Annotated in this window: 50 protein-coding genes and 3 tRNA genes (2 of these 53 running past the window's edge); 29 read left to right on the top strand and 24 right to left on the bottom strand. The window is 58.5% G+C overall.

Going from position 1 to position 57,094, the window contains the following annotated elements; genetic code table 11:
* Positions 1-844 carry the 3' portion of a divergent polysaccharide deacetylase family protein gene (locus RA27_RS05730; protein ID WP_039537042.1) on the top strand. Its footprint begins 629 nt before the window's first position, so 844 of the gene's 1,473 nt are visible here — the last part of the coding sequence; its start codon lies beyond the left edge, outside the window; its stop codon occupies positions 842-844.
* Between the two features lie 35 nt (positions 845-879).
* Here RA27_RS05730 and trpE read toward each other — a convergent pair whose 3' ends face one another.
* The 5 genes from trpE to fabI all read right to left on the bottom strand — a co-directional run bounded on the left by trpE (position 880) and on the right by fabI (position 6,866).
* Complete coding sequence (gene trpE, locus RA27_RS05725) at positions 880-2,391, bottom strand: anthranilate synthase component I (protein ID WP_039535729.1); 1,512 nt, start codon at positions 2,389-2,391, stop codon at positions 880-882.
* 12 nt (positions 2,392-2,403) lie between these two features.
* Positions 2,404-4,245 carry a SurA N-terminal domain-containing protein gene (locus RA27_RS05720; RefSeq protein WP_039535727.1) on the bottom strand — a complete coding sequence of 614 codons (1,842 nt, stop codon included), beginning with the start codon at positions 4,243-4,245 and terminating at the stop codon, positions 2,404-2,406.
* Positions 4,246-4,326: 81 nt separating this feature from the next.
* On the bottom strand, positions 4,327-5,502 hold the full coding sequence (locus RA27_RS05715; protein WP_039535725.1) for an aminotransferase: 1,176 nt from the start codon (positions 5,500-5,502) through the stop codon (positions 4,327-4,329).
* Positions 5,503-5,542: 40 nt separating this feature from the next.
* Positions 5,543-6,052 (bottom strand): xanthine phosphoribosyltransferase, encoded by a 510-nt coding sequence (gpt, locus tag RA27_RS05710; RefSeq protein ID WP_039535723.1) that lies wholly within the window; start codon positions 6,050-6,052, stop codon positions 5,543-5,545.
* A gap of 7 nt (positions 6,053-6,059) precedes the next feature.
* Complete coding sequence (gene fabI, locus RA27_RS05705; RefSeq protein ID WP_039537039.1) at positions 6,060-6,866, bottom strand: enoyl-ACP reductase FabI; 807 nt, start codon at positions 6,864-6,866, stop codon at positions 6,060-6,062.
* Between the two features lie 134 nt (positions 6,867-7,000).
* On the opposite strand from fabI, the gene pdxH reads away from it, so the two are divergent.
* From pdxH to RA27_RS05685, 4 genes are all read left to right on the top strand, one after another.
* Positions 7,001-7,606, top strand: coding sequence for a pyridoxamine 5'-phosphate oxidase (gene pdxH / locus RA27_RS05700; RefSeq protein ID WP_039537036.1), 606 nt, complete (start codon positions 7,001-7,003; stop codon positions 7,604-7,606).
* Between the two features lie 121 nt (positions 7,607-7,727).
* Positions 7,728-8,255, top strand: coding sequence for a cold shock domain-containing protein (locus RA27_RS05695; RefSeq protein ID WP_039535721.1), 528 nt, complete (start codon positions 7,728-7,730; stop codon positions 8,253-8,255).
* A 7-nt stretch (positions 8,256-8,262) separates the two neighbouring features.
* Positions 8,263-8,730, top strand: a complete 468-nt coding sequence (locus RA27_RS05690) for a DUF192 domain-containing protein (protein ID WP_039535719.1) — start codon at positions 8,263-8,265, stop codon at positions 8,728-8,730.
* Between the two features lie 43 nt (positions 8,731-8,773).
* Positions 8,774-8,850, top strand: a tRNA-Pro gene (locus tag RA27_RS05685).
* 9 nt (positions 8,851-8,859) lie between these two features.
* On the opposite strand, the gene RA27_RS05680 is transcribed toward RA27_RS05685, so the two are convergent.
* Positions 8,860-9,312, bottom strand: a complete 453-nt coding sequence (locus RA27_RS05680; RefSeq protein ID WP_241484007.1) for a hypothetical protein — start codon at positions 9,310-9,312, stop codon at positions 8,860-8,862.
* 526 nt (positions 9,313-9,838) lie between these two features.
* Between RA27_RS05680 and RA27_RS05675 the strand changes: the two genes are divergently transcribed.
* Together RA27_RS05675 and RA27_RS05670 are read left to right on the top strand one after the other, a co-directional pair.
* On the top strand, positions 9,839-13,468 hold the full coding sequence (locus RA27_RS05675) for a vitamin B12-dependent ribonucleotide reductase (protein WP_039535716.1): 3,630 nt from the start codon (positions 9,839-9,841) through the stop codon (positions 13,466-13,468).
* A 546-nt stretch (positions 13,469-14,014) separates the two neighbouring features.
* Complete coding sequence (locus RA27_RS05670; RefSeq protein WP_039535714.1) at positions 14,015-14,260, top strand: hypothetical protein; 246 nt, start codon at positions 14,015-14,017, stop codon at positions 14,258-14,260.
* Between the two features lie 53 nt (positions 14,261-14,313).
* Here RA27_RS05670 and RA27_RS05665 read toward each other — a convergent pair whose 3' ends face one another.
* Complete coding sequence (locus RA27_RS05665; RefSeq protein WP_039535712.1) at positions 14,314-15,858, bottom strand: trimethylamine methyltransferase family protein; 1,545 nt, start codon at positions 15,856-15,858, stop codon at positions 14,314-14,316.
* Positions 15,859-16,273: 415 nt separating this feature from the next.
* On the opposite strand from RA27_RS05665, the gene RA27_RS05660 reads away from it, so the two are divergent.
* A complete protein-coding gene (locus tag RA27_RS05660) occupies positions 16,274-16,792 on the top strand; it encodes an outer membrane beta-barrel protein (RefSeq protein ID WP_039535710.1) in 519 nt (172 codons plus the stop codon).
* Between the two features lie 24 nt (positions 16,793-16,816).
* Here the strand turns inward: RA27_RS05660 and RA27_RS05655 are convergent, their stop codons facing one another.
* Both RA27_RS05655 and RA27_RS05650 read right to left on the bottom strand, forming a co-directional pair.
* Positions 16,817-17,992: a pyridoxal phosphate-dependent aminotransferase gene (locus RA27_RS05655; RefSeq protein ID WP_039535708.1), complete on the bottom strand. Its 1,176-nt coding sequence runs from the start codon at positions 17,990-17,992 to the stop codon at positions 16,817-16,819.
* A gap of 57 nt (positions 17,993-18,049) precedes the next feature.
* Complete coding sequence (locus RA27_RS05650) at positions 18,050-18,394, bottom strand: MmcQ/YjbR family DNA-binding protein (protein ID WP_039535706.1); 345 nt, start codon at positions 18,392-18,394, stop codon at positions 18,050-18,052.
* 218 nt (positions 18,395-18,612) lie between these two features.
* Between RA27_RS05650 and cysS the strand changes: the two genes are divergently transcribed.
* Genes cysS through RA27_RS05635 form a run of 3 tightly spaced genes read left to right on the top strand, consistent with a single transcriptional unit; the run spans position 18,613 to position 22,422 of the window.
* On the top strand, positions 18,613-20,013 hold the full coding sequence (gene cysS / locus RA27_RS05645; RefSeq protein WP_039537029.1) for a cysteine--tRNA ligase: 1,401 nt from the start codon (positions 18,613-18,615) through the stop codon (positions 20,011-20,013).
* Positions 20,010-21,644 (top strand): citramalate synthase, encoded by a 1,635-nt coding sequence (gene cimA, locus RA27_RS05640; RefSeq protein ID WP_039535704.1) that lies wholly within the window; start codon positions 20,010-20,012, stop codon positions 21,642-21,644. Before cysS ends, cimA begins: the two co-directional genes overlap by 4 nt.
* 1 nt (position 21,645) lies before the next feature.
* A complete protein-coding gene (locus tag RA27_RS05635) occupies positions 21,646-22,422 on the top strand; it encodes a squalene/phytoene synthase family protein (protein WP_039535703.1) in 777 nt (258 codons plus the stop codon).
* Between the two features lie 2 nt (positions 22,423-22,424).
* Here RA27_RS05635 and RA27_RS05630 read toward each other — a convergent pair whose 3' ends face one another.
* Positions 22,425-23,651 (bottom strand): MFS transporter, encoded by a 1,227-nt coding sequence (locus tag RA27_RS05630; RefSeq protein WP_039535701.1) that lies wholly within the window; start codon positions 23,649-23,651, stop codon positions 22,425-22,427.
* A 98-nt stretch (positions 23,652-23,749) separates the two neighbouring features.
* Between RA27_RS05630 and RA27_RS05625 the strand changes: the two genes are divergently transcribed.
* Genes RA27_RS05625 through RA27_RS05615 form a run of 3 tightly spaced genes read left to right on the top strand, consistent with a single transcriptional unit; the run spans position 23,750 to position 25,534 of the window.
* The gene (locus RA27_RS05625) at positions 23,750-24,382 is read left to right on the top strand and encodes a DNA-3-methyladenine glycosylase (RefSeq protein ID WP_039535699.1); all 633 of its coding nucleotides are present in this window, start codon (positions 23,750-23,752) and stop codon (positions 24,380-24,382) included.
* Entirely contained in the window at positions 24,379-25,044 is a 666-nt protein-coding gene (locus RA27_RS05620; protein WP_039535697.1) for an alpha/beta fold hydrolase, read from the top strand. The genes RA27_RS05625 and RA27_RS05620 overlap by 4 nt, the downstream gene beginning before the upstream one ends.
* A 1-nt stretch (position 25,045) precedes the next feature.
* Complete coding sequence (locus tag RA27_RS05615) at positions 25,046-25,534, top strand: GNAT family N-acetyltransferase (protein WP_039535695.1); 489 nt, start codon at positions 25,046-25,048, stop codon at positions 25,532-25,534.
* Here RA27_RS05615 and RA27_RS05610 read toward each other — a convergent pair.
* Positions 25,531-25,956 carry a VOC family protein gene (locus RA27_RS05610; protein ID WP_039535693.1) on the bottom strand — a complete coding sequence of 142 codons (426 nt, stop codon included), beginning with the start codon at positions 25,954-25,956 and terminating at the stop codon, positions 25,531-25,533. The genes RA27_RS05615 and RA27_RS05610 overlap by 4 nt on opposite strands.
* 31 nt (positions 25,957-25,987) lie before the next feature.
* Complete coding sequence (locus RA27_RS05605; RefSeq protein ID WP_039535691.1) at positions 25,988-26,593, bottom strand: pseudouridine synthase; 606 nt, start codon at positions 26,591-26,593, stop codon at positions 25,988-25,990.
* Between the two features lie 213 nt (positions 26,594-26,806).
* Here RA27_RS05605 and RA27_RS05600 point away from each other — a divergent pair, with 213 nt between their 5' ends.
* Positions 26,807-27,394: an HNH endonuclease gene (locus RA27_RS05600; protein ID WP_039535689.1), complete on the top strand. Its 588-nt coding sequence runs from the start codon at positions 26,807-26,809 to the stop codon at positions 27,392-27,394.
* Between the two features lie 3 nt (positions 27,395-27,397).
* Here the strand turns inward: RA27_RS05600 and RA27_RS05595 are convergent, their stop codons facing one another.
* Together RA27_RS05595 and RA27_RS05590 are read right to left on the bottom strand one after the other, a co-directional pair.
* Positions 27,398-27,856 carry a disulfide bond formation protein B gene (locus RA27_RS05595; RefSeq protein WP_039537026.1) on the bottom strand — a complete coding sequence of 153 codons (459 nt, stop codon included), beginning with the start codon at positions 27,854-27,856 and terminating at the stop codon, positions 27,398-27,400.
* Positions 27,856-28,434 (bottom strand): YqaA family protein, encoded by a 579-nt coding sequence (locus tag RA27_RS05590; RefSeq protein ID WP_039535687.1) that lies wholly within the window; start codon positions 28,432-28,434, stop codon positions 27,856-27,858. The genes RA27_RS05595 and RA27_RS05590 overlap by 1 nt, the downstream gene beginning before the upstream one ends.
* Positions 28,435-28,580: 146 nt before the next feature.
* Between RA27_RS05590 and RA27_RS05585 the strand changes: the two genes are divergently transcribed.
* Positions 28,581-28,666, top strand: a tRNA-Leu gene (locus tag RA27_RS05585).
* A 1,069-nt stretch (positions 28,667-29,735) separates the two neighbouring features.
* Here the strand turns inward: RA27_RS05585 and RA27_RS05575 are convergent.
* The 3 genes from RA27_RS05575 to RA27_RS05565 are packed head-to-tail and all read right to left on the bottom strand — an operon-like array spanning position 29,736 to position 33,818.
* The gene (locus tag RA27_RS05575) at positions 29,736-30,770 is read right to left on the bottom strand and encodes a lipocalin-like domain-containing protein (RefSeq protein ID WP_039535684.1); all 1,035 of its coding nucleotides are present in this window, start codon (positions 30,768-30,770) and stop codon (positions 29,736-29,738) included.
* Entirely contained in the window at positions 30,760-33,174 is a 2,415-nt protein-coding gene (locus RA27_RS05570) for an ABC transporter permease (protein ID WP_039535683.1), read from the bottom strand. Before RA27_RS05570 ends, RA27_RS05575 begins: the two co-directional genes overlap by 11 nt.
* The gene (locus RA27_RS05565; RefSeq protein ID WP_039535682.1) at positions 33,171-33,818 is read right to left on the bottom strand and encodes an ABC transporter ATP-binding protein; all 648 of its coding nucleotides are present in this window, start codon (positions 33,816-33,818) and stop codon (positions 33,171-33,173) included. Before RA27_RS05565 ends, RA27_RS05570 begins: the two co-directional genes overlap by 4 nt.
* A 158-nt stretch (positions 33,819-33,976) precedes the next feature.
* Here RA27_RS05565 and RA27_RS05560 point away from each other — a divergent pair, with 158 nt between their 5' ends.
* Positions 33,977-34,411, top strand: a complete 435-nt coding sequence (locus RA27_RS05560) for an ion channel (RefSeq protein ID WP_039537023.1) — start codon at positions 33,977-33,979, stop codon at positions 34,409-34,411.
* Here the strand turns inward: RA27_RS05560 and cls are convergent.
* From cls to RA27_RS05545, 3 genes are all read right to left on the bottom strand, one after another.
* A complete protein-coding gene (cls, locus tag RA27_RS05555; protein ID WP_039535680.1) occupies positions 34,408-35,820 on the bottom strand; it encodes a cardiolipin synthase in 1,413 nt (470 codons plus the stop codon). The genes RA27_RS05560 and cls overlap by 4 nt on opposite strands.
* A gap of 23 nt (positions 35,821-35,843) precedes the next feature.
* Complete coding sequence (locus RA27_RS05550) at positions 35,844-36,818, bottom strand: HAD family hydrolase (protein WP_039535678.1); 975 nt, start codon at positions 36,816-36,818, stop codon at positions 35,844-35,846.
* A gap of 74 nt (positions 36,819-36,892) precedes the next feature.
* The gene (locus RA27_RS05545; RefSeq protein WP_152610668.1) at positions 36,893-38,425 is read right to left on the bottom strand and encodes an arylsulfatase; all 1,533 of its coding nucleotides are present in this window, start codon (positions 38,423-38,425) and stop codon (positions 36,893-36,895) included.
* 269 nt (positions 38,426-38,694) lie between these two features.
* Between RA27_RS05545 and RA27_RS05540 the strand changes: the two genes are divergently transcribed.
* The gene (locus tag RA27_RS05540; RefSeq protein WP_039535674.1) at positions 38,695-39,375 is read left to right on the top strand and encodes a Crp/Fnr family transcriptional regulator; all 681 of its coding nucleotides are present in this window, start codon (positions 38,695-38,697) and stop codon (positions 39,373-39,375) included.
* Between the two features lie 7 nt (positions 39,376-39,382).
* Here RA27_RS05540 and RA27_RS05535 read toward each other — a convergent pair whose 3' ends face one another.
* A complete protein-coding gene (locus RA27_RS05535) occupies positions 39,383-40,474 on the bottom strand; it encodes an AI-2E family transporter (protein ID WP_039535672.1) in 1,092 nt (363 codons plus the stop codon).
* Between the two features lie 168 nt (positions 40,475-40,642).
* Between RA27_RS05535 and RA27_RS05530 the strand changes: the two genes are divergently transcribed.
* The 3 genes from RA27_RS05530 to RA27_RS05520 all read left to right on the top strand — a co-directional run bounded on the left by RA27_RS05530 (position 40,643) and on the right by RA27_RS05520 (position 43,691).
* Positions 40,643-41,500 (top strand): YihY/virulence factor BrkB family protein, encoded by an 858-nt coding sequence (locus RA27_RS05530; protein WP_039535670.1) that lies wholly within the window; start codon positions 40,643-40,645, stop codon positions 41,498-41,500.
* Complete coding sequence (locus tag RA27_RS05525; RefSeq protein WP_039535668.1) at positions 41,500-43,404, top strand: multiheme c-type cytochrome; 1,905 nt, start codon at positions 41,500-41,502, stop codon at positions 43,402-43,404. Before RA27_RS05530 ends, RA27_RS05525 begins: the two co-directional genes overlap by 1 nt.
* 92 nt (positions 43,405-43,496) lie before the next feature.
* Positions 43,497-43,691 carry a hypothetical protein gene (locus RA27_RS05520; RefSeq protein WP_039535666.1) on the top strand — a complete coding sequence of 65 codons (195 nt, stop codon included), beginning with the start codon at positions 43,497-43,499 and terminating at the stop codon, positions 43,689-43,691.
* Between the two features lie 6 nt (positions 43,692-43,697).
* Here the strand turns inward: RA27_RS05520 and RA27_RS05515 are convergent, their stop codons facing one another.
* Complete coding sequence (locus tag RA27_RS05515) at positions 43,698-44,414, bottom strand: RlmE family RNA methyltransferase (protein WP_039535664.1); 717 nt, start codon at positions 44,412-44,414, stop codon at positions 43,698-43,700.
* Entirely contained in the window at positions 44,414-45,526 is a 1,113-nt protein-coding gene (locus RA27_RS05510; RefSeq protein ID WP_039535662.1) for a Ppx/GppA phosphatase family protein, read from the bottom strand. Before RA27_RS05510 ends, RA27_RS05515 begins: the two co-directional genes overlap by 1 nt.
* A gap of 241 nt (positions 45,527-45,767) precedes the next feature.
* Here RA27_RS05510 and RA27_RS05505 point away from each other — a divergent pair, with 241 nt between their 5' ends.
* From RA27_RS05505 to RA27_RS05485, 5 genes are all read left to right on the top strand, one after another.
* Positions 45,768-46,064: a virulence factor gene (locus tag RA27_RS05505; protein ID WP_039535660.1), complete on the top strand. Its 297-nt coding sequence runs from the start codon at positions 45,768-45,770 to the stop codon at positions 46,062-46,064.
* Between the two features lie 26 nt (positions 46,065-46,090).
* Positions 46,091-47,017: a methylenetetrahydrofolate reductase gene (locus RA27_RS05500; protein ID WP_039535658.1), complete on the top strand. Its 927-nt coding sequence runs from the start codon at positions 46,091-46,093 to the stop codon at positions 47,015-47,017.
* 9 nt (positions 47,018-47,026) lie between these two features.
* Positions 47,027-48,088: a methyltetrahydrofolate cobalamin methyltransferase gene (locus tag RA27_RS05495; protein ID WP_039535656.1), complete on the top strand. Its 1,062-nt coding sequence runs from the start codon at positions 47,027-47,029 to the stop codon at positions 48,086-48,088.
* A 122-nt stretch (positions 48,089-48,210) separates the two neighbouring features.
* Positions 48,211-48,284 (top strand) — tRNA-Gly (locus RA27_RS05490).
* Between the two features lie 96 nt (positions 48,285-48,380).
* The gene (locus tag RA27_RS05485; protein ID WP_039535654.1) at positions 48,381-50,075 is read left to right on the top strand and encodes an amidohydrolase family protein; all 1,695 of its coding nucleotides are present in this window, start codon (positions 48,381-48,383) and stop codon (positions 50,073-50,075) included.
* Between the two features lie 10 nt (positions 50,076-50,085).
* Here RA27_RS05485 and RA27_RS05480 read toward each other — a convergent pair whose 3' ends face one another.
* Entirely contained in the window at positions 50,086-52,134 is a 2,049-nt protein-coding gene (locus RA27_RS05480) for an ASKHA domain-containing protein (RefSeq protein WP_039535652.1), read from the bottom strand.
* A 216-nt stretch (positions 52,135-52,350) separates the two neighbouring features.
* Between RA27_RS05480 and guaB the strand changes: the two genes are divergently transcribed.
* The 3 genes from guaB to RA27_RS05465 all read left to right on the top strand — a co-directional run.
* Positions 52,351-53,799: an IMP dehydrogenase gene (guaB, locus tag RA27_RS05475; RefSeq protein ID WP_039535650.1), complete on the top strand. Its 1,449-nt coding sequence runs from the start codon at positions 52,351-52,353 to the stop codon at positions 53,797-53,799.
* A gap of 60 nt (positions 53,800-53,859) precedes the next feature.
* A complete protein-coding gene (locus RA27_RS05470) occupies positions 53,860-55,023 on the top strand; it encodes an RsmB/NOP family class I SAM-dependent RNA methyltransferase (RefSeq protein WP_039535648.1) in 1,164 nt (387 codons plus the stop codon).
* Positions 55,024-55,124: 101 nt separating this feature from the next.
* On the top strand, positions 55,125-57,094 hold the 5' portion of the coding sequence (locus RA27_RS05465; RefSeq protein ID WP_039535646.1) for an ATP-binding protein. The gene runs 322 nt beyond the window's last position; 1,970 of the gene's 2,292 nt are visible here — the first part of the coding sequence; its start codon is at positions 55,125-55,127; its stop codon lies beyond the right edge, outside the window.

The following is a 57,094-nucleotide window of genomic DNA, read 5'->3' as shown; positions in this document are numbered from 1 at the left end:
CCCCGTTCGCCAGCCACGCGTTTTGACACTGCCACAGATTGGCGGGAACGAATCCTCGAGCTCGGGAACACTGATCGGCAAGCGTGTCGTGCCACTGACCGACAGGGACGACCCGCCTGCCGAGCAGCTCGAACTGGAAACTGCAGCAGTGGCGAAGCCGATCGAAGAACATGCGGCCACCTTCGCAAACCCCGAATCCAAGCCATTGATGTCGATTATTCTGATTGACGATGAAGGCGCGTTCGGAGCCGAAGCCCTGCAGGACTTCCCGTATCCGCTGAGCTTTGCCGTCAGCCCCTCGGACCCGGACGCCGCCGAGAAGATGGCGCGCCACCGCGAGGCCGGGTTCGAGGTATTGGCCCTGATCGACATGCATGAAGCCGCCAGTGCGCAGGACGCCGAGGTGTCGTTATCGGTCTGGCTGGATCAACTGCCCCACACCGTCGGCATTCTCGAAGGTGTCGGAACCGGTATTCAGGGCAACAGGAAGCTGGCTGATCAGATTGCTGCGATTGCAGGGGACACCGGGCGCGGATTGGTTACGCAGGATAACGGTCTGAACACCGTGCAAAAGCTGGCCGCACGCAACGGGGTTCCGTCCAGCGTCGTGTTCCGCGACTTTGATGGTGCGAAACAGGACCCCAAGATCATGCGGCGCTTTCTGGATCAGGCGGCATTCCGGGCCGGTCAGGAAGGCGCGGTCGTGATGCTGGGCCGTCTGCGCCCCGAGACGATCTCGGCCCTGTTGCTGTGGGGGCTCGAGGATCGCGGAAGCCGCGTTGCAATGGCGCCGATTTCAGCGGTGATGATGAACGAAGTTGAGCAGGATGATTCAGGCTCCTGAGTTGTGAATGGCGGCACTGAGCAGCCGCCGTCCGCTCAACTGTTTCCGCTTCCGGTAAATCGAGCCGCGTCGGCCGCTGCGCGACGGATGGCGTTCGATTTGTGGACGGTCTCCATATATTCGGCCTCGGGGTCGCTGTCATAGACGACGCCACCACCTGCTTGAATATATAGCTTGTGGTCTTTCACGATAGCCGTGCGCAAGGCGATACACATATCCATGTCGCCACCCGCGCTGAAGTACCCGACGCCGCCACCATAGATCCCACGTTTTTCTGGCTCGAGCTCATCGATAATCTCCATCGCGCGCACTTTCGGCGCACCCGAAACTGTACCAGCGGGCATTCCGGCAAAGAACGCATCCAGTGAGTCTTTGTCCTCGGCTAGTTCACCAACCACGTTTGACACGATGTGCATAACGTGGCTGTAGCGTTCGATGATGAATTCCTCAGTCGGGCGCACGGTGCCGATCTTTGACACACGACCGGTATCGTTGCGACCCAGATCGAGAAGCATCAGGTGCTCGGCCAGCTCTTTCTTGTCGGACAGCAGATCGGCCTCATTTGCCTTGTCTTCTTCCGGCGTTGCACCACGAGGACGCGTGCCGGCGATAGGACGTATGGTAACTTCGTTGCCGAAGACACGCACGAGAATCTCGGGGCTGGCTCCAACAACCTGAAAACCGCCAAAGTTAAAGTAGAACATGAAGGGCGAAGGATTGGTGCGCCGCAGCGAGCGATACAAGGCAAAAGGTGGCTGCGGGAAATCCTGTGTCCAACGTTGGGCCGGGACGACCTGAAAGATGTCACCCGCGCGGATGTATTCCTTGGCCTTCTCGACGGCCTCCATGTAGCCGGACTTGGTGAAATTCGACACCGGAGCCCCGACTTCGATTGCGTCACCCAGATCCCGTGTCTCGGCAGGCATGGCGCGTTCCAGATCACGCACCGCGTCCATGACGCGTTCCGCCGCCTGAGCATAAGCTGCCTTGGCGGACTGGCCCTCGCTGACCCACGCGGGCGAAACGACGGTGACCTCGCCTTTGACGCCGTCCAGCACAGCGATGACCGAAGGGCGCAACATGATCGCATCCGGCAGGCCCAAAGGGTCCGGGTTAACGTCGGGCAGGTACTCCACCAGCCGGACCATGTCATAGCCCAGATAGCCGAATAGCCCGGCAGCAGCTTGTGGCAGATCATCCGGCAATGCGATGCGGCTTTCGGCCAATAAGGCGCGCAGATTGTCCATCGGGTTGCCATCTTGCGTTTGGAACGCTTCGGCATCGAACCGGGCCGACCGGTTGAGAGCCGAAGCTTCGCCATGACACCGCCAGATCAGATCGGGCTTCATGCCGATGATGGAATAGCGTCCGCGCACCTCGCCGCCGGTCACCGACTCGAGCATGAAAGCGTCTTTCTGTGCCCCTGTCAGCTTGAGCATCAGAGATACAGGCGTATCCAGATCGGCGGCAAGCCGGGTGTAGACAACCTGATTCTCGCCCGCATCATACGCACGGGCGAAGGTCTCGAAATCCGGGGTCAGGGCCATGTGCGGTCTCTTTTAATAGCTTGCCCGCACTGCGTTCAGCGCTTGCTGATCCAGCACAGGGCGTGCGCGTGTCTGGGCGTCGCGCACAAAGATATCGAAGATGTTCTGTGCCAATGCCTGATTAAGCTGGGCGGCGAGCGCATCCTGCATCTGACGCTGTTCGTCGGTTTCCGCCGGAGGAAGTTCTTCGTCCAGACGCACGATCAGGGCCGTACCGTTTCCGGGAATAACGCGCAGCTCACCCGGTTCCATTTCAAACACCTGAGTCATGAAATCCGCCGGAACATCGTCAAGGAATGCCGTGCGGGTCAGTGCGTTTTCAACACGGAATGGCAGGCCCGTTGCGGCGAAATCACCATCGGTAGCCAGTTGCGTCAGCACGGTATTGGCCTGATTTTGCAGTGCTTTGCCGGTTTCAGCCTGAATCCATGCCTCTGCGACGCGCGGGCGCGCAGTTTCCAGCGGCTCGGGGCGCGGCGGTAATACTTCATTCAGGCGCAACGCAAAGATCGAACCGTCTTCGAGGAACGCAACCTCGGGGAAATCACTTTCCTGCACAGCTTCGGCAGCCGAGCGGAAACCATCATACGCAGCGACGCCATCGTCGCTTTGCTGGGTCCAGTCGATATTGCCCAGCTCCATTTCGGTTTCGTTGGCCAGTTCTTCTAGCGTGGCACCACCTGCCAGCATATCGTTGATGTCTTCGGCCTGCGCTTCGATCATGCGACGGGCACGTTCTGCGGCCAGTTCCTCGCGCAGTTCCGCCTCGGCATCTTCGAAACTGATATTGTTCTCGGCGAGCGATCCGTTGATCCGAAACAGCGCAGGGCCGAACACCGTGGGAAGAGGGCCGACAACATCGTCGATCTCTGCCGCGAATACGGTGTCGGCGGCATCGCCCAAGTCTTCACGAGTGACGTCGCCAAGATCAACATCGCTCAGTTCAAGCTGCCTGTCGCGGACCAGCTGTTCGAAATCTGCGCCGCCGACTTCCAACTGGGCCAGTGCTTCGGTTGCGGCGTCTTCGCTGGGATAGGGCAGGCGCTCGACCAGACGGCGTTCGGGCTGGAAGTACTGCTCGGCGCGCTGATCATAGAGACGGTGCAGCGCATCCTCGTCAATTTCCACCGTGTCGACCAGCATTTCGGGCGACAGAATAGCGTAGGTCAGTTGCTTGGTGCGGGGCAGGGTGAAAAGATCGGCGTTCTCGTCATAGAAAGCCTGAATCTGAGCGTCCGTCGGTTCTGCCACGGGCGTCTCCAACGCATCGGCAGACAGGGTCGCGACGGTAAAGCTGCGGCGCGCCAACACATAATTCGCCAGTGCTTCGGTCAGTGTGCGCGGCATCTCGACCCCGCCCATGACTGCGCCCTGCACGATCGTGCGGGCGGATTCTTTGCGCAGGTCCGATTCGAACTCGGTGTCGGTCATGCCAACCTGATCGAGTTGAAAGCGATAGGCTTCGCGGTCGAAATTGCCGTTCACACCCTGAAACGCGGGAATCTGGACGATCTCGCTCTGCAGGTTTTCGTCACCGATCGAAATACCAAGCTGCCCCACCTCATTGTCGAGCGCGGCCAGCGCGATCAGGCGCGACAGGGCAAGTTGGTCGAGACCAAGGTCATGCGCCTGAGAAATCTGCATCGGTTGACCGGTCTGCGCTTCGACCGCGCGGATTTCGCGCTGCAATTCACGGAAATACGCGTCGACCGAAACGCTTTCATCGCCGACTTCGGCCACGGTGCGCAACTCACCCATCAGACTGGTCGAGCCGAACCCGGCAAGGCCCAGCATCAGAAGACCCATGAGAATCCAGACAAAGGTTTTGGATAGGTTTTTCATGCCTGCGGCCATGGTGCCCTCTTGGTTTTGTCGGCAGGTGTCTGCCCTGTCGGTTGCGGCACTGAATACGATGCGCGCAGCCGAGGGGCAAGCTTAGAAGGACAGGGCCTGCAATCGGTCGAACAATTGCGCGATTCCCGCGCGGTCGAGATTGGCAAATGCGATGCGAACCTGTTGTTTTCCGGCAGGTTCATCTGCCGGCATGAACATGGTGCCCGGCAACAGCAGGATACCTGCTTGGGGCACCAACCGCCGCGCCAGCTCGTCCGATGCGACGCCAAAGGGATGTTCAAGATAGGCGAAGTAGGCACCCAGCCCGAGCAAGCGCCAGCCCCTGCGCTCAAGACGTGGCATTTCCTCGGCAATGGCGGCCCGCCGGTCGAGAATCTCATCCCGTTCGCCTGAAACCCATTGCGAGAGATTCTGCATCCCCCACAACGCGGCAAACTGGCCGATCTGGCCGGGGCAGATTGCGACGGTGTCCAGAAACTTCTCAATCTCGGCCAACAGCGGATTTCCGGCCGCAATCGCACCCACGCGGTGCCCGGTCAGACGGTAGGCTTTCGAGAACGAATAGAGATGCACGAACGTGGTGTCCCAATCCGGCTGCTGGAACAAGTCGTGAGGCGCGCCGGACCGACTGTCGAAGTCGCGATAGGTTTCGTCGACCAGAAGACGAATCCCCGTCTCCCGTGCGAGATCGTAGAACCTGCGAACAAGGTCCGAGGGGTATTCTACCCCTCCGGGATTGTTCGGAGTAACCAGGGCAATAGCCCGCGTGTTCTCAGTGATGAGGGCCCGCGCCTTGTCCGGTTCGGGCAGCAGATCATCGCCCGTTGGTAGATCGACGGTTTTGACGCCGGCCATATCCAACCACATCTTATGATTGAAATACCAAGGGGTTGGCAGGATCACCTCATCACCCTGATCGGTAATTGCCGAGATCGCGGCCGAGAAAGCCTGATTGCAGCCCGAGGTGATTGCGACCTGATCAGCGGACAGATTCGCGGAGTAATGCCCATTGATCTGAGTTGCGAGTTCTGAGCGCAGGTCGTCATTGCCCAGAACCGGCCCGTAAAGATGCGCGCTGTCCTGAGCTACCGCGAAATCAGCCATTGCCTGCCGCAGTGCAAGCGGCGGCGGATCGACCGGAGCCGCCTGACTGACATTGATCAGCGGGCGGTCGGCGGCAAATTCAACCCCGTCGAGCCACCGCCGCGCCTCCATTACCGGAGGGGCAAAGGTGGCGGCGGTGCGGGTCATTTTCATGGTGTTTCCGTAGTTTTAGCGCTCAAGCGAGATGACTTGATCAATCGGTGCCCCGATAGGGTTCCACATATTGCAGGGCCATGTCCCACGGGAAGAATATCCAGGTATCCTGACTGACCTCGGTGATGAAGGTATCGACCATCGGGCGGCCCTTGGGCTTGGCGTACACGGTGGCGAAATGCGCTTTGGGATACATCTCGCGCACCAGTTCCAGCGTTTTGCCGCTGTCGACAAGATCGTCGATAATCAGGATACCGGTTCCATCGCCCATCAAATCGGCGTTGGGGGCTTTGAGGACCTCGGCCTCTCCCTGAGACTGATGGTGATAGGATCTTACGCTGACTGTATCGACCGTGCGGATATCCAATTCGCGGCTGACGATCATCGCAGGCGCCATGCCGCCACGGGTGATGGCCACAACCGCGCGCCAGGCACCGTCATCGGGCCCTTGTCCGTCCAGACGCCAGGCCAGCGCACGAGAATCGCGGTGGATTTGATCCCAGCTGATGTGAAAGCCTTTTTCGTGGGGCAGGCGGTCCTTGGCGCTCATGATTCTATTATCCTTTTTCAACGTCCGGCGCATCGACGGCCTTCATGCCGACGATGTGATAGCCTGAATCCACGTGCAGATTCTCACCGGTCACGCCGCTGCTGAGGTCAGACAGCAGATAAAGCGCCGATTTGCCCACATCATCGATGGTCACATTCCGGCGCAGGGGCGAGTTATACTCGTTCCACTTCATGATATAGCGGAAATCGCCGATGCCGCTGGCCGCAAGCGTCTTGATCGGACCGGCCGAGATCGAATTGACGCGGATGCCGTCTTTGCCGAGGTCCTCAGCCAGATATTTGACTGACGCCTCAAGTGCTGCCTTGGCGACGCCCATTACATTGTAATGGGGCATGACCTGTTCCGCACCGTAGTAGGTAAGCGTAATCGCGCTGCCGCCTTCGTTCATCATCTTCTCCGCGCGCTGCATAACGGCGGTGAAAGAATAGACCGAAACATCCATGGTCAGATTGAAATTCGCGCGGGAAGTGTCAACATAGCGCCCGCGCAGTTCGTTCTTGTCCGAGAAACCAATCGCGTGAACAACGAAGTCCAACTTGCCCCATTTCTGTTCAAGAGCACTGAACAGACTGTCTATTGAGTCTTCATCACTGACATCGCAAGGCAGGACAATTTCACTGCCCAATTGCGCAGCCAGCGGATCGACGCGTTTTTTCAGCGCGTCCCCCTGATAGGAAAAGGCCAGCTCGGCCCCGGCGTCGGACAAGGCGCGGGCGATCCCCCATGCGATTGATTTGTCATTGGCCAGTCCCATGATGAGGCCGCGTTTTCCGGCCATCAACTGATTTGACATCTTCCGTTCTCCGCCTGTCGTCGCGTTGTGTTCGGTTGGTTTATGCCATTGATTGTCCTGCTTCAAGGCCATGCGCTCTTGCCCGCAGCGGGTTCTCGCCTTAGGGTCGTGTTAATTATTTCCAGGGGATGGAAATGAACGAGCATAATGGCATCTTTGCCGGGGCTGATCCGTTTGAAATCGCGGTTCGGTGGCTGGCGGAGGCGGAAAAGACTGAACCTAACGACCCTAACGCGATTGCTTTGGCGACCGTGGACCCGGACGGCTTGCCAAATGCCCGGATGGTTCTGCTGAAGGACATCGAAAAAGACGCATTTGTCTTTTATACGAATTATCACAGTGCCAAGGCTCAGGAATTGGACAGTGCCCACAAAGCCGCCTTTGTGATGCACTGGAAATCTTTGCGGCGCCAAATCCGAGTTCGTGGTATAATCACCAAAGAGGATGGGCCGCAGGCGGACGAATACTATGCCTCGCGTTCGCTCAAAAGCCGTTTGGGCGCTTGGGCGTCGCGCCAGTCGCAACCTCTGGAGAGCCGCGCGTCCCTGATGGCCGAGGTGGCCAAGGTGACCGCAAAGCTGGGTACCAACCCGCCTCGCCCTGAATTCTGGGGGGGGTACCGGGTGTCGCCTGTCGAAGTCGAATTCTGGGCCGATGGTGCCTTCAGGTTGCATGACAGGTTTCAGTGGAAACGGCACAGTGCTGATTCCGACTGGCAAGTGCAGAGGTTGAATCCATGACGTTCGCGTATCGTGAAATGCAAGTGATTGCTGTTAAAAGGTTTTTTCAGCTTGAATTTGCGGACCAATACCATAAACAACAAACCCTTAACGACCTGCCTATCATCGTAATGGGAAAACAGTGCCAGAAGATCTGAACAGCATGTATCGCGTCCGTGGACACGTTAAATGGTTCGATCCCGCGAAGGGATACGGATTTGTTGTGTCCGACGAAGGCGGCCCGGACATTCTGTTGCATGTCAACGTGCTGCGGAATTTCGGGCAAAGCTCGGTCGCGGATGGCGCCGGCATCGAGATCATGACGCACAAGACCGACCGCGGCGTTCAGGCGGTCGAGGTGATCAGTGTTGATCCGCCGGTTCGTGCCGAAACGATGATGCTGGCAGACTTTGCCGAACTCGATCCCGAGATTATCGGTAGCGCTCCGCTTGAGGCGGCCCGTGTGAAGTGGTTCGACAAGGGCAAGGGCTTTGGCTTTGCCAATGTCTTCGGCAGCAACGAAGATGTATTTCTGCATATCGAGGTTCTGCGCCGCTCGGGTCTGGCCGATCTGCAGCCAGGCGAGGCGTTGGCCATGCGGGTGATCGACGGAAAGCGCGGACGGATGGCCGCGCAGGTTCTGGCCTGGGAAGCAGCCCTGAACAGCTAGGTTCCGAATGATGAAAACAGCTTTGGCACTGGTGATCCTGACAGTTCTGTTCAGCGGGGTCGCACAGGCTGAATGCCGCCCTGACCGTGTCGAACTCCGTAACGACCTGGCACAGATTCGTTTCGATGTTGAATTGGCCGTGACCCCTCAGGAACGATCACGCGGTTTGATGTTTCGCGAAAGTCTGCCCAGCCGATCCGGGATGCTGTTCATTTTCGATCCCCCGCAACCCGTGTCGTTCTGGATGAAGAATACCCTGATTCCGCTCGACATCATCTTTCTGGATCGCACCGGCACGGTGACTCGCGTGCATAAAGGCGCGATACCGGGTGATCTGAGCGCGATCGAGGGGGGAAATTCGGTCTATGCCGTTCTGGAGATCAACGCCGGACTGGCCGAGCGCTACGCCATTCGGCCTGGGTCACAGATGCGCCATGAAATTTTTTCGCAAGGTCCCGCAATTTGGCCCTGTTAGGCCTTTTCAAATCAGATCGGCACGTTTAGGAAGGCGCACGGTCCGGGGCGTGGCGCAGTCTGGTAGCGCACCTGTTTTGGGTACAGGGGGTCGTAGGTTCGAATCCTGCCGCCCCGACCACTTCTTCTCTTACACCGGCGTTCCTCCGTATTTGGTGTAGAGTCTAGAAAAAACCCTGTCTAATTCTTCGCTTTCGATTGGTATCCGCAGCGTATCGCCGCTTTTCTGCGGGACCAGAAAGAACATGTCTGCATCCACGCGGTATCCCGCCTGATTCTTGGTCGAACTCAGGCGAGTCACAATTTGCGGCAGGTTTTGAGGATATCCGTCAAAACTGAGAATCAGATAGGCCGTTGCCTCGGGGGGCAGGGTCTCTCGGCATTCAAAGCTGCCGGTCGCCGTCTTGACGTATTTGTCGCCGGGTCCTGCGCAATCGGTTTTGAAGGAACTAAACAGATTCTGCGGATATCCGGTGAATTGAGCGCTGCGAGAGGCCGGTGGGGTCTCCTGTGATGTGCAGGACACGATAAAAGCCAGAACAGATACCAGAGAAAACAAACGCATGTTGAATAGGATTCCCATCAGGAAAAATCGCCTCAGTTCATTTATGACATGCGCTGCGTCGTCGTGACGATGATTCTCTGAAAACATCCCTAACGTCAGGCTGCTTGATCAACTGCCCCTAACTGTGGCGGAACGATACGAAAAATCACACTACGGGATTTTGTGCCCGTAGCGCTCTGGCCCGGAACAGGCCTGTGGAGGAATCGTGATCTGGCGGAAATCCGCCGGTCGAGCGGAATAGGTCAAGCTAAAAGATTTCACAAATGGCGGAAAAAGGGCGTTGACCTGATATGGGAATATACGCCAGATTGTATGGGCCGAAAGACGAGCCACTAAATCTGGTAGATAATGACCAGAAAACGGCATCGTACGAGGGACGGATAGCAAACCAGTATGACGTGAACCCGATTAGGGTTCTGCGCGGCTAAAGGCGGCGCCCGGTCTTTTGCGTCTGTATTTCGCGGCAATGCGGGCGGCACCCCGCTACACAAGATTTGGTGCCGGGGTCGAAAATTTTGGACAGAGTGAAGCTGGGGCAGCGGACATGAAGATTGAAAGAAAATTCACCAAACCGGGACAGGATGCTTATGCGGATCTGGATTTTGTGTCTGCAACCTCGGAAATCCGCAATCCCGACGGCACGATTGTATTCCGGTTGGATGAAATCGAAGTGCCTGCGAAGTGGAGTCAGGTTGCCAGCGATGTGATTGCGCAGAAGTACTTTCGCAAGGCAGGCGTGCCGTCCAAGCTGAAGAAGGTCAAAGAGAAGGACGTCCCGGAATTCCTGTGGCGCTCTGTCCCGGCTGAAGATGCTGAGTTCGATGGGGAGACGTCCTCCAAGCAGGTGTTCGACCGGCTGGCTGGCGCCTGGGCCTATTGGGGTTGGAAAGGCGGCTATTTCTCGTCCGAGGAGGACGCGTGCGCTTACTTTGATGAGATGCGCTATATGCTGGCCACCCAGCGCGCCGCTCCGAACTCGCCACAGTGGTTCAACACCGGCTTGCACTGGGCTTATGGCATCGACGGTCCGGCGCAGGGCCACCACTATGTCGATTACAAAACCGGCAAGCTGACCAAATCGAAATCTGCATATGAACACCCGCAGCCTCACGCGTGCTTCATCCAGTCGGTCAACGATGATCTGGTGAACGAAGGCGGCATCATGGATCTGTGGGTGCGCGAGGCGCGCCTGTTCAAATACGGCTCGGGCACGGGGACCAACTTTAGCCATCTGCGTGCAGACGGTGAGGCGCTGTCGGGTGGCGGCAAGTCCTCGGGCCTGATGGGCTTTCTCAAGATCGGCGACCGCGCCGCTGGCGCGATCAAATCAGGCGGGACAACCCGTCGAGCAGCAAAGATGGTGATCGTCGATGCAGATCACCCGGACATCGAGCAATTCATCGAATGGAAGGTGATCGAAGAGCAGAAGGTGGCCTCGATCGTTGCCGGATCAAAGATGCACGAGAAGATGCTGAATGGCATTTTCGAGGCCATCCGGTCTTGGGACGGTTCTGTGGATGACGCCTATGATCCGAACGCGAACGATGCGTTGAAAAAGGCAGTTCGCGAGGCGAAAAAGGTTGCGATCCCCGAGACTTACATCAAGCGCGTGCTGGATTACGCCAAGCAGGGCCACGACAGCATCGAATTCCCGACCTATGATACGGACTGGGATTCGGAAGCCTATAGCTCGGTCTCGGGCCAGAACTCGAACAACTCGATCCGCGTGACCAATGCGTTTCTGACTGCGGTTGAGAAAGACGCGGATTGGGAACTGATCAACCGTACCGATGGCAAGGTCGCCAAGACCGTCAAGGCGCGCGATCTGTGGGAAAAGGTTGGTCATGCCGCATGGGCCTGTGCCGATCCCGGCATCCAGTTCCACGATACCGTGAACGAATGGCACACCTGCCCTGAAGATGGCGAGATTCGCGGATCGAACCCGTGCTCGGAATACATGTTCCTCGATGACACGGCTTGTAACCTGGCATCGATGAACCTGCTGACCTTCCTCAAGGATGGTGAGTTCCAGGCGGCGGACTACATGCACACCTCGCGTCTGTGGACGTTGACGCTGGAAATCTCGGTGACCATGGCGCAGTTCCCGTCGAAGGAAATCGCGCAGCTTTCTTATGACTTCCGCACATTGGGCCTCGGTTACGCGAATATCGGCGGTCTGTTGATGAACATGGGCTACAGCTATGACTCGGACGAGGGGCGGGCGATCTGTGGCGCGCTGACTGCGATCATGACCGGTGTGGCCTATGCAACCTCGGCTGAGATCGCCGGTGAGCTTGGCCCGTTCAAGGGCTATGAACGCAACGCCGACCACATGCTGCGTGTCATCCGTAACCACCGCCGTGCGTCGCAAGGTGTGACCGAGGGTTATGAGAAGCTGGCGGTCAAACCGGTTCCTCTGGATCACAGCAACTGCCCGGATAAACGTCTGGTCGATCTGGCCATGTCCGCTTGGGATGAGGCGCTGAGCCTTGGTGAAAAGAACGGTTATCGCAACGCGCAGGCCACTGTGATCGCGCCGACCGGCACTATTGGTCTGGTGATGGATTGCGACACAACCGGGATCGAGCCGGACTTTGCTCTGGTCAAGTTCAAGAAGCTTGCGGGCGGCGGCTACTTCAAGATCATCAATCGCTCGGTACCCTCGGCGCTGGAAAAGCTGGGCTATTCCTCGGCCCAGATTGAAGAGATCGTGGGTTACGCAGTCGGTCACGGCACCATCGGCAATGCGCCGGGGATCAACCATACCTCGCTGACCGGCCATGGTTTTGGGCCCAACGAGTTGGCGAAAGTGGATGCTGCACTGGAAAGCGCCTTTGATATCCGGTTCGTGTTCAACCAGTGGACCTTGGGCGAGGATTTCTGCACCGGTGTTCTGGGCATCCCGGCAACCAAGCTGAACGACCCGACCTTCGACCTGCTGCGCCACCTCGGCTTCACAAAAGCAGATATAGACGCGGCCAACGACCACGTTTGCGGAACCATGACGCTGGAAGGTGCGCCGCATCTGAAAGAAGAACACTATTCGATCTTCGACTGCGCCAACCCGTGCGGCAAGAAAGGCAAGCGTTTCCTTGGGGTTGATAGCCACATCACCATGATGGCGGCGGCGCAGAGCTTCATCTCGGGCGCGATCTCGAAGACGATCAACATGCCGAATGACGCCACCATCGAGGATTGCCAGAAGGCTTATGAACTCAGCTGGTCGTTGGGTGTGAAGGCGAACGCACTCTATCGTGACGGCTCGAAACTGTCTCAGCCATTGGCCGCAGCACTTGTCGAGGATGACGATGAAGCGGCGGAAGTGCTGGAAAGCGGATCGGCGCAAGAAAAAGCCGTCGTTCTGGCCGAGAAAGTGATCGAGAAGGTTGTGGTCAAGGAAATGATCCGCAGCCATCGCGAGAAATTGCCCCATCGCCGCAAGGGCTACACCCAAAAGGCGATCGTGGGTGGCCACAAGGTTTACCTGCGGACCGGTGAGTTCGAAGACGGCAAGCTGGGCGAGATTTTCATCGACATGCACAAGGAAGGCGCTGGCTTCCGGGCGATGATGAACAACTTTGCCATCGCCGTGTCGGTCGGTCTGCAATACGGTGTGCCGCTGGAAGAGTTCGTCGACGCCTTCACCTTCACTAAGTTCGAACCGGCAGGGATGGTGCAGGGCAACGACTCGATCAAAAACGCGACGTCGATCCTGGATTACATCTTCCGCGAACTGGCCGTGTCCTATCTGGACCGCACCGATCTGGCCCATGTGAAACCCGAAGGCGCAAGCTTTGACGATTTGGGCAAGGGCGAAGAAGAGGGCGTGTCGAACGTCTCGGAAATCAGCGAAAGCGCGGCGTCTAAATCTTTGGAAGTACTGAAACAAATCAGTTCGACAGGCTATCTGCGTAAACGTCTGCCGCAAGATCTGGTGGTCTTTAATGGCGGGCAGTCCGAAGTGAATGGGATGTCCGAATCTTCGGTCGAATTCGAAGTGCAGACCGAAACCGCCGTTGTGGCCGAAGTTGCGACCGGAATGGACGCCCGCACAAAAGCAAAGATGCAGGGGTACGAGGGCGATCCTTGTGGCGAGTGCGGAAACTACACGCTGGTGCGCAATGGCACCTGCATGAAGTGCAACACCTGCGGCGCGACAAGCGGGTGTAGCTGAAACTAGCGCCCCGGCAACCCGGGGCGCAGGGGTCGGATAGCTGCCACAGGTACCGACCCCGACGAATACGGAGCAAGGCGCTGAGACTTACCGTTGATGCCTTGCTCCACTCGGCCGACATGCCCGTGTTGGCCGGGAACAGGGTGGGGCGGAATATTTGCTCCCTCCCACTCTTTCACGGGGCGGGTGCGCTCGTCCCATGCGCAGTCCAGGCCGCAGGCAAAAAAACACCGGGCGGTCAACGAAATGAGCCTGGAAGGCGAAACTGACAGGGGGCTTCGGCCCCCTTTCTTTTTTACAGCCTGAGTCGGTTTTTTTGGGCAGAGCTTTGCCGGATCGTCCCGTCTGGATCGGGCAAGAGTTGCCGAAAGCCGTATCAGCCGTTTTGCACGGCAATCCTCCGCAGATACGACTCGGCCAAACACGCAGAGATTGGCGCGTATGGCGCCAAATCTATCTGGGCGGGTGACATGCCTTCTGCATGGCCGTTTTCTGACGCTTGTCCGGACGCAAACACTCAAAGAAAACGCAATCAGGAGGCAAAACATGAAACCGCAAAAACTGGCCGTGATCTCGGCGCTGGCATTTGGTCTGCCGACATTGGCTTTGGCCCAGACTGCTGCCGATACCAACGGCGATGGTGTACTGACAATCGATGAGGTTCAGGCCGTCGTGCCAGACGTCGATGCCGAAGGCTTTGCCCAGATGGACGCGAACGGGGATGGCGCATTGGATCAGGATGAGATCACCATCGCGCAGGAAGCAGGGTTGCTGCCGCCTTCCAACGGTTGATCGAACCACTGCTTTGGCGGCCCGAGTATATCGGGCCGCCTGTTTTCAAAGGGTTACGTGGGCAAGTGAATGTTGAACCTGCCACGAATCTCAGCGTCCAAAAGCGGATCGAACCGCGCCGGAGACGGGACCGCCAGAATCTCTTCCTTCCGCTTGATCGCTTTTTCGATCAGGTCCGGTTTGCCGAGTTCCACCCACTCTTTGGGGGACGAGCGATCCCCAAAGGTGGGATAGACGTAATCCGCCTGCATACGTCCCAAGGTTGCGTCGGTCCCAAGATAGTGACCGGGGCCGCCCATACAAACCTCGGCCATCTGATCCAGCGCTAAGGTTTCGTCCGTCACTTCGATGCCGCGCACGCAGCGCTGTGCCTGTCCGATCAGATCATCGCTCAGGATCAGGCTTTCGTGGCAGAATCCCAGCAATGAGGCGTGCATACCTGCGGCCTCATACACCATGTTCAGGCCCGAAAGGCCGGCCATGACGTTCGAACACATCTGTTCCCACCCGGCTTGCATATCCGGCAGCTTGGCATCCGACGCGCCGGCCGCAGCGCCACCGGGCAGGTCGTAGAAATGGTGCATCTGGGCACAGCCTGCCGTCAGCAACGCCTGCTCGCCAGAACCGATGGACATCGCACCGGTGCGCAGATCCAGACCAAAGGGCCAAGTGCCAAAAATCGCAGGGGCACCGGGCTTTACGGCGTTTACATAAACCAAACCTGCCAGACATTCGGCGGTGGCTTGGGTGATCGCACCGGCAATGGTCGAGGGGGCAGTTGCCCCGGCCATACCGGCAGAAAGCAGCAAGACCGGCATTCCGGCCTTTATACACTCTTCCATCACTTCGCAGCTTTCGGTGGCGAATTTCATCGGCGGCACGACAAAACAGTTCGAGTTGGACATAAAGGGCCGTTCGCGCCACTTGTCCTCACCGCCGGCGATCATGTGCAGCATTTCAATCGCCGGAGCCACGTGGCTGGGTTCGGTGAAGGATGTGCCGATATGTTTGAATGTGCCGGATGTGGTGGCGTAGACCGTGTTCAGGTCCATCTCAAGATTGTCGGCAATGTCGCGGCACACCATCGGACGTTGAACAAAGTGAATGTTTTCAAGTTGTTCACAGATGCGGCTCGCGTCGTGCAAATCCTGCAGGGTCGAATCACGATATTCCTGCCCGTGCACGTCGACCATGCTGACAGCCGCACCGGCAGTGCCATAATGAACCCGGTTACCGGACAGTTCCAGATCGGATTTTCCATCCCGGCTGCATAGCGTGATCGAGCGATTGGCCTTGGCGATGGTGTCTTCGACCAGGGCGCGGGGGAAGCGGATGCGACCGTCGTCGCCCAAGGTGCAGCCAGCGGCCACAAGGTAGTCGATCCCGCTTTGCGGGGCATCGGCCAAACCGATGGTTTCCAGTGCCGTCAACGCGGCATGGTGGATGCGCTCGATCTGCGCCTGGGTCAGAACCTTCAGAGTCCCGCCTTCCATGCCGGGACGTATGGGGCGCAGATGTTCCGGTAGCGCTGTGGCACGGGCCGCTCGGCGCGCGGCACGTCCGCCGCTGCGCGATGAGTTTCGGGTTTGTTCGTTCATAGTTTTGGTCCGGTCGAAAAAAGTACGTGCAGGGTTGAGTGTACTCAGACCGTCGTCGGTCGCCCACGCGCTGCGCGCCCACGATCCGCACCAATGGTGCGGCTGATCAGGCGGATCTTCCAAACCTCGTCTTGCATCGGCTTCCTCAGTTAAGTGTCGTGAGTGTTTCAAGGGTTTTCGTCACAATCTATTCTATTTGCGACCTGCATCCGATTTTATGTGGCGATCAGTCGACATTCAGCCGAGCGCAAATCGATGTGAGCAAATGTTTTTTCCCGTTACGATAAGAATCTGTTAATCTACTCGTAGTTATTTGGATAAAACCCTAGGTTTAAGTAGGAATTGGGGCTGATTGACCATCAGGTCGCAGCCCTTTGAATGCGCCCAAACCGGCATCAGATGTTTGGAGGTCTGCATGAAGTCAATTACGGCCGCACTCGTCGCAGCACTTATTGTGGGCGCTGGACCGGCTGTTGCAGAGGATTGGACCGGCGCTTATGCCGGTTTCAGCTTTGGCTATGCAGATGCTGATGGGGCCGACGGGGCAGGTGGTAGCGGTGCCAGCTTTGGCCCGTTGATCGGATATGATCATGATTTCGGCAGTTTCGTCCTTGGTGGCGAGTTGGAGTATAACCGCCTGAATCTGGATCTGGGCCGGTCAGAGGGAAGTCTTGATAGCCTGTCGCGCCTGAAACTGCGTGGCGGATACGATTTCGGCTCGGCGCTTGGCTATGTTGTGCTGGGAACCGCTCGGGCAAGCACATCCGGCGACAGTGATACGGCGGCCGTCTACGGGATCGGAGTTGCCTATCCCCTGGGAGACCGGTTTGTCATCAGCGGTGAGGCGTTGCGGCAGGACTTCGACAACGTGCCAGAGGCTGGCGGCAGCCTGGATGCGAATGTCTTTAACCTGCGTACCACCTTCCGTTTCTAACACACCTCATTCAGAGATAAATCTTTATTTTTCAGCAAGCTGAGCTGCGAAGCTACATAAGATACGCAGAGATTCGGCGAACCTTTCATCGGCGATTGTCATGGCTACGCGGATATGCCCGGCAGCGGCGGCGCCAAAACTCTCGCCGGGCATTACTGCGATGGCATGTGTCTCCAGCAAGGCGTTCGCGAAAGCGTCGCCGCTGAGGCCGGTCGAGCGGATATCCAACATCAGATACATTGCCCCCTGAGCCGGGATCAGGCTGACGACCTGCTGCGCGGCAAGCACCTCGAGCGCCAGGGCTCGCCGACGGCGAAACGGCTCGGCGATCTGGTCCTCCAGAGTACGGCCCGCGCTCAGCGCAAAGCTCGCGGCATCCTGAATGAAACCGGGCACGCCATAAGTTGTATGCGTCGCCAGATTGGTCAAATGCTCGATGACATCTTCCGGTGCCACGATCCAACCGCAGCGTGAGCCGGTCATTGCGTGCGATTTAGACATCGAGCCGATGACCAAACTACGCTCAGCCATGCCCGGCAAGGCGCGGGGTGACAGATGTTCGCCTTCCCAAACCTGCGTGTCATAGACCTCGTCCGAGATCAGCCACAAATCACGGCGCCGGCAAAGCTCGGCGATGGAGGAAAGGGTTTCGGGAGAATACACCACTCCGGTGGGATTGTTCGGGGTGTTGATCAGCAGGGAAACCGCGCCGTCCGCGGCTGCCTCAATATCGGTTGCGCGGGGCTGAAACGCGTCTTCGGCACGTGTTTCAATTCGTTTGGCCACAGCGCCAGCGCCGCGTATCGTGCCGGGGTAGGTGGCATAATAGGGGTCCAGATACAGCCCGATATCGCCCGGGTCACAAACCGCTGTGTGCGCCGCAAACAGCCCCGCCTGACCGCCCGGCGTGATGATGACATTGTTGCGGGTGGTCGGAACGCCGGTTCTCAGTTGCACGCGTGCGGCCACGGTATCGCGAAGCAGGTCGGTACCCGGAACCATAGCGTATCCAGTGTGCCCGTCGCGGGCCGAGCGTTCCATCGTCGCCAAGATCGACGGGTCGGTCCGGATATCGTGCTCTCCGATGGTTAACTCAGTCACGGCATGACCTTCGGCGATCATGCGGCGTGCACGGTTGAACACCTCCCAGCCATCCGATCCGCCATCGGTCAGATGCGTGATGCGGTGTGATAGTTTCAAGGCGCCCTCCCGACCGGCTTTAGTCGCGAATGGGGCAGAGTGACGCAGTTTTGTCAATCAGCTTCGCGGCGGCAAACTCGCCTGAATTTTCTTGGTCAAGGAAGCTCGGACAATGTCGTAGGAGGTGATCAACCGATGCTGCATCTCATCTGCTTCGGTTTCCCAGGGCAGGCGGACCCAACTGCGATGGAAATAGGGGGCTTTTGTGCCGATCCCTGCATCGATCAGCATTTGCGCGGTTTCTATGTCGAGTGTCTTGACCGAAACCCCATCCCCAACCGAACCGACACAGGCAAACATCTTGCCGCCGACTTTCCAAGCGTCATGAGCACCGCCCCATGGGTCGGAGAGTTCGGCGCCGGGCAGCGCGGCGCATACAGAATTAACGTATTCACGGGTCATGGCGGATAGACTGACGTCGTGGTGTGAAAAACTCAAGGCTTGGCCCAGCGCCGATCCCGTGCTAGTCAAAGCGCATGAACCCGAAGAACTGCATCATTATCTGCTGCATTACCTGCTGATTTTTCAAGCGGGCCGGTTTCTTTCGTTTTCATCCCTGAGACAAGTTGCTAAGCCCGCGCCAACGCGTGACGTACATGCTGTTTCAGGAGCACGACCCGATGACGACGATCAAACTGCACAACACACGGACACGGACGAAAGAGGATTTCGTGCCGATCGATCCCGATAACGTGCGGATGTATGTCTGTGGTCCGACGGTTTATGATCGCGCCCACCTTGGGAACGCGCGTCCGGTCGTGGTGTTCGATGTGCTCTACCGTTTGCTGCGGCATGTCTATGGCGCGGATCACGTGACTTATGTGCGCAACTTCACCGACGTGGATGACAAGATCAACGCGACCGCGCTGGCGCGCAAGCAGGCTGGCGCTGCGGGGACTTTGGAACAGTTGGTGCAGGAACGTTCGGACGAGACCATCGGCTGGTATCTGCATGACATGGGGGCACTCGGCGCGATGGAGCCGAACGAGATGCCGCGTGCCACGCAATATATCGAACAGATGATCGCGATGATCGAAGACCTGATCGCCAAGGGGCACGCCTATGCCGCCGAAGGTCATGTGTTGTTCGCGGTGGATACATGGAAGGAGCGCTATGGCGCGCTGTCGGGGCGGTCTGTAGATGACATGATCGCCGGGGCGCGGGTTGAGGTCGCGCCATACAAGAAGAACCCGATGGATTTCGTGCTTTGGAAACCCTCGACCGATGAGTTGCCTGGTTGGGACAGCCCGTGGGGTCGGGGGCGTCCGGGATGGCACATTGAATGCTCGGCGATGAGTCATGAGCTGCTGGGTGATAGTTTTGACATTCACGGTGGCGGTAATGATCTGATGTTCCCGCATCATGAAAATGAGATCGCTCAAAGCTGCTGCGCGCATCCGGAGGGCGAGTTCGCCCGGTTCTGGCTTCACAACGAGATGCTGCAGGTCGAAGGCAAGAAGATGTCCAAGTCTCTGGGGAACTTCTTCACAGTTCATGATCTGTTGGAGCAAGGCATTCCTGGCGAGGTGATCCGGTTCGTGTTTCTGCAGACCCATTATCGCAAACCGATGGACTGGACCGAGAAAAAGGCGCGGGAGGCCGAGGCGACGTTGCGCAAGTGGCGGGCGCTGACAGCGGGCATCGAGCCCGCAGCCAGCGCGGCACCTGCGGTCATCGATGCGCTTGCGGATGATCTGAATACAGCAGGTGCCATCGCGGAACTTCACCGGCTTGCGTCACAGGGGGATGCTGCGCTGTTGCTGGCAAGCGCGCGGGTGCTTGGGTTGTTGGCGGAAGATATGGGGACTTGGGCGGAGACGGCATCGGTCGATCTGTCATCCCTCGCGCTGAAACTGGCTGATGCGCGGGCGCTTGCCATGCAGAGCAAGGATTTTTCTGAGGTTGATCGCCTTAAGGCCGTATATGTCTCGGCTGGGCTGGAGGTTCGGATGAGCAAGGATGGTGTTGAACTGGTGCCGGGTGCCGGATTCGATGCTGCCAAGTTAGAGGGGGTCGAATGACCAAAGAACGCCTTTACCTTTACGATACCACCTTGCGAGACGGGCAGCAGACGCAGGGTGTTCAATTCTCGACAGCAGAAAAGGTTCAGATCGCGCAGGCTTTGGATGCGTTGGGAGTGGACTACATCGAAGGGGGGTGGCCCGGCGCGAACCCGACCGATAGTGCGTTCTTTGAGGCTGCGCCTGCGACCTCGGCTTGTTTGACCGCGTTTGGGATGACCAAACGCGCGGGGCGATCAGCCGAGAATGACGATGTGTTGGCCGCCGTGATGAATGCCGGAACGCCTGCGGTTTGTCTGGTGGGGAAGTCGCACGACTACCACGTGACCGATGCACTTGGCATCGCGTTGGCGGAGAACACCGAGAACGTGCGGGCCTCGGTTGCGCATATCGTGGCGCAGGGGCGCGAAGCTCTGTTCGATGCCGAGCATTTCTTTGATGGCTACAAGGATAACCCCGAATATGCGGTCGAGGTCTGTCGTGCCGCGTTGGACGCGGGTGCGCGGTGGGTTGTGTTGTGCGACACCAACGGCGGCGCCTTGCCGGCTGAGGTCGGGCGGATTGTGTCCGAGGTGATTGCGGCCGGTCTGCCGGGGGATCGGCTGGGTATTCATACGCATAACGATACCGAGAATGCGGTGGCTTGCTCGCTTGCGGCGGTCGATGCGGGGGCACGACAGATCCAGGGCACCCTGAACGGGTTGGGGGAACGCTGCGGCAATGCCAACCTGACCGCTCTGATCCCGACGCTGATGCTGAAAGAGCCTTATGCCTCGCGCTATGAGATCGGCGTGAGGTCCGAAGCGCTGGCCGGGCTCACGCGGATCAGCCGGATGCTCGACGATATATTGAACCGCGTGCCCAGCAAGCAGAGCGCCTATGTCGGTGCATCGGCTTTTGCGCACAAGGCAGGGCTTCATGCCAGCGCGATCCTCAAGGACCCGTCGACCTATGAACATATCGACCCGGCACGCGTTGGTAACGCGCGCATCATTCCAATGTCGAACCAGGCCGGGCAGTCGAACCTGCGCAAGCGCCTGACCGATGCCGGGTTGACCGTCGAAGCCGGTGATCCGGCGTTGGGGCGTATTTTGGAGCGGATCAAACTGCGCGAAGCCGAGGGGTATTCATATGACACTGCGCAGGCCAGTTTTGAGTTGCTGGCGCGTGATGAGTTGGGACAACTGCCCGATTTCTTCGAGGTCAAGCGCTATAAGGTGACCGTTGAGCGCCGGAAGAATAAATACAACAAGATGGTCAGCCTGTCCGAGGCGGTTGTTGTCGTGAAGGTCGACGGTGAGAAACGGCTTTCGGTCAGTGAATCGCTTGATGAGAGTGGCAGCGATCGCGGACCGGTGAACGCGCTGGCCAAGGCTTTGGCCAAGGATTTAGGGCAGTATTCGCAAATACTTGCGGATATGCGGCTGGTCGACTTCAAGGTGCGCATCACTCAGGGCGGGACCGAGGCGGTGACTCGGGTGATCATCGACAGCGAAGACGGTCAGGGGCGGCGCTGGTCCACCGTTGGCGTAAGCGCGAACATAATCGACGCCTCGTTCGAGGCTCTGCTGGACGCGATTCAGTGGAAGCTGGTAAGCGATTGCGCCCCACACTCGGCGGCTGCCGAATAACGTGGAGTTTGATGACGATATCAGGTCCTGCGCTGCATTGGTACATCGGGCCGATCCTGATCGCTTCATGGCCGCTATGGCCGCACCTGTAGCGGCGCGCGCTGTTCTGTTCCCACTTTACGCGTTGAACGTCGAGGTGGCCCGGGCGCCGTGGGTGACACAGGAATCGATGATTGCCGAGATGCGGCTGCAGTGGTGGCGCGACGCCCTGCAAGAGATCGCCGAAGGCCCGACCGTTCGGCGGCACGAGGTCGTCTCACCCTTATCGCGCGTGCTTTCACCACATCTGGCGGCACAGTTGGATGAGTATGTGGCTGTAAGGCGGTGGGATATCTATCGTGATCCTTTTGAGGATGAGGCGCATTTTGACGCCTACATCAATCACAGCGCCGGAACTCTGATGGTGGTGTCCGCACAGGCGTTGGGCGCGGCTGAGGAGCAGGTACTGCGCGATTTCGGCTATGCGACGGGGGTCGCGAACTGGCTCCGTGCCATTCCGGAACTTGAGGCGCGGGGCCGTATCCCTTTGCTGGATGGTACGCGGGAAGGGGTTCGGGCATTGGCGCAGAGGGGTTTGGATCGCCTAGCGCGTGCACGTTCCGCCCGCGGTGAGGTTTCCGCGCAGGCACGGCCCGCGCTTTACGCAGGATGGCAGACCGAGTGGGCGCTGCGAAAGGCCTCAGATCAGCCCGAGCGCGTTGCCGCAGGAACCCTGGCACAAGGCGAAATCCGCCGCCGGTTTTCTCTGATGCGGACCGCTGCGACCGGTCGCTGGTAAGATCAGATTGTCTGGGGGTCCGATGGTCTGAGGACCAGCCACAGCAGCGCGCCACCTGCCAAAGTCAGCAGCGGGATCATCGCGAGGTTTACCGCCGTCCAGCCCTCGACCGCTGAGCCGCCCGAGCAGTTCATCAACCCGCCCGAGGCCAGCGAGGCGAAAGTGACGCCGCCAAAGACGAGAAGGTCGTTCAGGCCCTGCATACGCCCGCGTTCATGAACCTCATGCGAAGCGGCCAACATGCTGGTTGCGCCGATAAAGCCGAAGTTCCAGCCAATGCCCAGAAGGATGAGCGAGACAAAGAAATTGCCCAGGTCGACGCCCTGCAAGGCGACAATCCCGGCGCCGCCCAGAATGGCCAACCCCAAAGCTACGATCTTCTCAACCCCAAAGCGGGCAATCAGATGGCCTGTGAAAAAGCTGGGAATATACATCGCCAGCACATGGCTGGTTACGATATCGGCTGCGTTGTTCTCGGTAAATCCGCATCCGACGACCGCCAAAGGGGTCGATGTCATGACAAGGTTCATCAACGCGTAGGAGACCATCGCGCAGATGATTGCGACCGCGATGCGCGGGGTTTTTAGCAGTTCCCAGCGTGTGCGTCCCTTGGGTGCATCCTCGGCGGGTTTGGGTGGGGTCGGGATGTCGAGAAAGAAGAACAGAACCGACCCGAGAAGGTTGATGCCAATTACCGCGAGATAGGTGCCCAGAAACGGGATCACATAGGCTTGCGATGTCAGTTTTACGATCTGTGGGCCGATGATCGCTGCGGCTAAACCGCCCGCCATAACGTATGAGATCGCCTTGGGCCGGAACGCGTCTGATGCGGTGTCTGCTGCGGCGAAGCGATAGAAGCCATGTGCGCTCATGTAGATACCGGTCAGGAAACTGCCCGCCAGGAAAACCGGAAACGAACCGAGAAACAGGCCATACGCCCCGACGATGCTGCCAGCCGCCCCGGCGCCTGAGCCTACGAGGAAACCGGCGCGGCGCCCCCAGCGTTGCATGATGGCCGAGATCGGGGTGGCGGCCAGCATCGACCCCAAAACGATCAGCGAAATGGGCAGTGTCGCAAGGCAGGCATTACTTGCCAGCGACTGCCCGGCCAGCCCGCCGACGATGAACATGATGGGCATCTGCGCGCCCAGGATCGCCTGCGCCGCCACCAGAACGGCAACGTTGCGTTTAGCCTGACTGTCGTTGGCGGTGGCAGTGATCGTTGTCATGCGCGAATGGTTATCTAGGATTGAGACTCGGCACAAGCGGGTTGCATATGCGGCACATCCGCCTAACGTGCGGACAAGGATCACTTATCGGAGAGTGCATGTCCGTTGGACGCATCATCGAAACGCCGGACTGCGTAACCGAAGGGGCCGAGTGGCTGGCCGAGGCTTGTCCACGGATGGCTTATGCGATGGAGCAAACCGGCCCTTTGCCTTTGCGGCGCAAGCCAGACGGGTTCGCCCAACTGCTCAGCGCGATCGTCAGTCAGCAGGTCAGCGTGGCCTCGGCAAACGCGATCTGGAAACGGTTGCAAGATGCGAAATTGACCGGCCCGCGCAAGATCATGTGGGCCACTGATGATGATTTGAGGGCGGTGGGTCTCAGCCGTCAGAAAATCCGCTATGCCCGCGCCTTGGCCGAGGCTCGGATCGACTACAAGGCGCTGCGCGATGCGCCGGATGACGAGGTGGTTGCGGTTTTGACCCAAGTGCCAGGGATCGGTGTCTGGACTGCCGAGATTTACGCCATGTTCTCGCTGGGCCGCGCCGATGTCATTGCGCCGGGTGATCTGGCGCTGCAGGAGGCAGCTCGAATTCTTTACGATTTGCCAAAACGACCAACCGACAAAGAGTTACGCCAGATGGCCGAAGCATGGTCGCCTTGGCGATCGGTTGCGGCCCGCGTGCTCTGGGCCTATTACCGCGTCGCAAAAGACAGAGAAGGGATCAGATGACACGAGTTTTGAACGCGCTCCGGAAAGAGCCGGTTTCAGGGGATACGCGCTCGGTTGTGGTGTTCGTACACGGCTATGGCGCCAACGGGGCCGATCTGCTGGGGCTGGCAGATCCCTTGGGTGAGCATCTGCCGGATACTCTGTTCGTGGCCCCCGACGCACCGGAACAAATCCCCGGAATGCCAAACGGGTACCAGTGGTTCCCGATCCCGTGGATTGACGGCTCGTCCGAGGAAGAGGCGCGTCGCGGTATGGAGATGGCTGTCGAAGATTTCAATGCCTTCCTTGATGCCCTGATGGTCGACGAAGACGTTTTGCCCGAACAGGTCGTGCTGTTCGGCTTTTCTCAGGGCACGATGATGAGTCTTCACGTCGCGCCACGCCGCGAAGACCCTGTTGCCGGGATCGTCGCATTTTCTGGCCGGCTGCTGGAGCCCGATCTGCTGACGGATGAAGTGGTCAGCCGGATGCCCGTTCTGCTGTTGCACGGTGATGCGGATGATGTGGTTCCGCCGCAATCGCTGCCCGAAGCCGCCGAGGCCCTTCAGGCTGCGGGTTTCAAGGAAATCTATGCTCATGTGATGAAAGGCACTGGCCACGGTATCGCGCCCGATGGGCTTAGCGTGGCATTGGCTTTCATGCGTGACAAGCTGAGCCTGTAAGATGATCGTTGTCCGTCCGATGATGAAAGAGGATGTGGCAGACGCTTGTGCCATCCTCAATCAGATTATCGAAATTGGCGGAACGACGGCGTTCGAAACACCTTTCTCCGATGCTTTGTTTGTAACAAGCTATCTGGAAGGGTCCGACAAGGTTTGCTGCCATGTCGCGCTGGACAACAAAGGACAGGTGGCCGGTTTCCAATGGCTTGGCACGCGCCAAGGTCTACCGGACAGTTGCGCTGACATAGCGACCTTCACACGGCGACAGCCTGCCTTGAAAGGGGCGGGGCGTGCCTTGTTTTGGGAAACTGAAAAGGTGGCCCGAGCATTAGGATTCACCAGCATAAATGCGACGATACGGGCCGATAACACGATGGGTCTGAGTTATTATGACAAGATGGGCTTTCGCGATTTTTCAGTGGACTATGGCGTACCTCTTCGTGATGGCACTCCGGTCGACCGTATATCGAAGCGTCTGGACCTGAACTAGTTCCACAGATGGGCTTCGGTGAATTCAACCGAATTACCTGCCGGATCGCGGACGTACAGTGATTTCGCGCCGTTCGGCCAGTCGAACTCGGCATCCACCGGTATGTTCCAGTTCAGGAGATGCTTGCGCATTGTCGCGATCTCATCCCGGGTCAGAACAAGGCAGACATGCCCGGCACCGCGTGCGCCGTGCGGAGGCACGGGAAGGTCAGGATTGACTGCGGGCCGTTCGGTCTGCTCCGGATTGAACAGCAGCAAAACTGAACCGCCGACCTTGTAGAACACGTGCCGGTCTTCCAGGCGCTGTATCTGCACGAGCCCCAGAATCTCGCCATAGAACATTTCAGCCGCGTCCAGATCATCGACATAAAGTGCGGCCTCGAGAATGGCGGAGGGTGTCGGTATCTCAGGTGTGACCTTCATGGGGTAAGTATACCCGCAATAAGGGATTTTGTCACCGGTGGGGTCTGCGATCCCGCTTTCGCGGCGATACCGGATTCCGGGCCGGGATGGGCAGGCTGTCCCATTGGCCGGGCTCAAGACCTTGTAATGTCCAGTCACCGATCCGAACGCGGATCAGGCGCAGGGTCGGATGACCAACCGCCGCAGTCATCCTGCGCACTTGCCGATTGCGACCTTCACGAATGGTGAGTTCAATCCAGCTGTCAGGTACGGTTTGGCGTACACGGATCGGCGGCGTGCGCGGCCACAGTTCCTCGGGCGCGTCGATCATCCGGGCTTTGGCCGGTCGGGTGGCTCCGTCTTTCAGCTCGATACCGTCGCGCAGTGCCTTCAACGCGGCCGCGTCGGGAATGCCTTCAACCTGAACCCAATAGGTTTTGGCCATCTTGTGTTTGGGATCAGAAATCTGAGCTTGCAATTGGCCGTCGTCAGTCAACAACATCAGCCCTTCGCTATCCCGATCCAAACGACCGGCGGGGTAGACACCGGGCAGGTCAATGAAATCCGATAACGTCCGGCGCGGCGACTCCGCGTTTGCGCGGTCGGTAAACTGCGGCAGCACATCAAACGGTTTGTTGAAACGGATGAACCAGGACATGGAACTCGCCATAGCCCGCCGACCAAATCAGTGCAACCTGTGGATAAGTGTCACCTATCTGTTACGGATTCGGCATAATCAATACCCGAGATGTTGTGTGAACTCGGCACTTGTCAGAGATTTAACACGATATATAGTTAACTTAAGGCCGGGGCGGGTGTTCCCCGCTCTGATGTCACAAACGGGCAGTACAGAGCGAGGAGCGATTCTGTTATGGACGGAGACTTCAGGACCGAATTTGTCAGGGAAACCGGTGCGCTTAAGCATCATCCGGCATTGGTTTTGAACGCCGATTACCGTCCATTGTCTTATTACCCGCTGTCCCTGTGGCCGTGGCAGGAGGCGATCAAGGCCGCCTGGCTGGACAGGGTCGACATTGTTGCCGAATATGACGAAGTCGTCCGAAGCCCGAGTACTGTGATACGAATACCGTCGGTCGTTGTCCTGAAAGACTATGTAAAACCCAGAAAGCGCGTGGCCTTCACGCGCTTTAATTTATTTCTGCGGGATGAATTCAAATGCCAGTACTGCGGCAGCCGCGATAATCTGACGTTTGACCACGTGGTTCCGCGCTCGGCAGGTGGGGTGACAAGCTGGCAGAACGTCGTGGCAGCCTGCAGCCCCTGCAACCTGCGCAAAGGGTCCAAATCGTTGAGGCAGGCGAGGATGTCCTTGAACAAACCGCCACGCCAGCCGGATGCCGAAGCTTTGCGGAATATCGGTCGCAAATTTCCGCCAAACCATCTGCATGACAGCTGGATCGACTTCCTGTACTGGGATGCCGAACTGGATCAGCAATAGCGCCTATCGCGCACGCCAGGCTGCAATCCAGACCAGCACCAGGCCCGCAGAAAGCAATGCGTTCCAACCCGCCATAGAAATCCCGAACATCTGCCATGGAATTTCATCGCAGCGCACCAATGGCGCGGACATGATCTGTTTCATAAGTTCCTCGGCGCTGAGCCCGCCGATATCGCCGGATGTGCAGGTCGATGGCCCCTCCCACCAGCCTTGTTCAACACCGGCATGGTAGAAACCAACGCCGGCCGTCGTAGCAGCGGCCAGAGCGCCCAGCAGAGGCAGCGGGCGAACACCCGGAAACGCGAAAGCGAGCAAACCCAGAATGATTGCAGCACCGTGCGGATAACGTTGCCAGATGCACATTTTGCAGGGTGCCAGTCCTCCGATGTATTGAAATCCCCAGGCACTCAGCAACAGGGCGGCCGAGCCTGCGGTCGCAATCAGGATGAGCGTTTTCTTCATCATAGGTATCTCACCAGAAAGAAACTCCCGATCAGCAATACAATGAACACGGTGAAGACCAGCCCCAGCCGTTTTTCTATGAACCCCCGTATCGGCTCGCCAAAACCCCAGAGCAGTCCGGCGACAACGAAAAACCGCAACGCGCGGGCCAGGATCGACGTTGCGATAAACGTCCCCAGAGGCATCCCGGTCCAGCCCGACATGATGGTAATGACCTTATAGGGAAAGGGCGTCACGCCAGCTGCAAGCACGGCCCAGAAGCCAAAATCGTTGAACCTCTCATTGAATTCTTCCATCGCATGGGCTTTGCCCATGGCTTCAAGAACGGGCTGGCCGAGGCTTTCGTAGAAGAACGCTCCGATCGCATAGCCCAGCATACCTCCCAGGACCGACGCGACCAAGGCGACCGTGGCGATCAGCCAGGCGCGCGATGGCCTCGCCAGAATCATGGGGATCATCAGAACGTCGGGCGGAATCGGAAAGAACGAGCTTTCGACAAAAGCCACGATGGCCAGCGCCCACAGCGCATGAGGGTGTTCGGCCAGACGAATGGTCCAGTCATAGAGAGATCGCAACATAAAAGAACTATTGTCCCGGTAACTGTTGTCGCAAGCCAAACCATGCACCTGCCTGACCGTCAACCTCCGGCAGGGAAACAATCGACGCAGCGGTTGTTTTTTGCCTCTGGACCTTCCCTCAGTAGGGCGCTAATCCAGTGGTCGTGGCCCAAGTGGCGGAATGGTAGACGCAGGGGATTCAAAATCCCCCGGTAGTGATACCGTGCCGGTTCGAGTCCGGCCTTGGGTACCAAAGTAAAAACAGTGGGTTAGGGAGACCAGCTCGCTGTTTTTTCTTTTTTAGCAGTTCACTTTCTTACACTGCTTACTCACACTTTCACATTCTGCTCTCTTATCAGAATCGACGGTTGCGGACTGCTTTTCTTGATAAAATATGGGGTAAAGGAAAGGGCATATGAAACCGTATAAAGTTGGCTGACTTTCGTGCCATTCTCTTATCGCCTTGTCCCAGTTTGGGGTCGTATACACCGTTCATTCACTCATCGTGGACGCAGAAATAAACTGGGCATTTCAGATCCATGCTCAACGCTCCTTAAGTTGGTTCTTGAGTGTTAGATACAAAGCAGCCTTCGATATAATGATATGCTTCGCAGCGATCCGGTCCCAAATAACTACACTCAATCTTCGTTTGGTGAGCGCTCAAAACTGCACCTAAACTCAATAACTTCGTGCCTGACGGTTGCAATGTCACTTTCTGACCAACCTACGACGGTTGCGTCAGGGTCTGTCCAAACGTAACCATTCGCTGCCTCAGTCTTTTTCGCTCGTGTAAGCAGCCCTGATACACATGTTGCCGGATAGCTGGCAGAACTAAGGGTAAGCTCGTTTACTTCGCCGGTCTCAGATTCGATGACCAAATATAGTCTCCAAAATCCTCGGGGAATGTAATCATTGGCCGATGCTTCTCCGATAGCAAACAAAGTGAGTCCTGCAGCAAGAATCGAACTCTTTTTCATCGTAATATATCCCTTCTTAGAATCCCCATCGAAGGTGGCTGAGCGTAGTACCTGGTTGGAGCTCTTCAGGAGAATGCTGCCATAGTAGCGTTGGCCGATCAATTGATCTTTCCAGCCAACCCAGACCCTATCTCAGGGCCCCTCAGTATCTGGTGGCAAAGTTCGCCACCGCGATGCTCGCATCGAGCACAGTCTCCATCTACGTTTCCGTTACCAAAGTGTCTTTTGGGAACCTTGTCTTGTTCTGAAGTGTCGTTAGTGAGCCTGAGCAAGTCGATAGGAAAGTTCTGGTCCCTCTCCGGGCACCGCAGCCGATTCTCTTGTAGATGACGATGTACTCCGGGCTCAGTACCCGGTCATTTCGAGATAACCGCGCCCTGTGTGGCTGCCCGAGATGGTAATCGGGCCTTCCCAGTATTCGAACCGGGTGCCCATCCAGGCCTTGGGTGTCACGGCAATAACGTCGATATCAACCCCGAGCTCCGGCGATGACAGATGCCATCGGGTCGGTACATTGCGTTGCGCCACGCTGGTGGTTTCAAGCGGCTTCAACTTAACAGATCCGTCGGGCAGAGGCGTCACTGTGCCGTCCGGTTCGATCCATGTGGCGGCGGTGTAGTCCCCACGATCGCCGCGCAGGCGAAAGGCCATCAGCTTGTCGCCACTGTCAAAGCTGAGCGAAAACCAGTCCCAACCGCTTTGATCCTCGGCCAGCGGTTGCGAGGACCACTCGCGATCCAGCCAACCCTGGCCCGTGACCTCAACGTCTTGATCAGGCAGGTGGAGAATGCCTTCGACCGTGTAGAAAGGCTGTGAATAGTAGTAGCTGGCCTGGCCATCGGCGGACTTCACCGAATAGCCAGCATCGCCGTGAAACACCAGGGAGCCCTGGGCCTGCAGTTGAAGGTCATAGCCAAAATCCACGCCATTCGCAGTCAGGTTCAGGGTATCCAGGTCGCCGCCGCGCATGTGCCACTCATCGATCCAGGCCTCGAAAGGGTGCGCTGTGACACCGGCCTGTCCGACGCCACCCCGGGAAAGCCGTTCCGCGAAGTAGTGAGCGTCCGGCGTTGTCACCGCGGCGTGCCCCATCCAGATCTGCGGGCTTTGCCAGCCATCCGCCTCGGAGGGTTTCAGGGCAGATCGGAACAGGGTCCATTGAATTCCATAGTCGCTGCCATCTGCGTCTCTGAGGTTGGCGGTCAGATACCACCATTCGATCCGGTAGGTCGGATGAGGGCCGTGATCTCTTGGAAACTCAAAACTGTAACCCGGTACGGGCCGGTCGAATCCTTCTGCGCTGCCGCCAAGCCCGGCATAGCCCTGCGCCCAGCTGGCTATCGGGAGCAAAACAAAGAGGATGAAGGCTCTAACGTTCATTGGCAAAAACCCTCAGCAATGCGGCGGGTGGCAGTCGGAGCAACCGCCAGGCGGGCAGGGCGGCGGCCAAAACTGCAGCAAGCAGGGTCAGCAGGAACAAGCTTGCCCAATCGCCGGGAAACAGGTGCATGGGCAGTCGCCAGCCGAATGCCTGCACGTTGATTACAACCAGCAGCACCCAGGCCAGCACCAGCCCCAGCGGCAGTGCCAGACAGGCGGTCAATGCTGCAAGCAGGACACTTCGAAGAAGCTCCAGCCGGGCCAGTTGCGTACGCGTCAGGCCCAGCGCCCAAACGGGGGCGACCTGCGGCAGGCGCTGGGTCCACAAGGTGAGAAGGCTGGTGAGGATCGCAAAGCCTGCCACGCCCAAGGTCAGAACGTTCAACGCCGAGGTGATCACGAAGGTCTTTTCAAATATGGCCATCGATTGTGCTTTCATGGCCGCTTGCTGCACCACTGCTGACGGGGGCAGTTCAAATTGATTGCGCAGCACCTGCGCTAGATCAGAGGCCCGCTCGGGTTCAGTGCGAATGCCAAAGCGCCGCGTTTCCGTATTTGGCGCTATCTGATCCAGTACAGGCATTGCGACGATCGCCTGCCCAGTCGGGTTTCCATAATCAGAATACACGCCTGCAATTGGCAGGGTGTGCTCTGCCGTGATCGCCACCCTATCTCCGGGCCACAGATCCGCGCGGCGGGCCAGCTGCTCGTTAATCAACACCGCGCCACGGTTCAGGACATGATCCCAGACATCCGGCCCTTCCGCGATCAGGGGCCAGTTTTGGCGATAGCTTTCGTGATCTACGATCCCATACAGGAACAGCGGTCCGGTTTCGTGGGTCAATTCGGCGCTGCGGATGGGCAGGACCGCTGACACGCGCGGCGTAAGCCATTCGGTGATACGTTCCCCTTGTGTGTCATCGGCAGCTGTGACGTAAAGCTCGGAGGTCAGGCGCTGATCCAGCCAGCCGGTGAAGGTCAGGCGGAAACTCGAAACCATTGTTCCTACGCCGATATTCGCGGCCAGTGCCAGCAGCAGAGCCATCAGTGCCAATGAAAGGCCAGGCAATTGGGCGCGCATGTCGGCCAGTACCCATTGGGCAACCGGAGAGCGCGCTCGTCGAAGGAACAGGGTCAGCGCGCCGGACAGCAATAGCGGCAACAACAGCGCAGCCCCGGTCAGCAACCCGGCAAGCAGAGCGAATCCGGCGATCAACCCACCGAACGCAAAGTAGGCGATGGTACCCGCTATGAGCAGGGCGAGGCCCAATGCGCCTGTGATCCGCGTGGATGTTGTGTCACCACCCCAGGCTTGCAGGCCCGGCCCCGCGAGGATGGGCATCCGGGACAGCCGCCAAAGCGCGTGACCGCTCGCCGCCAGCGTGCCGCCCGTCGCCATGGCGAGACCTGCGGCGACCCATTGAGGGCGCAATGACATCTGACCGTCGATTGGTGCGCCATACAGGCCGCGCAGGGTGGCCGCGACGTCCGGCAACAAAGCGCCTGCAAGGAAGTATCCCAGACCCAGCCCAAACATGCCTCCGATCGCGGCCAACAGCAGCAGCTCACCCAGACCGATCCAGATGAGGTGCCGCATGGGAAGACCCAAAGCGCGCAGGGTGCGGATCGTACCACGCCGTTGTGCAAAGGCGAGGCCCACAGTGCCGTGAACGATGAACAGACCGACCGCGAACGAGAGCAGCCCGAAGGCGGACAGGTTCAGATGAAAACTATCGGTCAGTTGCGCGGTATCCAACTGGGCTGATGGGGTGATGCGTTGAAGTTCGGGCGCGATATCCGACAGAGGAGGCTGACCACGGGGTTGTTCAGGCAGGATTATCAGGCGGGATATCTGACCGGAGCGGTTCAGAAGCTGTTCGGCCACACCTATATCGGTCAGCACCAAATCAGGCGGAAGGGCTGTGCTGGTGATGATCGGCGGAAAGCCCGGGGCGGTTTGAAACAGCGGTGCCAGCTCGGGCGACATCAGCAATCGGCCCGGAGCCGTCAGGATATCAGCCGGGTCCGGGGCAGCCGCGCCTTGTTCGATCTCTGTAACTGCGGGCAGGGCCGGATAGGCAATCATGTCTACCCCCATCAGACGCACGGAACGCCCATCTAAGCGCAGCGAGCCTTCCAGTACGGCTGCCACCTGCCAGCCAGCGCGCCTGAGCGCTGCATAGCGCGAAAGGGGGATCAGATTGCCCGATGCGCGAAGTTTATCGAAGCGCCCAATTGCAAGCTGGGCGCTGGCACGATCATAACTGGCGCGTGCTTCGGCATTGATGGCCTGCACCGCCGACCAGAGACAGGTAGCCAATGCGATACCTGTCAACAGCGTCATCAATTGCAGAGGATGCGAACGCCAATGGGACAGCAGCGCCTGGACCGCGGCGCGGGTCATTCGATGCGTCCGCCCGATAGATGGGCGCGCCGGTCAAGACGGCTGGCGATCTCATTCGAATGCGTCACCAGCAATAGCGCCGCGCCTGTGTCTGCCACCAACGACAACATCAGATCCAGCACGACGGCGCTGGCTGTTTCGTCCAGATTGCCCGTCGGCTCATCTGCCAGCAGCAAACGCGGTCGGATTGCCATTGCGCGTCCGATGGCGACCCGCTGTTGCTGTCCACCCGAGAGGTTTTCGGGGTAGCGGTCCTGCAAATCGGTCAGGCCCAGACGCTCGGTCAGATGGGCGGACCAATCCGGGTCATCCCGTCCGGCAAGCCGCGCATGGATGGAGAGATTCTGGGCAACGGTCAGCGACGGGATCAGATTGAATTGCTGAAAGACCAATGACAGGGTGTTGCGACGCAGCGCTGCGCGCTCGGCATCGTTCAGTGGCGACATGGGCCGCCCATCCAGAGCGATTTCTCCGCTATCAAAACCGTCCAGCGCGGCCACCAGATGCAACAATGTGCTTTTGCCGCTGCCGCTTTCGCCGGTCAGGGCCAGGGTCTGGCCCTGTTCCAATAACAGCGAGACGTCGTTCAGGACAGGCCGCCCGCCGGGATAGGATTTTCGAACATGATCAATCGATAGCAACATGCGAACTCTCATCTGGTCCCGCCACAATGTGCAACGTAGCGCGACGCTGTCCAGAGCAGAGATCGGTTCTATTCGCCGCAGCCCTCCATTTCGGGGCGGGGTTGTCCAGAGCGTGCGAAAGCTTCATGCTGGCTGCGATCAGAACAAAGGCCGTTTACATGACATTGTCGCAGCAGATCATTTGGGGCAGCTTCTATTTAGGTGTTTGTTTTCTGATCGAAATCATGCTGCTGACCTGGTGCGTTCTGGTCATTCGCAAACTGGTCGAGAAATGGGAAGCGCGCAGCACAATCCTTGCAACTGCGGGTCCGATCACTGTGGCGCTTTTATTCATTGTTCTGACCCACACCGTTCAGGTCTGGATCTGGGCGATCGTCTGGGTGATGGGGGATGTGCTGCCGGATTGGAACTCGGCGCTGTATTTCTCATTGGTGACCTTCACGACGCTGGGCTACGGTGACATCGTGCTGGGCGAAGGGTTGCGTATTTTTGGTGCGTTTGCCTCGGTCACGGGTCTGCTGGCCTTCGGGCTTTCGACCGCATTTCTGGTCGCCCTCATGACCAGGGTGTTTGAGGAGCGGTTTCTGAACTAAAGGATCGGTGCAAACAGCCGGGCGAGCGGAGCGCCAAACCGAATGTGGATCGGTTGCTGGGGCAGGGGGCGCGTCAGTTCGTAGCTCGACGCGAAATCGGTTTCCAGCATTGCAGCCACCGCTTCTGCGGCACGGGGATCGAAGAACAGGGCCATTGCCTCAAAATTCAGACGAAAGGAGCGGTTGTCCAGATTGGTGGTACCAACGGCGGCCAGCGTATCATCAACAACAAACGCCTTCTGGTGCATGAAGCCATCCGTGTAGCGAAACACGCGGGCACCGCAGTCGCGGATTTCGTCGAAATAGGCAAAGGCGGCCAGCCATGGCAGCCGATGGTCTATCACATCCGGTACTAGGATACGGACATCCACCCCCCGCAAAGCCGCATGTTGCAGCGCGGTCATGATGTCGATGTCCGGCACAAAATAGGGCGAGGCGATCCAAAGCCGCTGTTTCGCTTCGGCGATGGCCGCGAAGAACATCATCGCGCCGGTTTCGGTATCATCGCCCGGACCTGTGGCCACCAGCAACGCGTTCATATCCTGATCAGATTCGCTGCCGGCCCAATCAAGCTGGTCGATCAGGTCTTCGTTGCGCGCCCAGTGCCAGTCTTCGGTAAAAATCAGTTGCAACTGGCGTACTACGTGGCCGGTTATTCTGATATGCGTATCCCGCCAGCGCCCGAAACGCGGGCTTTGCCCCAGATACTCGATGCCGATGTTATGACCGCCGATGAACCCGGTCTCGCCATCGACGATTACCGTCTTCCGGTGATTGCGATAGTTCAGTTGAAAGCGGAAATTCGGCCCGCGTTGTTGGCGAGGGTCGGCGACATCGACACCTGCCTTGCGCAGCGTTTCCAGATAGCTTGAGGGCAGGCCGTAGCTGCCCACAGCGTCGGTCATGAACCGAACATGCACGCCGCGCTTCGCAGCGTCGATAAGCTTATCCTGCACCTTCCGGCCAAGCTGGTCATCACGCACAATGTAGAACTGAATCAGGACGTAGTTTTTGGCAGCATCAATGGCCTCGAGAATGGATTGAAACGTTGCTTCGCCGTCGATCAGCAGTTCTGCACCATTGCCGCGCGATACCGGCAGATGCGCCAGGGCCTCGAACGGGCGGGGATTGATGCCCATGGTTTCAGGGTTAGGTTTCGAGTAGTCGGCAAAGGTCTTGATCCCTTCGACCACACGCTCGCTCTCCTGCCGGGCGATGCGGTAGCCCTTAAAGCGGTGGTGCCCCAGAAACAGATAGAACGGAACGCCGAACAACGGCGCCGACAGCAGGAACACAACCCAGCCGACTGCGCCCTGCGGGGTGCGTGCCGTCTGGGCGGCGCGAACTGCAAAGACGACCGCTACGCAATAGAGAGCAAACAGAAAAAACGAGACGAGCAATGTCCACATCGGTGCGCAGCGGTCCGGGTTGCCTAGTTTGCCCCAGTGTAGATGCGAGACCAGTCGTTGGCCATATCAACGATGACCCATCCCATATCGGGGCCCTTGTCCAGCCCATCGACCAGCCGTCCTATCGGGCTTTCACGGTCATAAGCCCATTCACGGTCGGCATCGGTATGATGGACGAGAACGCCTAAACGAGGCCCATCGCCGGCAGTCGTCCATTCAAGCATGGCGAAATCCCCGTCCGAGTTTCCGCCTGCAAGAATTGGTCGCTTTCCGATGGTGCGTTCGATATTGATCGGCTTGCCTTCCTTGTCGTCGATAAAGGCGATGCCGGGTGCCTTGTTGATAACGGGGGTATCGGCTGAACTGTCATAGACGGTCTCGCCATAGGTGCCGAGGATTTGTTCGGGAGGGATGCCGTAGGCCTCCTGTGCGAAGACACGCATGAAATGAAGCCCGCCGCCCGAGACGATATAGGTTTTGAAACCTTCGTCGCGAAGATAGCGCAACAGTTCGACCATCGGTTGATAGGTCATCTGATCATAGGGAAGATCGGTAACCGGGTGCCGGGTTGTGTTCAGCCATTCGGCCACCTCGGATTGAAACTCTTCGACACTACTGCCAGAGTGCGACGCATTCACGACTTCGATCAGCGCGTCGTGCCCGCCCTCCAAAACAGTTTGCAGGTCACCTTCGGCAGCAGCTTTGAGCGCCGGGGTCGATAGGATCGATGGGTCTTTTTCGGCCAGTTCTGCCAGTCGGTCCATCGCAAAGATGAACTGAAAGTAAACCGGCTGTTCAGCCCAAAGCGTACCGTCGTTGTCGAACACAGCAATCCGTTCGGCGGGGGTCACGTAGTTTTCACCGGACGGGTCGGTGACGGAGTCGACGAAAGCAATGATCTGCTGTTTTGAAGCTGAGTCCGTCCAGCTGGGGAGCGGGTCCGCCCATGAAGCCATGGGCAAAACAAACGCGAGCGCCGAGAATGCAAGAGATTTCATTGAAATACTCCGGTTTGTTCAAAAGGGACCGCGCGTTTCACGCGACCCCGGTCCTGCGTTGAAATCTTGCGGTGCTAGTTCGATGTTGGCGACGTCAGTTTCCGCATCACCTGATCCAGACTAAAGCTGGCGGCCTCTTGGCGTGGCGGGAACTCTTGGAACGTACTCAGGAACTGACCAACATATTGCTGCGCGGGCACCAGGAAGTATGCCCGGTCCAGTATCCAGTCATAGTAGGTGTTGGATGTCCGGTATCCACGTTCATAGGGATCACGGCGAAGGTTCACGATAATCGGAACACGCAGTTCGGTGAAGGGTTCCATCCACGCCCGGAAGGTGGCCCAGGCTTTCTGCTCGAGGAAGATCAGCTTCCAGTCATCGAATCGCAGTGCCGACAGGTCGCCGTCGTCGGTGAAATAGAAGATCTCGCGTCGTGGGCTATCCTGTGTTTCACCGGTCAGCAGCGGCAGGATGTTGTACCCATCCAGATGCACCTTGTAGTCGCGCCCCATCGCAGGAGAGGAATATCCGGCTTTCAGCTTTTCCTTGATCTCGGGATCTCCGGCCACGGCCAGATAGGTCGGCAGCCAGTCCATGTGATGCACGATTTCATTCGAGACCGATCCGGGCTCGATCTGACCTGGCCAGCGCACCATGGAAGGTACGCGCCAGCCGCCTTCCCAGTTGGTGTTTTTCTCGCCCCAGAATGGAGTCGAGGCCGCATCCGGCCATGTATTATAGTGCGGACCGTTGTCAGTCGAATAATGCACGATGGTATTGTCGGCGATGCCCAGTTCATCCAGAAGATCAAGCAACTGGCCGACCTGTATGTCATGCTCGATCATCCCGGCTGTGTATTCGTCAGCAGGGCCTCCGATCATTTCATTGGCCTTCTCACGCATTTCGTCCCCGACATGTGTGCGGAAATGCATCCGGGTGCCATTCCACCACACGTAGAAAGGCGTTCCGTTCTGGTTGGCCTCACGGATGAACTCGACCGCCGCTTCCAGCGTTTCCTGATCGACCGTTTCCATGCGCTTTCTGGTCAGTGGGCCGGTGTCCTGGATTTCGCCACCGGCGGAGGACCTGATCACGCCGCGCGGGCCGTATGCTTCACGGAAGGTACGTCCATCGGGCAAAATCGCATCGCCGGGGTAATCCTCGTGCTCGGGTTCTTCTTCCGCATTCAGGTGGTAGAGATTCCCGAAAAACTCATCAAATCCGTGGTTTGTCGGAAGGTGCTCGTCCAGGTCGCCCAGGTGATTTTTGCCGAATTGACCGGTTACATACCCATGGTCTTTCAACAGCCCTGCGATTGTCGGATCTTCGATTTGCATCCCTTCTTTGGCACCCGGCAAACCGACCTTGGACAATCCGGTGCGAAAAACCGATTGCCCCATAATATACGAGGACCGACCCGCAGTGCAGGATTGTTCGCCGTAATAGTCGGTGAAGATCATTCCTTCATTGGCGACCCGGTCGATATTGGGCGTGCGATATCCCATCAGGCCCATCGTGTAAGCCGAGATATTGGACTGGCCGATATCGTCGCCCCAGATGACCAGAATATTCGGCTTCTGATCCTGCGCCCATGCGGGAAGGGCCATCAAAACCGTGACGGATGCGGCAGCGGCACGCCGTAATCCGATGTGCCAGCTTTCCAAAAATCGGATTGTAGGTAACATGTTTTGCTCCTGAATTGGTGGACGTTCCGTCCGGACGAATTAAGTAGCGTTTGCGAGCGGAACAGGATTAGTGTCCGTCGGTAAGCTGCCGATATCTCGTAGGAATAGAAGAGCTACGGGAATCGTGTGGCTTTAATCTATGTCAGCTTAAGGCGTTGAAATTCATCACATGATAAAGTTGAAATATATAGATGTCAAAAAATGAAGCTGACCTGAAAATACTGCGCGACAATGCTTGGTTTGGCGCGCGATCTGCGGCATTCCAGAAGGCGTTGAAAGACTGCGCTGCACGCCGGTCTTATGGCGAAGACGAGGCGTTGTACCTTCAGGGGGACGCCCCGAACGGGCTTCACGTGGTTCTGGACGGAGGCGTGAAAATCACCGTTCCGGCAGATGACGGGCAGGAATTTGTGATCCATCAGGAAGGCCGCGGTTTCTGGATCGGTGATCTTGCGTTGTTTGCGACGACGCAAAGGTTGGTCAGCGTGGTCGCAATCCGGCCCACGAGTACATTGTTCTTTCCGGCGTCACGATTGGAACGCATGGTTCAGGATACACCGGAATTTCTTCGGGATTTTTATGCTCTGACGCATGAGAACATGCAGAAAACTCTCCGCATCGTTGCGAATCTTGCGGTGACCGGAACCGAGAAGCGGCTGATCCTGCGGCTACTGCATCTGGATGAGGTCGCTTCCGATGACACAGGCTGGATACCGGTTTCGCAAGAGGAACTGGCGGCAATGATCGCCGTGTCCCCGCCAACCTTGCATCGCGCATTGCACCGGCTGGTCGGGCTGGACCTGATTGAAGGTGGCTATGGCCGGCTGAGGTTGAAAGATCGTCGCGCGTTGATTTCGAACTGCCAGAGCTAACCAGGATTCAGGCGGAATGCGGGCTGCCCGTCCGGTCATCCTCACCCAGTCTTCCGTCGAGTGACATCAGGATCGCCACGGGGCGCAGGGCAGGGATGTGACTGAAAATGATCAGGATACAGACGGTCAGAGGTACGCTCAGAAACGCGCCGATCAGACCCCAGACGGTCGTCCAGAACGTCAGCGCCAGAATGACCAGAAAGGTCGACATGTTCAGAGACCGGCCCAGCATGGCCGGGTCCAGGAAGTTGCCGATGACGAACTGAAGGGTGCCACACCCCAGAACGATGACCAGAAATGGCCCGATGGTGTCAAACTGAACCAGCGCGATCATCGAGGGAAAGATCACCGCAATGATCGATCCGATTGATGGGATGAAATTCAGGGCGAACGTCAGGACGGCCCAGGTTTCGGCATATTCCAGTCCCAACACCTTGAAGACAGCATAGCTGATGGTGGCGGTAATCAGACTGATGAAGGTTTTGACACCCACGTACCGCTGCAGGCTGTACGAGATCGCATCCAGAACCGAGGCAAGATCAGCCCCGAGCCGGGGGTTGCCCGCAGCAAGCTGGATCTTCTTGCGAAAGGCCAACCGCTCGGCCATCAGGAAGGCGACATACAAGCTGATCAGAAAGAACTGGTTCAGCAGCGACGTGGCGCTGCCCAACAGAACCCGTGCAACATATGACATATCGATGCTGACCAGATTGTCCCGAATAAAACTGGTGACATCGTTGCCGACCAATCCGGTGATCCTGTGCACGGCTCCGTCGAACTGGCTTTCGTAGGTGTTGATTGAACGCGCAAACTGCGTGGCCTGACTGCCCAGAATGTACATGATCATGAACAAACCGGCCAAAACCACCGTGACTCCCGCGATATTTGCCAACCAGATCGGCGCACGCGTCACTGCGATGACCCGATCGCTGAGGGCCAGAATCAGCACGTTGACCAGCAGCGCCATCGTCAGCGGTACCAGGAAATTGGCACCGGCGTAAAGGCCAAGTACCACAAGGGTGGCCACGATCACGACGTCTCGCAGCACGCTCAGTTGCAGGCGGGCCCTGGATTGGCTGTTCTGTGGGTCAGAGGTCATGTGCTGGCCTTGATCGGGATGTCGCCTGTGCGGGTTTCCGTGAATGTACTCTGATCCTGCACATGCTGACGGGTTTATGCAATCCACACAGATGGTTATGAGGCGGAATTCAGCATCTTTGTCCGATTGGCGGTTCTGCATGTGGAAAAGGCAGGATAGGCTTGGGTGATGTCACGCGTTTCGATTCCTTCATCCAGCCAGTTCTTGCGCGCCCTGTGGCTTGCCGTGCGTCGGTTCAGCAACAAGGACGGTTTTGTCATGAGCAGCCACGTGGCCATGTCGCTGATGATGGCGCTGTTTCCCTTTGTTCTGTTCACCGTGGCGCTGGCAGGGACCTTGTCGCAAGGCTATGTGACCGATGAACTGATCGACCTGATCTTTGGCGCCTGGCCCAAAGACGTGGCCGATCCCATCGTGGCGGAATTGCGCGCGGTTTTGGACGGGGCGGGCTCCGGAGTGATCACTTTGGGGGGCCTGTTGGCGATTTACTTTGCGTCGAACGGGGTCGCCGCTGTGCGCCGCGCTATGACGCAAGCCTATCATGACAAGGACAGCTGGCCGTTCTGGAAAGCCCGCCTGCTGTGCTTTGTGCTCGTTATCATCGGCGGCGCTGCCATTCTGGCCATCGCAGCTGTCGAGGTGGTGCTGCCGGTCTACACGCGTCTGGTTTCGGAAAAGACAGCCGTGGATGTCGATCACTTGCTGTCCGTCGACCGCTTGCGATGGACGTTCACGGTGGCTGTGCCCGCTGGCACCGTCCTTCTGGCCCACCTGATCCTGCCCACGCGCCGACACAGCCTTGTGCAGATTCTGCCGGGTGTCATCCTGACGCTGGCCCTGTGGGCAGCGGGCGGATGGGGGTTCTCGATCTACATTGCCCAGTTCGCGACCTACAGCGCGACCTATGCGGGCCTTGCAGGGGCGATGGCGGCATTGATATTTCTGTACCTGTGTTCCGCGATGCTGATCCTCGGTGCGGAATATAACGGTGCCCTGATCGACCTTCAAAACGCGGAAACCAAGTGATGTATGTCAGGGTGCTTTGGCTGATCGCGACCGTGTGGACGACGGCACAGCAGGCTCTGGCGCAAGACTATGTCGGCTCAGAAATGTGTTCTGATTGCCATCGGGAGCAAACCGAAGCCTGGCAGACCTCACACCACGCTCTTGCCTGGACCGAAGTCGATGACGGACATGTTCTGGCTGATTTCGACGGCACCAGTTTTAACCATGACGGGATGAGCGTTTCATTCATGGATCAGAACGGTGTTCTATCAGCCAGCGTAACCGAAAAAGACGGCGTAACAACTGATTACCCGGTGCATTCAGTTGTCGGCATTGCGCCGCTGCAGCAATACCTCTTTGAAACCGAGCCGGGCAGATTGCAAAGTTTCGATGTCGTCTGGGATACGGAAGAGGGCCGATGGTACCATCTTTACCCCGACCAGGAGCTGCCGCCGAATGACGGGTTGCACTGGACCGGGCCGTACAAGAACTGGAACGCGCGCTGCGCGGAATGTCATGCGACGGGCTATGTCAAAAACTACAACGCGGAAGAAAAACGCTATGCTTCGACACAGGTTGAAATTGGCGTCGGATGCGAGGCGTGTCACGGGCCCGGGTCCGCTCATCTGGACTGGGCGACCGGAAAGGCGGGTAAAGACGGTCAGGGTGCGTTCGGTTTCCCCAAGAACTGGGGCAGGGGGCAGACCGAGGCTGAGATACAGCAATGCGCAGGCTGTCATTCCCGGCGAGAGGCGCTGGAAGATGGCAACCCGTTGCCCGGTAAGCCCTATCATGACGCCTACAATCTGGCCGTGCTCCGTCCGGGGGCGTATCACCCGGATGGGCAGATTCTGGATGAGGTCTACGTTTACGGCTCGTTCCTGCAGTCGCGTATGTACGCGCGCGGCGTTGGCTGCATGGACTGTCACGATCCGCACCGGGCAGACCTGAAAGCCGATGGGAACGGCATCTGCACCCAGTGCCATTCGCTTGCAGGCAACCCGGATTTTCCGACCCTTCGGCTGGCCAGTTATGATACGCCCGAGCATCACCATCACGCCGACGACTCAGCGGGTGCGCAATGCAGGAACTGTCACATGATCGAGAGGGTCTATATGGGCGTGGACGGCAGGCGCGACCACAGCTTTCGCATTCCCCGACCCGATCTGGGACTTGGGCCCGACGCTTGTACGGATTGCCATGAAGGACGGGGGCGGCCCTGGGCCGCGCAACAGATCGCGAACTGGTTTCCGGATTCCAACCGCAGGACTGCTCATTATGGGACCGAATTTGCTGCTGCGGGAAGCGGACAGTTGGACGAGCCCGAAGCGTTACTCGCAATCGCGCTGGATGAGGCGCAGGCGGGTATCGTCCGGGCAACCGCATTGTATCTGCTTCAACCCTTAGCCACGCCCGAGTTGGCAGAGAAACTGATGCCGGCTCTGTCCGATCCGGACCCGCTGGTGCGGGCGAACGCGCCGGTTTTACAACGGCAGGCCCCTTTGAATCAGCGTGTTTCAAGGCTTGAGCCGCTGCTATCCGATCCAATGCGCAATGTTCGTATTTCGGCGGCCAAGGAGTTTCTTTCCATTCCCGCGCAGGCTATGACGCCTAACCAACGCGCAAGCGCTCGGCAGGGCATGGCGGACTGGCAACGCAGCATATCGCATCGTCTGGATTTTCCTGAAACCCACATGGTGCTGGGCGGATGGGCGCTGACGTTAAGAAACGCTCCGGCCGCAGAACGTGCGTTCCGCGAGGTGGTCGCGCTGGACCCGCAACGCGCCGAAGCCTGGCCGATGTTGGTTCAGCTGGCCCATATCAATCGCGGGCCGCAAGCAGCGTTGGCGGTCCTGGACGAAGCACTCTCAGTCCTTCCGGATGATCCGAACCTGAGGCAAATGGCGCAGAATCTCGGGCGATAGCCGGCATCGAACCGGCAGAATTGCGCCACGTTCCGGGCCTATTTGACGGTTAAATATCCGGGGCACATGCCAATATTTTCAACAGGTGATGGATGTCGGATCGTAGTGCAACATTTGCAAAGCCTTTGACGGCTGCCCGAAAAACGACGCTGGATCAGCGCATTGAAGAACTCCGCGCACGCGAGCCCGTCGATATCAATCACGGCGAGGCCATCTTGTTGCAAGGCATCGCCACGGCCTCGCTGCGGAAACAGCGCATTGCGCAGGATAAGATCACACTGAATTAACTGCGCTCAACCCCGAAAGCCGGTGGCCACCACGAACTTTTCGGAACTGTCGGACCGGGACGCGGGCGGTTTTACGTTGGCGACCTTGTTGAATTTCTGCTTGAGCAGCTTCTGCAGGTCACCCTCTGCGCCGCCCGCCAGCACCTTGGCGACAAAAGTGCCGCCTTCTTCCAGCACGTCAAACGCGAAATACGCCGCCGTTTCGCATAGCGCCATGATCCTCAGGTGGTCGGTCTGTTTATGGCCCGAGGATGCAGCCGCCATGTCGGACATGACCACATCCGCTTTGCCGCCCAGCCAGTCCTTGACCTTTTGGTCGGCGTCGTCTTCCATGAAATCAAGCACATGCGCGGTGGCCCCGGCGACCGGTTCGACCTCTTGCAGATCGACCCCCAGAACCGTGCCGATACGCTTGCCGCTTTTCTCGCCCAGTGCGTTGACGCGTTGCACCGCCACCTGCAACCAGCCGCCAGGGGCGCAGCCCAGATCAACCACCCGTGCGCCAGGCACCAGAAACCGGAATTTATCGTCCAACTCCAGTATCTTGAAGGCAGCGCGTCCGCGATACCCTTCGGCCTGTGCACGCTTGACATAAGGGTCGTTCAACTGCCGCTCAAGCCAACGGGTCGAGCTGAGCTTGCGCCCGCGTGCGGTCTTGACCTTGACCTTAAGGTCGCGCTGCCCGCGACCCGAGTTGTTTTTGCCAGTCGGTGTTTTCGCCATCAAAACGGTCCGTCTTCCAATACACCGTCCGCGCTCATCTGCGCATACAGCAGACCTTCGCGCAGCCCACGATCCGCCACCGAAAGGCGATCAGTGGGCCAGCAGCGCAGCAATGCCTGCAAAATGGCCGAGCCAGACATGATCAGGGCCTGCCGGTCGTCTCCGATCCGGGGATCGCGGCGGCGCCCACGAGGGCCGAGTTCTAGATACCCACGTATGACCTTGTCAATCTGATCGCTGGTCATGCGCAGCCCGTCCACTTTGGTCCGGTCATAGCGTTTCAGCCCCAGATGCGAGGCGGCGACAGTCGTGACCGTTCCGCTGGTGCCGACAATCTGAAACCCTTCACGCGCCTGTTCGTCTTTGTAGGGCGCAAAATCGGCTAGATTTTCTTCGAAGAACCAGCTCATCAACGCAAAACGGGCGGAATCGTCTTCGACATCGTGAAACTGATCACGCAGGGTTGCCACGCCAAGCGGGACACTGATCCAGTCCACCACTTTGGCGGCCGGAAAGGGGCTTTCGGCAGTGTGGAAGCCGTTGTGCAACCGCATGATCGCGGCCGGGCGGTCGCGGCGTGGAACCGAAGATATGTCGATCCAAACCAGTTCGGTCGAGCCGCCACCGATATCGACGACCAACAATTGTTCCGTCTTGGTCGATACCAGAGGTGCGCAGGAAATCACTGCCAGACGCGCCTCTTCCTCAGGCTGAATAATCTCAAGCGTCAAGCCGGTCTCACGCTTGACCTGCCGGATGAAATCGCGCGAGTTCTTGGCGCGTCGGCAAGCCTCGGTCGCGATCAGGCGCATACGCCTGACCTTGTTGCGTTTCAGCTTTTGCTGGCAGATGCGCAGCGCCTGTACGGTTCGCGCCATCGACGCCCGCGACAACCGCCCGGTGCGTTCCAGACCAGCGCCCAGTTGCACCGATTTGGAGAAGCTGTCTACCACATGGAAGCCACTGCCCTTGGGCTGGGCGATCAACATGCGGCAGCTATTTGTCCCCAGATCCAGCGCCGCATAGAGTGCATCCGGATCGGGTCTTGCTGGCGCGGGGCTTTCGACCGCTTTCGGGAACGCGCCCGCACCTTTGGGACGCTTGGGCGCCATCTGAAACGCCCTCCGATTTTCGAGTTACTCCGACCATAGGTCGCACAATTGGATCACGCAAGACGCTCATTAAAGTCATTAGGATTTTGATGTTCGGTTTTGGGAGCCAGGGCATTAAAAGCTGCGGTATGCAGCTGTGGGCAAAAAGGTCGCTGCAAATGCGCCGGATGTCGAAATTCGACCGACTTGGACCCACATTGAAGTTTAGAACCGCCCCATCGGGTTAGGAGGAATCACAGCAATGCCTGACGTCACCATCGTTTACTGGCGCGACATTCCCGCTCAGGTCATCGTCGGCAAGGGTCGGCGCGGAGCCAAGCGGCAGTTGGAAGAACGGTTTGAACAAGCCATCGACCGTGCGGCGATGAAGGTGAACGCCAAGGACAGTGATGCCTATCTGGCCGAGTGGCGCAAAGCCGAACCTTTCGCAGTTGAGGGCGACCCGTCCGAAATTGCCGAAGCCGAGGCCACGCGTCTGGAAACGGAATACGATCAGGACCGTATCAAGACCCTGATCGCCAATGACGGTTGGGCATGAGCCCCAGATCTTTATGGGAGGCCGCTATGGCTTTGCTGAACTTCAAGAAACGTGATGCGGTCGAAAACGGCCCTGTGAACCCGACCGTCGAAGCCTTTTTGCAGGGCTACTCGATCGAGGTGATGCCGCGCACCGCCGAGAAGGTCGAGGATTTTCGCGCGCTGCTGCCCGAAGGCACGCGCGTCTACATCGCCCATATCGAGGGTACGCCCATCGAAGACATGGTCAAAACCGCCAAGCGCATAGCGGCTGAAGGTTACCCTGTCATGCCGCATTTCCCAGCACGGATCATCAAGGATGCGGCGACGCTGGAAAACTGGATTTCGATGTATCAGGGCGAGGCGGGTGTCGATCAGGCGCTGCTGCTGGCCGGTGGTGTTGACAAACCGCATGGTGATTTCGACAGCTCGATGCAACTGCTGGAAAGCGGTCTGTTCGATAAGGCGGGGTTCAAGCGACTGCACGTTGCCGGCCACCCTGAAGGCAACAAGGATATCGATCCCGACGGCTCGACCAAAAACGTTGACGAGGCACTGCGCTGGAAACAGAAGTTCTCGGAAACCACCGACGCTGAAATGGCACTGGCCACTCAGTTTGCCTTCGACGCCAAGCCGATCATCGCATGGGCGGACAGCCTGAAAGAAGCGGGCATCGACCTGCCGATCCATATCGGTATCGCCGGTCCCGCCAAGCTGCAGACCCTGATCAAGTTCGCCATCGCGTGCGGTGTTGGTCCGTCGCTCAAGGTGCTGCAGAAGCGCGCCATGGATGTGTCCAAGCTGCTGTTGCCCTATGAGCCGACCGATGTGATCACCGAACTGGCCAATCACAAGGCGGCCAACCCGGATTTCAACATCACCAATGTGCACTTCTTCCCGCTGGGCGGGATCAAGACCAATGCCAACTGGGCGATCAACAACGGCGGCGCTTCGGCAAAGCCGGTTAACTCCTAAGGAACGGACATGACCCGTACAGTCGTAGAATCAAAAACAAAAACCGCCGTTCTGGGCTTTGACGAACCGTTCTGCGTGATCGGAGAGCGGATCAACCCAACCGGCCGAAAGAAACTGGCGGCCGAATTGGAAGCGGGCGATTTCTCGACCGTCGAGAAAGACGCGCTGGCTCAGGTTATGGCGGGCGCAACCGTTTTGGATATCAACGCGGGCGTTGTCTACAACTCGAACCCGAACCCGAACGAGACCGAGCCGCCGCTGATGCGCAAGATCGTCGAACTGGTGCAGGGGCTTGTCGATGTGCCGCTGTGCATCGACTCTTCGGTACCGGGTGCATTGGAGGCCGGTCTGGCTGCTGCAGAGGGCCGTCCGCTGTTGAACTCGGTTACAGGCGAAGAAGAGCGTCTGGAGATGGTTCTGCCGCTGGTCAAGAAATACAACGTGCCGGTCGTGGCGATCTCGAACGACGACACGGGCATTTCGGAAGACCCCGATGTGCGTTTTGCAGTCGCTAAAACCATTGTGGAACGCGCCGCCGACCACGGCATCCCGGCCCATGACATCGTGGTTGACCCGCTGGTGATGCCCATCGGCGCGATGGCGACTGCCGGTCAGCAGGTGTTCGCTCTGGTCCGTCGCCTGCGCGAGGAACTGGGTGTGAACACCACTTGCGGTGCGTCCAACATCTCGTTCGGGCTGCCGAACCGTCACGGTATCAACAACGCCTTCCTGCCGATGGCAATGGGCGCTGGTATGACCTCCGCGATCATGAACCCGGTCGCTCTGCCAGTGACGCAGAAGAAAATCGCCGAGAAGAAAGAGGCGGTCGCCGCTGCCGGCATCATCCTGCCCGAAGGCATGGATGATGAAGCATTCGTGCAGATGTTTGGTCTGGGCTCGACCAAGCCACGCGCGGGCAAAGAGATGGAGGCCATCCGTGCCGCCAACCTGCTGACCAACAATGACCCGCATGGCGGTGAGTGGATCAAGTCCAACAAGTCGCCTGAAGAAGCCGGTGCTGCCGGTGGCGCGGGCGGACGCCGCGGTGGTGGCCGCCGCCGTCGCGCTTAAGTTTTGAAAAACAATTGATTGGGCCGGATCTTTGATCCGGCCTTTTTCGTTTTTAACGACGCTTGCAGTCACTCGAAGACCCTTGAACCCCGGCAAGAAGCAATGTTAGTCAACGCCAAGCGGCGGGTATGATGTAATGGTAGCCTGTCAGCTTCCCAAGCTGAACGCGCGGGTTCGATTCCCGCTACCCGCTCCAGATTTTCGTATGTAAATCAAATACTTCTGACGCCATGTCAACCTTGACGGCTGGAGATGCCATTTCCTAGCGTCCGCCTCGTCAGGGGATTTGTCTTTGAGACTTCTAAAGTATTTTCTGGGCGTTGTTGTTGTCTTGTCCGCAATCTGGGTCTGGGCCGCGCGGTCGGATCGTTATCCCGATCGTTATCTGTTGGTCGCGGATCATGTTTGGTCGCCGGGCCTGATCGATGCGGATGCGGTGCTGGTCGATAACGGAGAGATCGTTTCGGTCGGGCGGGCTGCGGAACTGGATACAGATGGGGCCGTTCCGCGCCTTGAATTCCCGGGTAAAACTGTTCTGCCGGGATTGGTCGAGCCGCACACTCATCCCATCGCCAGCGCCTTGCTGGGTGCGGTTGTGGATGTCAGCGGTTTCAATCATCAGAGCCGGGCCGAGGTGATGCAGAGCCTGACCGAAGCCGCCGGAGAAACGGCCCTGACGCCCTGGCTGGTTGCCTTTGGCTGGGACCCGGTCAAAATCGCGGATATTGAACCACCCACGCTGGCAGAGCTGGATGCCATCTCGCCCGACCGACCGATGTTGATCCTGACGCAGATGCTGCACGAGGCTTATGCCAATTCAGCCGCGCAGAAGGCGGCGGGGTTGCCTCTGAGCCACGGTGCGGTGTTGCGGGAACTGGACGAGGTCAACGCCGCCACTTCGGCGATACCGCCCCCGGCACCCGAGGTGGTCGAGATGTTGCTGCGGCAGCAATATCAGGCCTATGCCCGGGCTGGTTTCACCACCATCGGCATCACCGGTGCAGTCGGGCGGCACGCGGACCCGGTGGGCCTGTTGCGCAAGGTTGGGCAGGACAGCAGCGCACCGCTGCGCACCTATCTTTATCTGACTGACGAACAGGCGGGAGATGTCGGCCTGCATGATCCGGCACAGGACCGGTTCGCGATTCTGGGTACCAAGCTCTGGGTTGATGGCTCACCCTTCACCGGCGGCGCGGCGATTGCCATGCCTTACGAGGATACCCATCTGGTGCGCGAACGTCTGGGGCTGGCGCATGATCATTCAGGCCCTGACCTGGGCGATCCCGAGAGCTTTGCCGACAAGATCGTCGAGTTACATGCGGCGGGGCATCAGATCGCCTTGCATGTACAGGGCGAACGCGCGGTGGATTGGGGCCTGAACGGATTTGCGCGGGCGCAGGAATTGTATCCCAACCCGGATTTGCATCACCGGCTGGAACATAACGCTCTGATCACCCAGGCGCAGATGACCCGCGCGGTCGATCTGAGTGTGTCACTTGGGTTTTTCGTCGACCACATCACCTATTACGGCCATCGACTGCCCGAGCTGTTCGGGCCGGACCGGGCAGGGCGGTATATGCCCGCAGGTGCCGCGCAGCAGGCCGGTGCGGTCGTCACCTTGCACGGTGATCATCCGGCCACGCCGCTGGGGCCGCTGCTCACCCTGAAAACCGCTGTTACGCGGCTTGGCCCGGACGGGGCGGTCCTGTCACCGGAGCAGGCACTCTCGGTCGAGGATGCCTTGACCGCGATGACCCGAAATGCGGCGATCCAGCTGGGCCAGGGCGGACGTTTCGGAGAGATCGCGCCGGGCCAACGGGCCGATTTCACCATCTTTTCCGGCAATCCGATCGAGACGCCGCCGGACCAGTTGGATCAGTTGGGCGTCGACCGTACGATTATCGACGGCCAACCCGCAGACCTGCGGCCTTTGTGGCTGTCGCGACCCGGTCTGATGCTGCGGGTCGCGGCCTCGGTCGTTTTTTAGGCTCAGAATGTTAGTCCCGGCGCCGACGGCGGCGTCCGCCGCCCGATTGGGCCTCGGCCCCGCCGGTGTTGAAGCTTGGGTTCGGTAGCGTGATGACCTGACTCAGTTCCGGGAATGGATCAGTCTTGTGTGGGATTGCGTTGGCAGCGACGAAATGGTCCTGAAACTTGGGCTCAATGGCGGTTTCGATCTTGGTGATCTCTCGCACAACCCGTTCGATTTCGGCGCGCGATCCGATGTTGCACAAGGCAATCCGGGCACCGGTGCCTGCAGCGTTGCCGGCGCTTGAGACTTTATCCAGCGGTGCGTCGGGGATCATGCCCAGAACCATCGCGTGTTTGGTCGAGATATGCGCGCCAAAGGCTCCGGCCAGAACGACGCGGTCCACATGGTCGACCTCCATCTCGTCCATCAACAGGCGCGCACCGGCATAGAGCGCGGATTTCGCCAGTTGGATGGCGCGGATATCGCCTTGGGTTACGGTTATGCGCGGGCCACCCTCGGCGCTGGCATCATGTATCAGATAAGCGTGTGTACGCCCCTCTGGGACACAGCGCGCGGTGCCTGTTTGCTCTGCTGATCCTATCAGGCCGCTTTCGTCCAACAGTCCGGCGATACGCATTTCCGCGACGGCTTCAATGATGCCCGAACCGCAGATGCCGGTGATGCCAGTGGTGGCGATGTCCTGATCGAAACCTTCTTCATCGGACCATTTTTCGGAGCCGATGATGCGGAATCGGGGCTCTTTGGTGACCGGGTCAATCTCGATCCGCTCGATGGCCCCAGGCGCCGCGCGCTGGCCCGAGCTGATCTGAGCACCTTCAAAGGCGGGGCCGGTAGGCGAGGAACAGGCAAGCACCCGACGGGTGTCGCCAAGCAGGATTTCCGCGTTGGTGCCGACATCGACGATCAGCACAAGGTCTTCGGATTTTCCCGGCTCCTCGGAAAGCGCCACGGCGGCGCAGTCAGCGCCCACATGGCCCGCGATGCAGGGCAGGATATAAACCTGTGCGCGCGGGTTCATGTGGGTCAGGTCCATCTCGCGAGCAGGCAATAAGACACTTTCGGATGTTGCCAGCGCAAAAGGTGCCTGACCCAGTTCGACCGGGTCGAGGCCCAGCAGTAGGTGGTGCATCACCGGGTTGCAGACAAATACGGTTTCCATGATCAGCGCGGCATCAATCCCGGCCTCTTCCGCAATCGAGGTCGTCAGGTCGTTGATTGCCTCACGTACGGCTTTCGTCATCTCCTTGTCGCCGCCGGGGTTCATCATCGCATAGGAGACGCGGCTCATCAGGTCTTCGCCAAAGCGAATCTGAGGGTTCATCAGGCCCGAGGAGGCTTTGACTTCACCCGTCTCGAGGTCGGTCAAATGGGCGGCGATTGTTGTCGAGCCCAGGTCGATGGCCAGGCCATAGAGGCCATGTTCATGCAGACCGGGCCAGATTTCGACGATACGGGCCACACTATCCTTGTGGCCTTTATGAACGGCAACCGTGACTTCCCATTTGCCTTTACGCAAAACCGGCTGAAGCTTGGACATCAGCGAGAGATCAGCCGTGACGGCCTCGATCTTCCATTGTTCGCGCAGGGCGCGCTCCAGCCGCTCCAGATCTCCGGTCGGGGAATGCATATCCGGCTCTTCGACCACCACGAAGTAAAGGCGCGTTGCCGGGTCCATCGTGATTGCCCGTGCTGTGGCTGCCTTGCGCACGACCTGACGGTGGACCTGACTTTCAGGAGGCACATCGATCACGACATCGCCCTGAACCGTGGCCTGACATCCAAGTCGCCGACCCGGCTTCAACCCGCGCTTGTCGTCATAGCGTTGCTCGACCGCGTTCCATTCGCTCAACGCGCCTTCGGCGACGGTGACGCCATGTTTGGGAAACTCGCCATAGCTTGGCGTGATCTGGCATTTCGAGCAGATGCCGCGCCCGCCGCAGACCGAATCCAAATCGACACCCAATTGCCGCGCGGCGGTCAGAATCGGGGTGCCGACGGGAAAATGCCCGCGCTTTCCGGACGGGGTGAAAACGATAAGTGGTTCGGTGGTCATGAATGGCCTGCCTTTTGTATTCGCGCGTATGACCGGCAAGATATGGGTTTAAGCGCAAAGGGAAAGGGCATTCAGCGGCAGGTTTTGAACAGGTTGCGTCGTTTTCGGGCGCCGATGAGACCAGTAATGCGAAACATCTTGGGATCAGGGCTTTTCCTTGTGCGAAATCCATGTCATAGGGTCACCGTCAAACGGGCTTTTGCATGGGGTTTTCAGATGCAGATTCGTGAGGCACTCACCTTTGACGACGTTCTACTGGTTCCGGGCGCATCTTCTGTGCTGCCGGCAACTGCGGATACGACCACGCGCGTGACGCGCGAGATCACCATGAATATCCCTCTGCTGAGTTCGGCGATGGATACGGTCACCGAGGCACGCATGGCCATTGCCATGGCGCAGGCGGGCGGGATCGGAGTGGTCCACAAAAACCTCTCGGTCGAGGAGCAGGCCCGCGAGGTGCGGCGCGTCAAACGGTTCGAATCAGGCATCGTTTATAACCCCGTGACTTTACGCGCCGATCAGACGCTGGCGGATGCGCAGGCTTTGGTCGAGCGCTACAACTTCACGGGTTTTCCTGTGGTTGAGGAAGACGGTCGCGTTGTTGGCATCGTCACCAACCGGGATATGCGTTTTGCCACCTCTGATGATACGCCGATCAAAGCGATGATGACCTCGGACAATCTGGCGATGCTGCAGGAACCCGCCGATCTGGAAGAGGCCAAAAGCCTGATGCGCGCACGTCGGATCGAGAAACTTCTGGTTGTCGACGGCGACGGCAAGCTGACCGGCCTGTTGACACTAAAGGACACCGAGCAGGCAGTTCTTAACCCCACCGCCTGTAAGGACAGACTGGGCCGTTTGAGGGTCGCCGCCGCGACTTCCGTTGGGGACGCCGGGTTCGAGCGGTCCGAACAACTGGTGGATTCGGGTGTCGATATCATTGTTGTCGATACTGCTCATGGGCATTCTCAAGGGGTTCTGGATGCGGTCAAGCGCGCGAAGACCCTCTCGAACGAAGTACAGATCATCGCGGGCAATGTCGCCACGGGCGACGCGGCCCGGGCGTTGATCGATGCGGGTGCTGATGCAATCAAGGTCGGCATCGGGCCGGGCTCGATCTGTACTACGCGGATGGTCGCGGGCGTTGGCGTTCCTCAGTTGACAGCGATTATGGATTGCGCGGCTGCGGCGGGCGATGTGCCGGTAATCGCGGATGGGGGTATCAAATTCTCAGGCGATTTCGCCAAGGCCATTGCGGCAGGTGCGTCCTGCGCCATGGTAGGCTCGATGATCGCTGGCACGGATGAAAGCCCGGGCGAGGTTATCCTCTATCAGGGGCGTTCGTTCAAATCCTATCGCGGTATGGGCAGTCTGGGCGCTATGGCGCGTGGTTCGGCTGACCGTTACTTCCAGAAAGACGCTGCCAACGACAAACTGGTGCCCGAGGGGATCGAGGGGCAGGTGCCTTACAAAGGATCGGCCAGCGCCGTTATTCACCAGCTGGTTGGTGGCCTGCGTGCCGCCATGGGGTATACCGGTTGTGGCACGGTGGATGAGATGCGCCGCAATTGTAACTTCGTCAAAATCACCGGTGCGGGCCTGAAAGAAAGCCACGTGCATGACGTACAGATCACACGTGAAAGCCCGAATTATCGGGTCATGTAAGCCCAAGGCGCCTCGGTCGAGGCGCCGCAAGGCTGTTGGCGCAGACAAACGGAAACCGCGATGACACCTGCTGCCCGTGTCCAGGCCTCGATCGAGATTCTCGACGACATTCTTGCCGGTGCCCCGGTTGAGAAGGCGTTGACTGGTTGGGCCCGGCGCAGCCGGTTTGCGGGCTCCAAGGATCGTGCCGCGATCAGAGATCATGTGTTCGACGCGCTTCGCTGCAAGCGATCTTTCGCGGCTTTGGGTGGCGCGGAAACAGGTCGCGGATTGATGATCGGCGCGATCCGATCCTTTGGGGGCGATTCTGGACAGCTGTTCACCGGCCAGCATTATGCGCCCGCGCAAGTGGCGGTAGCCGAGCAAGGCAGGCCGTTTCAAACCGAAGCTGAACGTCTGGATATTCCAGAGTGGCTGTGGCCCGCGTTTCAGGCTGCGCTGAAAGACGACGCTGAGGGTGCCGCAAAAGCACTGCAATCCCGTGCTCCGGTGCATTTGAGGGTCAATCTGCTGAAGGCCGATCTGTCCACAGCTATTCAATGGCTGTCGGAAGAAGGCATCGAGGCGCAACCTCATTCGGCTTGCGAGACTGCATTGGAAGTCACAAAAGGCGCACGCAAGATTTCTCACAGCCGCCCTTACACAGACGGAGTGGTGGAATTGCAGGACGCCGCGAGCCAGGCAGTGATTGCCGCGCTGGAATTGCGACCCGGAATGCGGGTTCTGGACTACTGCGCAGGAGGTGGCGGGAAGACCCTGGCGCTGGCCGCCAGACTCGAGCGCGTTCAGGTCTTCGCCCATGACGCCAATCCCGGTCGTATGCGCGACCTGCCGGCGCGTGCGAAAAGGGCAGGCGCAAAAGTACAGGTTCTAACCACTGAACAGGCTATCGAACAGGCTCCGTTCGATGTTGTGCTGACGGATGTACCCTGTTCCGGCAGCGGGTCATGGCGCCGCGCGCCGGCCGGAAAATGGGCGCTGACACAAGACCGGTTGAGCGCGTTGAGCCGGACCCAGGCCGAGATTCTGAAGAATGTCGCGCCGCTGGTTGCCACGGAGGGCACGCTTGCCTACGCGACCTGCTCGATGTTGACTGTCGAGAACGACGGGATTGTCGATGAATTTCTGGCCAACCATCTGAATTGGCGGTGCGGGTTTCGAAGAACGTGGCTGGTATCACACGGAACCGATGGTTTTTACACGGCACACTTGACGAGAATATAGACAACAAACACAACCTTAAGGGGTGTGCCGCTGTTCTGTTAAGTGGTGATTAACCATTGCAGGCCGATATTGGTCAGAAATCGTCATAACTCGAGCTTTTTATGTCCAGTGTTTCTGATGTTTTTCCCTCTCGCTCTGGTCGATGGAAAATTGACCGCGGGCGTTATGTCTCGTTGGCGCTGATCGCCGTTTTGTTAAGTTTATTCCCGTTTCTCGGGGTTTTACCGCACCAATTGAATGCCGGAGTGGCGGCTGTTGGAGTGTCCTTCCTTGCTGTATTGACCTTCGCGTTGACGCGCGCTTGGGTCATCAGTCAGATCGAAGCGCAAACCCGTGCCGCATTACTGGTTTTTCTGGAGCAGGAAACCGACGCGTGTATTGTTACCGACTCGGCGGGTGAGATTCTGGTCGCCAACGCCCACGCCGCTTCCCGTCTGATTAACGGCATCAATCCACGGCTCGAAGAGTGTCTCCGTTCAGTGTTTGCCAACCCTGCGGCTGTGCTGTTGCGTTTGCAAGCGCTCGCGCAAGCGCAGGGCAAAGCGGAAGAGGATATAGTCACCCGGGGGCAGACAATACCGGTTTCCGTTTCCCGGTTGAGCCATGATCGTTTGTGTTGGCGTTTCACGCTGGACGCCCCGCAATTGTGGCGCAACGTTCACCTCCCTGTCGTGACCGTTGGGCGTAATGACGTTGTTCTCGATGCCAATGGCGCAGCGACCGATTTGTTTGGTCAGGTCCCGAAGGTTTTGAAGCAGATACCTCGGAGGGATGCGGCTGCCGACGACAATGTTGTCCGGGTGGCGACCTCTGGCGGCGACAGGACGTTCGCGGTTTCAACGCTAAGGAAAAGCGGGATCGCGCGCGAACTTCTTTTGACACCCGTAAGGGATGTTAAAACGGAGCAGAAGGCGGCGTCTTTTGCTGATCTGCCGGTTCCGATCATGCGCCTGTCCACGAAAGGTGAGATCAGCGAAGCAAACCGCCTGGCTGTTGAGTTGGTCGGTGAGATACAGCCCGAACAAACCAATATCGAAGAGATAATGCAGGGGCTCGGTTACCCGATCCGAGACTGGCTGGCCCATGCCGCCCAGCAAGGTGCGGCGCCACGGTCAGAGTTCCTGCGGTTGGCGCGGAAGGATAAAGAGGTTTTCGTACAGGTCACGCTGTCACGGATTCTCAAGGATGATCAGGTCTATCTGATCGCCGTTCTGAACGATGCGACCGAGTTGAAAACGCTGGAGGCGCAGTTTGTTCAGGGCCAGAAGATGCAGGCTGTTGGGCAACTCGCGGGTGGTGTGGCGCATGACTTCAACAACTTGTTGACCGCGATCTCGGGGCATTGCGATTTGCTGCTGTTGCGCCACGATCAGAATGACCCGAACTACGGTGACCTCGTGCAGATCAACCAGAACGCCAATCGCGCGGCTGCGCTGGTCAGCCAGCTTTTGGCGTTCTCGCGCAAGCAGACTCTCCGGCCCGAGGTTCTGGATCTGCGCGACACGATTTCCGATCTAATTCACCTACTGAACCGGCTTGTCGGCGAAAAGGTGCGCCTTACGCTCAGCCATGATCCGGTCCTCAAACCTGTCCGCGCGGACAAGCGTCAGTTGGAGCAGGTGTTGATGAATCTTGTCGTCAACGCACGCGATGCGATGCCGGAGGGTGGAGAGATCAGGATCGAAACCGAAGTGCTGACGTTGGATCAGCCCGTTTCGCGCGACCGGGCGACCGTGCAGCCGGGGGAATACGTGACGGTTAAGGTCATCGACAGCGGAGTGGGGATTCCCGCGGACAAGCTGCAAAAGGTGTTCGAACCCTTCTACACCACAAAGCGCACAGGCGAAGGTACGGGTCTGGGGCTATCGACCGTTTACGGTATCATCAAGCAGACCGGAGGTTTCATATTCGTCGACAGCATCCAGAACAAAGGGACAGAGTTCACCGTGCTTCTGCCGGTGAGTGCAGGGATACAAACACCTCAACCTGCTGTTCCGGAAGCCCCCGGGGAACAACGTCCTCATCAGGGTGAAGGCGTGGTTCTGCTGGTCGAAGACGAAGCGCCTGTGCG

This window comes from Ruegeria sp. ANG-R, from assembly GCF_000813985.1.
In the GTDB taxonomy this organism is placed as follows: Bacteria; Pseudomonadota; Alphaproteobacteria; order Rhodobacterales; family Rhodobacteraceae; genus Ruegeria.
The sequence above is the reverse complement of the archived record's forward strand: the minus strand, read 5'-3'. Positions and strand labels throughout refer to the sequence as shown.

Excerpts from the sequence above, each read along its gene's own strand:
- RA27_RS05605 (WP_039535691.1), bottom strand. The coding sequence starts at position 26,593 with ATGTCCTGGTTCATCCGTTTCAACAAACCGTTTGATGTGCTGCCGCAG.
- fabI (WP_039537039.1), bottom strand. The coding sequence starts at position 6,866 with ATGTCAAATCAGTTGATGGCCGGAAAACGCGGCCTCATCATGGGACTG.
- RA27_RS05540 (WP_039535674.1), top strand. The coding sequence starts at position 38,695 with ATGTCAAAAAATGAAGCTGACCTGAAAATACTGCGCGACAATGCTTGG.
- RA27_RS05480 (WP_039535652.1), bottom strand. The coding sequence starts at position 52,134 with ATGACCACCGAACCACTTATCGTTTTCACCCCGTCCGGAAAGCGCGGG.
- RA27_RS05525 (WP_039535668.1), top strand. The coding sequence starts at position 41,500 with ATGTATGTCAGGGTGCTTTGGCTGATCGCGACCGTGTGGACGACGGCA.
- RA27_RS05620 (WP_039535697.1), top strand. The coding sequence starts at position 24,379 with ATGACACGAGTTTTGAACGCGCTCCGGAAAGAGCCGGTTTCAGGGGAT.
- RA27_RS05495 (WP_039535656.1), top strand. The coding sequence starts at position 47,027 with ATGACCCGTACAGTCGTAGAATCAAAAACAAAAACCGCCGTTCTGGGC.
- RA27_RS05560 (WP_039537023.1), top strand. The coding sequence starts at position 33,977 with ATGACATTGTCGCAGCAGATCATTTGGGGCAGCTTCTATTTAGGTGTT.
- RA27_RS05500 (WP_039535658.1), top strand. The coding sequence starts at position 46,091 with ATGGCTTTGCTGAACTTCAAGAAACGTGATGCGGTCGAAAACGGCCCT.
- RA27_RS05530 (WP_039535670.1), top strand. The coding sequence starts at position 40,643 with ATGTCACGCGTTTCGATTCCTTCATCCAGCCAGTTCTTGCGCGCCCTG.
- RA27_RS05515 (WP_039535664.1), bottom strand. The coding sequence starts at position 44,414 with ATGGCGAAAACACCGACTGGCAAAAACAACTCGGGTCGCGGGCAGCGC.
- guaB (WP_039535650.1), top strand. The coding sequence starts at position 52,351 with ATGCAGATTCGTGAGGCACTCACCTTTGACGACGTTCTACTGGTTCCG.
- RA27_RS05545 (WP_152610668.1), bottom strand. The coding sequence starts at position 38,425 with ATGGCCCTTCCCGCATGGGCGCAGGATCAGAAGCCGAATATTCTGGTC.
- RA27_RS05510 (WP_039535662.1), bottom strand. The coding sequence starts at position 45,526 with ATGGCGCCCAAGCGTCCCAAAGGTGCGGGCGCGTTCCCGAAAGCGGTC.
- trpE (WP_039535729.1), bottom strand. The coding sequence starts at position 2,391 with ATGGCCCTGACCCCGGATTTCGAGACCTTCGCCCGTGCGTATGATGCG.
- RA27_RS05690 (WP_039535719.1), top strand. The coding sequence starts at position 8,263 with ATGATGAAAACAGCTTTGGCACTGGTGATCCTGACAGTTCTGTTCAGC.
- RA27_RS05650 (WP_039535706.1), bottom strand. The coding sequence starts at position 18,394 with ATGACCCGTGAATACGTTAATTCTGTATGCGCCGCGCTGCCCGGCGCC.
- cimA (WP_039535704.1), top strand. The coding sequence starts at position 20,010 with ATGACCAAAGAACGCCTTTACCTTTACGATACCACCTTGCGAGACGGG.
- RA27_RS05610 (WP_039535693.1), bottom strand. The coding sequence starts at position 25,956 with ATGAAGGTCACACCTGAGATACCGACACCCTCCGCCATTCTCGAGGCC.
- gpt (WP_039535723.1), bottom strand. The coding sequence starts at position 6,052 with ATGAGCGCCAAGGACCGCCTGCCCCACGAAAAAGGCTTTCACATCAGC.
- RA27_RS05680 (WP_241484007.1), bottom strand. The coding sequence starts at position 9,312 with ATGGGAATCCTATTCAACATGCGTTTGTTTTCTCTGGTATCTGTTCTG.
- RA27_RS05715 (WP_039535725.1), bottom strand. The coding sequence starts at position 5,502 with ATGAAAATGACCCGCACCGCCGCCACCTTTGCCCCTCCGGTAATGGAG.
- RA27_RS05505 (WP_039535660.1), top strand. The coding sequence starts at position 45,768 with ATGCCTGACGTCACCATCGTTTACTGGCGCGACATTCCCGCTCAGGTC.
- RA27_RS05575 (WP_039535684.1), bottom strand. The coding sequence starts at position 30,770 with ATGAACGTTAGAGCCTTCATCCTCTTTGTTTTGCTCCCGATAGCCAGC.
- RA27_RS05470 (WP_039535648.1), top strand. The coding sequence starts at position 53,860 with ATGACACCTGCTGCCCGTGTCCAGGCCTCGATCGAGATTCTCGACGAC.
- cysS (WP_039537029.1), top strand. The coding sequence starts at position 18,613 with ATGACGACGATCAAACTGCACAACACACGGACACGGACGAAAGAGGAT.
- RA27_RS05520 (WP_039535666.1), top strand. The coding sequence starts at position 43,497 with ATGTCGGATCGTAGTGCAACATTTGCAAAGCCTTTGACGGCTGCCCGA.
- RA27_RS05535 (WP_039535672.1), bottom strand. The coding sequence starts at position 40,474 with ATGACCTCTGACCCACAGAACAGCCAATCCAGGGCCCGCCTGCAACTG.
- RA27_RS05670 (WP_039535714.1), top strand. The coding sequence starts at position 14,015 with ATGAAACCGCAAAAACTGGCCGTGATCTCGGCGCTGGCATTTGGTCTG.
- RA27_RS05665 (WP_039535712.1), bottom strand. The coding sequence starts at position 15,858 with ATGAACGAACAAACCCGAAACTCATCGCGCAGCGGCGGACGTGCCGCG.
- RA27_RS05630 (WP_039535701.1), bottom strand. The coding sequence starts at position 23,651 with ATGACAACGATCACTGCCACCGCCAACGACAGTCAGGCTAAACGCAAC.
- RA27_RS05590 (WP_039535687.1), bottom strand. The coding sequence starts at position 28,434 with ATGTTGCGATCTCTCTATGACTGGACCATTCGTCTGGCCGAACACCCT.
- cls (WP_039535680.1), bottom strand. The coding sequence starts at position 35,820 with ATGTGGACATTGCTCGTCTCGTTTTTTCTGTTTGCTCTCTATTGCGTA.
- RA27_RS05565 (WP_039535682.1), bottom strand. The coding sequence starts at position 33,818 with ATGTTGCTATCGATTGATCATGTTCGAAAATCCTATCCCGGCGGGCGG.
- RA27_RS05615 (WP_039535695.1), top strand. The coding sequence starts at position 25,046 with ATGATCGTTGTCCGTCCGATGATGAAAGAGGATGTGGCAGACGCTTGT.
- RA27_RS05720 (WP_039535727.1), bottom strand. The coding sequence starts at position 4,245 with ATGGCCGCAGGCATGAAAAACCTATCCAAAACCTTTGTCTGGATTCTC.
- RA27_RS05600 (WP_039535689.1), top strand. The coding sequence starts at position 26,807 with ATGGACGGAGACTTCAGGACCGAATTTGTCAGGGAAACCGGTGCGCTT.
- RA27_RS05570 (WP_039535683.1), bottom strand. The coding sequence starts at position 33,174 with ATGACCCGCGCCGCGGTCCAGGCGCTGCTGTCCCATTGGCGTTCGCAT.
- RA27_RS05595 (WP_039537026.1), bottom strand. The coding sequence starts at position 27,856 with ATGAAGAAAACGCTCATCCTGATTGCGACCGCAGGCTCGGCCGCCCTG.
- pdxH (WP_039537036.1), top strand. The coding sequence starts at position 7,001 with ATGAACGAGCATAATGGCATCTTTGCCGGGGCTGATCCGTTTGAAATC.
- RA27_RS05625 (WP_039535699.1), top strand. The coding sequence starts at position 23,750 with ATGTCCGTTGGACGCATCATCGAAACGCCGGACTGCGTAACCGAAGGG.
- RA27_RS05675 (WP_039535716.1), top strand. The coding sequence starts at position 9,839 with ATGAAGATTGAAAGAAAATTCACCAAACCGGGACAGGATGCTTATGCG.
- RA27_RS05660 (WP_039535710.1), top strand. The coding sequence starts at position 16,274 with ATGAAGTCAATTACGGCCGCACTCGTCGCAGCACTTATTGTGGGCGCT.
- RA27_RS05550 (WP_039535678.1), bottom strand. The coding sequence starts at position 36,818 with ATGAAATCTCTTGCATTCTCGGCGCTCGCGTTTGTTTTGCCCATGGCT.